At 67.3% G+C, this 56,266-nt stretch carries 54 protein-coding genes (1 of these 54 cut by a window edge); 23 read left to right on the forward strand and 31 right to left on the reverse strand.

Annotation, left to right across the window (positions count from 1 at the left end; translation table 11 throughout):
- The first annotated feature begins 56 nt into the window (after positions 1-56).
- From BN1263_RS18555 to BN1263_RS18595, 10 genes are all read left to right on the forward strand, one after another.
- The gene (locus tag BN1263_RS18555; RefSeq protein ID WP_058983279.1) at positions 57-1,133 is read left to right on the forward strand and encodes an NAD(P)H-dependent flavin oxidoreductase; all 1,077 of its coding nucleotides are present in this window, start codon (positions 57-59) and stop codon (positions 1,131-1,133) included.
- Positions 1,130-1,912 carry an aminotransferase class IV family protein gene (locus tag BN1263_RS18560; protein WP_058983281.1) on the forward strand — a complete coding sequence of 261 codons (783 nt, stop codon included), beginning with the start codon at positions 1,130-1,132 and terminating at the stop codon, positions 1,910-1,912. The genes BN1263_RS18555 and BN1263_RS18560 overlap by 4 nt, the downstream gene beginning before the upstream one ends.
- Before the next feature lie 402 nt (positions 1,913-2,314).
- Entirely contained in the window at positions 2,315-2,737 is a 423-nt protein-coding gene (locus BN1263_RS20970; protein ID WP_260833002.1) for a suppressor of fused domain protein, read from the forward strand.
- On the forward strand, positions 2,719-2,979 hold the full coding sequence (gene rpsP / locus BN1263_RS18565) for a 30S ribosomal protein S16 (RefSeq protein ID WP_005415733.1): 261 nt from the start codon (positions 2,719-2,721) through the stop codon (positions 2,977-2,979). The genes BN1263_RS20970 and rpsP overlap by 19 nt, the downstream gene beginning before the upstream one ends.
- Positions 2,980-3,023: 44 nt before the next feature.
- Positions 3,024-3,536 carry a ribosome maturation factor RimM gene (gene rimM / locus BN1263_RS18570; RefSeq protein ID WP_019659264.1) on the forward strand — a complete coding sequence of 171 codons (513 nt, stop codon included), beginning with the start codon at positions 3,024-3,026 and terminating at the stop codon, positions 3,534-3,536.
- Between the two features lie 8 nt (positions 3,537-3,544).
- Entirely contained in the window at positions 3,545-4,303 is a 759-nt protein-coding gene (gene trmD / locus BN1263_RS18575; protein WP_019659263.1) for a tRNA (guanosine(37)-N1)-methyltransferase TrmD, read from the forward strand.
- A 154-nt stretch (positions 4,304-4,457) separates the two neighbouring features.
- Positions 4,458-4,859, forward strand: coding sequence for a 50S ribosomal protein L19 (gene rplS, locus BN1263_RS18580; RefSeq protein WP_005408597.1), 402 nt, complete (start codon positions 4,458-4,460; stop codon positions 4,857-4,859).
- Between the two features lie 82 nt (positions 4,860-4,941).
- The gene (locus BN1263_RS18585; protein ID WP_058983283.1) at positions 4,942-5,322 is read left to right on the forward strand and encodes a DUF6404 family protein; all 381 of its coding nucleotides are present in this window, start codon (positions 4,942-4,944) and stop codon (positions 5,320-5,322) included.
- A gap of 78 nt (positions 5,323-5,400) precedes the next feature.
- Entirely contained in the window at positions 5,401-5,835 is a 435-nt protein-coding gene (locus BN1263_RS18590; RefSeq protein WP_058983284.1) for a DUF1801 domain-containing protein, read from the forward strand.
- Between the two features lie 38 nt (positions 5,836-5,873).
- On the forward strand, positions 5,874-6,284 hold the full coding sequence (locus BN1263_RS18595) for a DUF1801 domain-containing protein (protein ID WP_058983286.1): 411 nt from the start codon (positions 5,874-5,876) through the stop codon (positions 6,282-6,284).
- A 69-nt stretch (positions 6,285-6,353) separates the two neighbouring features.
- On the opposite strand, the gene BN1263_RS18600 is transcribed toward BN1263_RS18595, so the two are convergent.
- Positions 6,354-7,814, reverse strand: a complete 1,461-nt coding sequence (locus BN1263_RS18600) for an MATE family efflux transporter (RefSeq protein WP_058983288.1) — start codon at positions 7,812-7,814, stop codon at positions 6,354-6,356.
- A 62-nt stretch (positions 7,815-7,876) separates the two neighbouring features.
- Between BN1263_RS18600 and BN1263_RS18605 the strand changes: the two genes are divergently transcribed.
- Both BN1263_RS18605 and hslR read left to right on the forward strand, forming a co-directional pair.
- Positions 7,877-8,116 carry a hypothetical protein gene (locus BN1263_RS18605; RefSeq protein WP_058983291.1) on the forward strand — a complete coding sequence of 80 codons (240 nt, stop codon included), beginning with the start codon at positions 7,877-7,879 and terminating at the stop codon, positions 8,114-8,116.
- Positions 8,117-8,125: 9 nt separating this feature from the next.
- A complete protein-coding gene (hslR, locus tag BN1263_RS18610) occupies positions 8,126-8,533 on the forward strand; it encodes an Hsp15 family ribosome-associated heat shock protein (RefSeq protein ID WP_053462488.1) in 408 nt (135 codons plus the stop codon).
- Positions 8,534-8,568: 35 nt separating this feature from the next.
- Here hslR and BN1263_RS18615 read toward each other — a convergent pair whose 3' ends face one another.
- The 4 genes from BN1263_RS18615 to BN1263_RS18630 all read right to left on the reverse strand — a co-directional run bounded on the left by BN1263_RS18615 (position 8,569) and on the right by BN1263_RS18630 (position 14,233).
- Entirely contained in the window at positions 8,569-9,171 is a 603-nt protein-coding gene (locus BN1263_RS18615; protein WP_058983293.1) for a DUF937 domain-containing protein, read from the reverse strand.
- 108 nt (positions 9,172-9,279) lie between these two features.
- A complete protein-coding gene (locus tag BN1263_RS18620; RefSeq protein WP_021202479.1) occupies positions 9,280-10,923 on the reverse strand; it encodes a catalase in 1,644 nt (547 codons plus the stop codon).
- Between the two features lie 191 nt (positions 10,924-11,114).
- A complete protein-coding gene (mutS, locus tag BN1263_RS18625) occupies positions 11,115-13,706 on the reverse strand; it encodes a DNA mismatch repair protein MutS (RefSeq protein ID WP_058983297.1) in 2,592 nt (863 codons plus the stop codon).
- Positions 13,707-13,840: 134 nt separating this feature from the next.
- Complete coding sequence (locus BN1263_RS18630; RefSeq protein WP_058983299.1) at positions 13,841-14,233, reverse strand: barstar family protein; 393 nt, start codon at positions 14,231-14,233, stop codon at positions 13,841-13,843.
- Positions 14,234-14,860: 627 nt separating this feature from the next.
- Here BN1263_RS18630 and BN1263_RS18635 point away from each other — a divergent pair.
- The 3 genes from BN1263_RS18635 to BN1263_RS18645 all read left to right on the forward strand — a co-directional run bounded on the left by BN1263_RS18635 (position 14,861) and on the right by BN1263_RS18645 (position 19,134).
- Positions 14,861-17,080 carry a methyl-accepting chemotaxis protein gene (locus tag BN1263_RS18635; RefSeq protein WP_058983301.1) on the forward strand — a complete coding sequence of 740 codons (2,220 nt, stop codon included), beginning with the start codon at positions 14,861-14,863 and terminating at the stop codon, positions 17,078-17,080.
- 167 nt (positions 17,081-17,247) lie between these two features.
- Positions 17,248-17,616 carry a glycine zipper 2TM domain-containing protein gene (locus tag BN1263_RS18640; protein WP_014646414.1) on the forward strand — a complete coding sequence of 123 codons (369 nt, stop codon included), beginning with the start codon at positions 17,248-17,250 and terminating at the stop codon, positions 17,614-17,616.
- 225 nt (positions 17,617-17,841) lie between these two features.
- A complete protein-coding gene (locus BN1263_RS18645; RefSeq protein ID WP_186008987.1) occupies positions 17,842-19,134 on the forward strand; it encodes a hypothetical protein in 1,293 nt (430 codons plus the stop codon).
- Between the two features lie 51 nt (positions 19,135-19,185).
- Here the strand turns inward: BN1263_RS18645 and BN1263_RS18650 are convergent, their stop codons facing one another.
- From BN1263_RS18650 to BN1263_RS18670, 5 genes are all read right to left on the reverse strand, one after another.
- Complete coding sequence (locus BN1263_RS18650; protein ID WP_058983305.1) at positions 19,186-20,307, reverse strand: ABC transporter permease; 1,122 nt, start codon at positions 20,305-20,307, stop codon at positions 19,186-19,188.
- On the reverse strand, positions 20,304-21,491 hold the full coding sequence (locus BN1263_RS18655) for an ABC transporter permease (RefSeq protein WP_058983307.1): 1,188 nt from the start codon (positions 21,489-21,491) through the stop codon (positions 20,304-20,306). The genes BN1263_RS18650 and BN1263_RS18655 overlap by 4 nt, the downstream gene beginning before the upstream one ends.
- The gene (locus tag BN1263_RS18660) at positions 21,476-22,489 is read right to left on the reverse strand and encodes an HlyD family secretion protein (RefSeq protein ID WP_058983309.1); all 1,014 of its coding nucleotides are present in this window, start codon (positions 22,487-22,489) and stop codon (positions 21,476-21,478) included. Before BN1263_RS18660 ends, BN1263_RS18655 begins: the two co-directional genes overlap by 16 nt.
- Positions 22,482-23,882 (reverse strand): TolC family protein, encoded by a 1,401-nt coding sequence (locus tag BN1263_RS18665; protein WP_058983311.1) that lies wholly within the window; start codon positions 23,880-23,882, stop codon positions 22,482-22,484. Before BN1263_RS18665 ends, BN1263_RS18660 begins: the two co-directional genes overlap by 8 nt.
- A 78-nt stretch (positions 23,883-23,960) precedes the next feature.
- Positions 23,961-24,854 (reverse strand): LysR family transcriptional regulator ArgP, encoded by an 894-nt coding sequence (locus tag BN1263_RS18670; protein WP_058983313.1) that lies wholly within the window; start codon positions 24,852-24,854, stop codon positions 23,961-23,963.
- Between the two features lie 107 nt (positions 24,855-24,961).
- On the opposite strand from BN1263_RS18670, the gene BN1263_RS18675 reads away from it, so the two are divergent.
- A complete protein-coding gene (locus tag BN1263_RS18675; protein ID WP_058983460.1) occupies positions 24,962-25,576 on the forward strand; it encodes a LysE/ArgO family amino acid transporter in 615 nt (204 codons plus the stop codon).
- On the opposite strand, the gene map is transcribed toward BN1263_RS18675, so the two are convergent.
- The 15 genes from map to BN1263_RS18750 form a co-directional block, all read right to left on the reverse strand.
- Entirely contained in the window at positions 25,573-26,355 is a 783-nt protein-coding gene (gene map / locus BN1263_RS18680) for a type I methionyl aminopeptidase (RefSeq protein WP_186008994.1), read from the reverse strand. The genes BN1263_RS18675 and map overlap by 4 nt on opposite strands.
- Positions 26,356-26,365: 10 nt before the next feature.
- Positions 26,366-26,578, reverse strand: coding sequence for a ParD-like family protein (locus tag BN1263_RS18685; protein ID WP_019659200.1), 213 nt, complete (start codon positions 26,576-26,578; stop codon positions 26,366-26,368).
- 68 nt (positions 26,579-26,646) lie between these two features.
- Complete coding sequence (locus BN1263_RS18690) at positions 26,647-27,006, reverse strand: bleomycin resistance protein (protein ID WP_058983315.1); 360 nt, start codon at positions 27,004-27,006, stop codon at positions 26,647-26,649.
- A gap of 142 nt (positions 27,007-27,148) precedes the next feature.
- The gene (locus tag BN1263_RS18695; RefSeq protein ID WP_058983317.1) at positions 27,149-28,033 is read right to left on the reverse strand and encodes an arginase family protein; all 885 of its coding nucleotides are present in this window, start codon (positions 28,031-28,033) and stop codon (positions 27,149-27,151) included.
- A gap of 3 nt (positions 28,034-28,036) precedes the next feature.
- Complete coding sequence (locus BN1263_RS18700) at positions 28,037-29,101, reverse strand: GNAT family N-acetyltransferase (RefSeq protein ID WP_058983319.1); 1,065 nt, start codon at positions 29,099-29,101, stop codon at positions 28,037-28,039.
- A gap of 28 nt (positions 29,102-29,129) precedes the next feature.
- Entirely contained in the window at positions 29,130-30,530 is a 1,401-nt protein-coding gene (locus tag BN1263_RS18705) for an aspartate aminotransferase family protein (RefSeq protein WP_005408663.1), read from the reverse strand.
- A gap of 64 nt (positions 30,531-30,594) precedes the next feature.
- On the reverse strand, positions 30,595-31,308 hold the full coding sequence (locus BN1263_RS18710) for an MtnX-like HAD-IB family phosphatase (protein WP_058983321.1): 714 nt from the start codon (positions 31,306-31,308) through the stop codon (positions 30,595-30,597).
- A 168-nt stretch (positions 31,309-31,476) separates the two neighbouring features.
- The gene (locus BN1263_RS18715; RefSeq protein ID WP_058983323.1) at positions 31,477-32,685 is read right to left on the reverse strand and encodes a DegT/DnrJ/EryC1/StrS family aminotransferase; all 1,209 of its coding nucleotides are present in this window, start codon (positions 32,683-32,685) and stop codon (positions 31,477-31,479) included.
- A 10-nt stretch (positions 32,686-32,695) separates the two neighbouring features.
- Positions 32,696-33,094 carry a DMT family transporter gene (locus tag BN1263_RS18720; RefSeq protein WP_058983325.1) on the reverse strand — a complete coding sequence of 133 codons (399 nt, stop codon included), beginning with the start codon at positions 33,092-33,094 and terminating at the stop codon, positions 32,696-32,698.
- Positions 33,091-33,450: an EamA family transporter gene (locus BN1263_RS18725; protein ID WP_058983328.1), complete on the reverse strand. Its 360-nt coding sequence runs from the start codon at positions 33,448-33,450 to the stop codon at positions 33,091-33,093. The genes BN1263_RS18720 and BN1263_RS18725 overlap by 4 nt, the downstream gene beginning before the upstream one ends.
- Before the next feature lies 1 nt (position 33,451).
- On the reverse strand, positions 33,452-34,288 hold the full coding sequence (locus BN1263_RS18730) for an alpha/beta hydrolase (RefSeq protein WP_019659191.1): 837 nt from the start codon (positions 34,286-34,288) through the stop codon (positions 33,452-33,454).
- A 79-nt stretch (positions 34,289-34,367) separates the two neighbouring features.
- Positions 34,368-35,747, reverse strand: a complete 1,380-nt coding sequence (locus tag BN1263_RS18735; protein WP_019659190.1) for a sensor histidine kinase — start codon at positions 35,745-35,747, stop codon at positions 34,368-34,370.
- Positions 35,744-36,427, reverse strand: a complete 684-nt coding sequence (locus tag BN1263_RS18740; RefSeq protein ID WP_019659189.1) for a response regulator — start codon at positions 36,425-36,427, stop codon at positions 35,744-35,746. The genes BN1263_RS18735 and BN1263_RS18740 overlap by 4 nt, the downstream gene beginning before the upstream one ends.
- Positions 36,428-36,558: 131 nt before the next feature.
- Positions 36,559-37,683, reverse strand: a complete 1,125-nt coding sequence (locus BN1263_RS18745) for a metallophosphoesterase (RefSeq protein ID WP_058983329.1) — start codon at positions 37,681-37,683, stop codon at positions 36,559-36,561.
- A gap of 73 nt (positions 37,684-37,756) precedes the next feature.
- Entirely contained in the window at positions 37,757-38,206 is a 450-nt protein-coding gene (locus tag BN1263_RS18750; RefSeq protein WP_005408672.1) for a winged helix-turn-helix transcriptional regulator, read from the reverse strand.
- A 90-nt stretch (positions 38,207-38,296) separates the two neighbouring features.
- On the opposite strand from BN1263_RS18750, the gene BN1263_RS18755 reads away from it, so the two are divergent.
- The gene (locus tag BN1263_RS18755) at positions 38,297-39,499 is read left to right on the forward strand and encodes an MFS transporter (protein WP_448226392.1); all 1,203 of its coding nucleotides are present in this window, start codon (positions 38,297-38,299) and stop codon (positions 39,497-39,499) included.
- 95 nt (positions 39,500-39,594) lie between these two features.
- On the opposite strand, the gene BN1263_RS18760 is transcribed toward BN1263_RS18755, so the two are convergent.
- Positions 39,595-41,010, reverse strand: coding sequence for a GGDEF domain-containing protein (locus BN1263_RS18760; RefSeq protein WP_058983333.1), 1,416 nt, complete (start codon positions 41,008-41,010; stop codon positions 39,595-39,597).
- 287 nt (positions 41,011-41,297) lie between these two features.
- Between BN1263_RS18760 and BN1263_RS18765 the strand changes: the two genes are divergently transcribed.
- Both BN1263_RS18765 and BN1263_RS18770 read left to right on the forward strand, forming a co-directional pair.
- Positions 41,298-43,547: a TonB-dependent siderophore receptor gene (locus BN1263_RS18765; RefSeq protein ID WP_058983336.1), complete on the forward strand. Its 2,250-nt coding sequence runs from the start codon at positions 41,298-41,300 to the stop codon at positions 43,545-43,547.
- 138 nt (positions 43,548-43,685) lie between these two features.
- The gene (locus BN1263_RS18770) at positions 43,686-44,666 is read left to right on the forward strand and encodes a cation diffusion facilitator family transporter (RefSeq protein WP_058983337.1); all 981 of its coding nucleotides are present in this window, start codon (positions 43,686-43,688) and stop codon (positions 44,664-44,666) included.
- A gap of 220 nt (positions 44,667-44,886) precedes the next feature.
- Here the strand turns inward: BN1263_RS18770 and nfi are convergent, their stop codons facing one another.
- Positions 44,887-45,561, reverse strand: coding sequence for a deoxyribonuclease V (gene nfi / locus BN1263_RS18775; protein WP_058983340.1), 675 nt, complete (start codon positions 45,559-45,561; stop codon positions 44,887-44,889).
- Between the two features lie 93 nt (positions 45,562-45,654).
- On the opposite strand from nfi, the gene gpmA reads away from it, so the two are divergent.
- Together gpmA and BN1263_RS18785 are read left to right on the forward strand one after the other, a co-directional pair.
- Entirely contained in the window at positions 45,655-46,404 is a 750-nt protein-coding gene (gene gpmA / locus BN1263_RS18780) for a 2,3-diphosphoglycerate-dependent phosphoglycerate mutase (protein ID WP_019659181.1), read from the forward strand.
- Between the two features lie 210 nt (positions 46,405-46,614).
- Positions 46,615-48,708, forward strand: coding sequence for a M13 family metallopeptidase (locus BN1263_RS18785; RefSeq protein ID WP_058983342.1), 2,094 nt, complete (start codon positions 46,615-46,617; stop codon positions 48,706-48,708).
- Positions 48,709-48,905: 197 nt separating this feature from the next.
- Here BN1263_RS18785 and BN1263_RS18790 read toward each other — a convergent pair whose 3' ends face one another.
- The 4 genes from BN1263_RS18790 to BN1263_RS18805 all read right to left on the reverse strand — a co-directional run bounded on the left by BN1263_RS18790 (position 48,906) and on the right by BN1263_RS18805 (position 54,682).
- Positions 48,906-49,523: an HD-GYP domain-containing protein gene (locus BN1263_RS18790; protein WP_058983344.1), complete on the reverse strand. Its 618-nt coding sequence runs from the start codon at positions 49,521-49,523 to the stop codon at positions 48,906-48,908.
- 46 nt (positions 49,524-49,569) lie between these two features.
- The gene (gene mfd, locus BN1263_RS18795; RefSeq protein ID WP_058983346.1) at positions 49,570-53,034 is read right to left on the reverse strand and encodes a transcription-repair coupling factor; all 3,465 of its coding nucleotides are present in this window, start codon (positions 53,032-53,034) and stop codon (positions 49,570-49,572) included.
- Between the two features lie 149 nt (positions 53,035-53,183).
- On the reverse strand, positions 53,184-53,729 hold the full coding sequence (locus tag BN1263_RS18800) for a GNAT family N-acetyltransferase (RefSeq protein WP_019659177.1): 546 nt from the start codon (positions 53,727-53,729) through the stop codon (positions 53,184-53,186).
- Positions 53,730-53,824: 95 nt separating this feature from the next.
- Positions 53,825-54,682, reverse strand: a complete 858-nt coding sequence (locus BN1263_RS18805; protein WP_058983347.1) for a 23S rRNA (adenine(2030)-N(6))-methyltransferase RlmJ — start codon at positions 54,680-54,682, stop codon at positions 53,825-53,827.
- A 35-nt stretch (positions 54,683-54,717) separates the two neighbouring features.
- Here BN1263_RS18805 and creB point away from each other — a divergent pair, with 35 nt between their 5' ends.
- Both creB and creC read left to right on the forward strand, forming a co-directional pair.
- Positions 54,718-55,443: a two-component system response regulator CreB gene (creB, locus tag BN1263_RS18810; RefSeq protein WP_019659175.1), complete on the forward strand. Its 726-nt coding sequence runs from the start codon at positions 54,718-54,720 to the stop codon at positions 55,441-55,443.
- A 3-nt stretch (positions 55,444-55,446) separates the two neighbouring features.
- Positions 55,447-56,266 carry the 5' portion of a two-component system sensor histidine kinase CreC gene (creC, locus tag BN1263_RS18815; RefSeq protein ID WP_058983349.1) on the forward strand. The gene runs 641 nt beyond the window's last position, so the window shows 820 of its 1,461 coding nt (coding positions 1-820); it begins with the start codon at positions 55,447-55,449; the stop codon falls past the right edge of the window.

A 56,266-nucleotide genomic window follows, 5' to 3' on the forward strand; every position in this document is an offset into this window, starting at 1 on the left:
GACTCTTCCCCTGTCCTGCGCGCACCATGAGGGCCTGTCCAAAATGATGGGCCGTCATGCAGAGTTCCGCTGTAGCTTCCCACGCCGAGGCGTTCTGCCGGCGCTTTGGCGTTTCCGTTCCAATCCTGCTGGCACCGATGGCCGGCGCCTGCCCGGTGCCGTTGTCGGCCGCGCTGGCCAACGCCGGCAGCATGGGCGCGATGGGCGCGGTGTTGTCCTCTTCGGCCGATATCGGTCGCTGGATGGACGAATTCCGCACCGCTTCGACCGGCCCGGCCCAGGTGAACCTGTGGGTGCCCGATCCCGCACCGACCCGTGATGTTGCCGCCGAAGCCGCCAGCCGCGCCTTCCTCGCGCAGTGGGGCCCGGACGTGCCCGCCAGTGCCGCCGACGCCACGCCCGCCGACTTCGAAGAACAGTTCGCCGCACTGCTGGCCGCGCGCCCGGCGGTCGCCTCGACCATCATGGGCGTGCTGTTGCCGCATCACGTGCAGCAGCTGAAGGACGCCGGCATCGCCTGGATCGCCTGTGCCACCACCTTGTCCGAAGCGCGCGCGGCACAGGACGCCGGTGCCGATGCGGTGGTGGCGCAGGGCGCGGAGGCCGGCGGCCATCGTGGCGCGTTCGATCCGGCGATGGCCGAGCGCCAGTTGGTCGGGTTGTTCGCACTGCTGCCGCGCCTGGCCGATCACCTGCAGATTCCGGTGATTGCCGCAGGCGGCATCGCCGACGGCCGTGGCATCGCTGCCGCACTCACGCTGGGGGCCAGCGCCGTGCAGATCGGCACCGCCTTCCTGCGCACGCCCGAAGCGGCGATCGCTTCGGCGTGGGCTGATGGGCTGGCCGCCAGCGAACCGGAAGACACTTGGCCGACCCGTGCCTTCAGCGGTCGCCTGGGTCGTGGCCTGGCGACACCCTATGTGCGCGCCGCTGCCGCAGAAGGAGCCCCCGCCCCGCGTCCATACCCGGTGCAGCGTGGGCTGACCGCGCCGATGCGCAAGCAGGCCGCGCAGGAAAACCGCCTGGCGGCGATGCAGGCCTGGGCCGGGCAGTCGGCGTGGATGGCGCCGGCGCAGCCGGCCGCCGACGTGCTGCGCGGCATGTGGGAGCAGGCGCAGGCATTGTTGCCATGATGGTGAGCTGCAACGGCCGGGCGGCGCAGGTGGAGGATCTGCTGCCGGCGCTGGTGAACTACGGCCACTTCACTTCGCTGCAAGTGCGCGACAGCGCAGCGCAGGGCTTGGATCTGCATCTGGCGCGGCTGTCGCAGGCCACGCGCGAACTGTTCGGCAGCAAACTGGATACGGCGCAGGTGCGGGGCTGGATGGCGCAGGCGCTGCGGCAGGCCGGCCTGGCCGATGCCTCGCTGCGGGTGACGGTGTATTCGCGCCGCTTCGATTTCCGCAATCCGCTGGCGGCGGTGCCGGTGGACGTGCTGGTGGCGGTTTCAGCGCCGGTGACGCTGGCCGCCTCCAAGCGTGTGCGCAGCGTGGCCTGGCAGCGCGAGCTGCCGCAGATCAAGCATGTGGGCACGTTTGGCCTGTTCGCCGAGCGGCGCGCGGCGATGGCGGACGGATTCGACGACGTGTTGTTCGTGACCGCCGATGGCGAAGTGAGTGAAGGCAGTACCTGGAACCTGGCCGTGCACGATGGTGAACGGCTGCTCTGGCCGCAGGCGCCGGCCCTGCGCGGTACGGCTGAGGCGCTGCTGAAGCGGCACTGGCCCGATGCGCAGTTGACGCGGCCGTTGGCGCTGGCTGAACTGGGCAGTGTGAAGGCCGCTTTTGCCTGCAACGCCAGCGGCCTGTGGGCGCTGGAGGCCATCGACGGACATGTCCTGCCCGGCTCGCAGGCGCTGGCTGAACAGGGCAGGGCGGTGCTGGCGGCGGTGGCCTGGCAGCCGCTCTCCTGAACGAGGCGCGTGGTTGCCGATCGCTGGGCATAGCCGGACGCTACCTTGAAGCGTTGCAGCCGGTAGCGCCGGGCCATGCCCGGCGGATGCCGCCGCAGCGAACAACGCACCGGGGTTCCAATCCGATATGAGTACGGTCACCGAGCAGCATCGCGCGGTAGCGATGCACGCAATCAAGATCATGGGCGGTGAGGGGCGGCCCAAAGTCCAGGCCTTTCACGATGATCATCGCCTGCGTTCGGTCGATATCCTTACGACGTCCAACTCGCCGGAAGCAGGGCTGAAGTCCATCTCGTCCATCGGACTATCGGATTTTGCTTTACGTCATTCAGAGGGCACGAGCTGGAAACCCGCGTCGAGCTGTGCGCGTGTGCGGAAGATGACACGCAGCACTGGGACAACGTGGTCGCCTCGACCGCCTTTGCAATCATGCGTGATCGTGCGGCGGTGTGGCCGGGTTGCGTGATTCCCGACATCCTGCAGGACTACTTCCCATCGACCCGGATGCCGCACGTCTATCTGGTGCTGCCCTTCTTCTGGAATGACGCAAGTTTTCCAGGGTTGGAGGTTCCGCCCGTGGCGATCAATTGGCTGCAGTGCATCGCCATCCACGAATCCGAGCGGCAACTTGTCGACGTCGGCGGGGTAAGTCAGAAGCCGATCACATTGCTGAACAAAAGCCACCGGGCATGGCCCGGCGCTACCGTGAGGGCGCGGCGTCATATGGGGTTGGCTAGGCCGGGCTCTGCCGCTATAATCGCCCGCTTACCTCGCCATCCTGGCGACTGGGCAATAGGAAAAACACCATGGTCAAGATCCGACTGACCCGCGGCGGCGCCAAGAAGCGTCCGTTCTACCACATCATCGTCACCGACGTGCGCAGCGCGCGCGACGGCCGCAACATCGAGCGCGTTGGCTTCTACAACCCGGTCGCCCAGGGCGCCGAGAAGCGCATCGAACTGGACCTGGCCCGTGTTGACCATTGGGTCAAGAACGGCGCCCAGCCGACCGACAAGGTCCGCAACCTGATCAAGGAAGCGACCAAGTCCCAGGCCGCTGCGGCCTGATCCTGACGGGCCACGCTTCGGCGTGGCCCTCTTGGTTGAAGCAGATGAAAGATATCGAGCGCCGCATCCTGCTGGGCAGGGTTGTCGGCGCTTTTGGTGTGCGCGGCGAGATCAAGCTCGAGTCCTGGACCGAGCCACGTTCCGCCATTTTCCGTTACCAGCCGTGGATCGTGCGCAGCCCGTCCGGCGTGGAAACCACGATAGAAGGTGTGCGTGGCCGTGACAGCGGCAAGCACCTGGTCGCCCGTTTCCCGGGCGTCGAGGACCGCGACGTGGTCGAAGCGATGCGCGGCACCGAAATCTACGTGGCCCGCAGTGCATTGCCGCCACCGAAGCCCGATGAGTACTACTGGGTGGACCTGGAAGGCCTGGACGTGACGACCACCGAGGGCGTCGCCCTGGGCCAGGTCTCGCACCTGTTCAGCACCGGCGCCAATGATGTGGTGGTGGTCCGTGGTGACCGCGAGCGGATGATCCCGTTCGTGCTGCCGGACTTCGTCAAATCGGTCGATTTCGAGGCCAATCTGGTCGTGGTCGACTGGGATCCCGAGTTCTGAGCAGACGCATGCGTTTCGACGTCATCACCCTGTTCCCCGAGTTCCTCGCCCAGTCCGCTGGATTGGGCGTGGTCGGGCGCGCGCGGGAGAAGGGGCTGTTCAGCCTGCATGGCTGGAACCCCCGTGATTACGCCGAAGGCAACTATCGCCGGGTGGACGACCGTCCGTTCGGCGGTGGCCCGGGCATGGTGATGCTGATCGAGCCGCTGCAGGCCTGCCTGCAGGCGATCCGCGATGCGGATCCAACCCCGGCGCGGGTGATCTACCTCAGCCCGCAGGGCGCGCGGTTGACCCAGGCCAAGGTGCGGGAGCTGGCGGCGCTGCCGCGCATGGTCCTGCTCTGTGGCCGCTACGAGGGCATCGACGAGCGTTTCCTGGAGGCGAATGTCGACGAGGAAATCTCCCTCGGCGACTACGTGCTGTCCGGGGGCGAGCTGGGCGCGGCGGTGATCATCGACGCCGTGGCCCGCCTGCAGGAGGGGGCCCTCAACGATGCGGAGTCGGCGGCGCAGGACAGCTTCGAGGGCGACCTCGGCCTGCTCGACTGCCCGCATTACAGCCAGCCGGCCCAGCACCCGCTGGGAGACGTGCCGGAGGTGCTGCGCTCGGGCAACCACGCAGCCATCGCCGCCTGGCGCCGCCAGCAGTCGCTGCTCCGGACTGCCCAGCGACGCCCGGACCTGCTGGATGAACAGGCGCTGGGCAAGGCCGACCGCAAACTGCTGGACCAGGCCCGCCAGGCCCAGAAACCCAAGGCCAGCCCCTAGCGCAGGGCTGGCTTTATCGGCTATCATGGCCAATTCCCGCCAGCCCCGGTTGGCGCGCGCAGTACCCAGAACAAACGTGCAGCACAGTCCGGTGACTGCATGAGCCCACGTTGTCGATACGACACGCCCACCCGAACAAGAATCGGTGTAACCCATGAGCAAGCTGAACAAGTCCATCGTCGCGGAATTCGAATCCGCCCAGATCACCCGTGAACTGCCGAAGTTCAGCCAGGGCGACACCGTTGTCGTCAACGTGAAGGTGAAGGAAGGCAGCCGCGAGCGCGTGCAGGCCTACGAAGGCGTCGTCATCGCCACCAAGAACGCCGGCCTGAACTCCTCGTTCACCGTGCGCAAGATCTCGCACGGCTACGGCGTCGAGCGCGTTTTCCAGACCCACAGCGCCATCATCGACTCGGTCGAAGTGAAGCGTCGTGGTAAGGTCCGCGCCGGCAAGCTGTACTACCTGCGTGGCCTGGAAGGCAAGGCTGCCCGCATCAAGGAAGACCTGGCTGCCGCTGCTGCCGCCAAGGCTGCCCGTCTGGCCGAAAAGGCCTGATAAACAACTTCGGTTGTTGCCGCGACGGCCACCTTCGGGTGGCCGTTTGCGTTTCCGGCATTGCATCGGCCACGATCGGGTGATGAATGACGTCAATCCGCACTATCCCGTCGTGATCCAATCGGCGCTGCGCTTTCTTGATGACAAGGGGCTGGCACGCGCGCAGTCGGCGCCGCTGTTGCATCGGTTGCTGTGGCGCGCAGGCATCGCACTGCCGCCGCCGATCCTGGCTGGTTTCGGTACCAATGCGCTGGTGCAGGGCCTGCTGTTCGGGCTGTTCTGGACCGCGCTGATGTGGCTGATGCTCTGGCAGGGCAGCGAGCGCCCGCTGGTGCTGTTGCTGGTGGCAGGCCTGTCGGCCGGAGCGCTGTTCGGCCTTGTGATGGCGGCGCTGATGCGCTCGCTGCGCCGCCACCGCCAGCTGCCGGAGTGGCGCCGGTTCCGCGCGCGGCAGGCGGACTGAGCCGATGGCGCACTGCGCCGTGACGCCCGGCACAGGCCGCGCTAGGCTGCAGCGTCATTCCGATGGTCGTACCGTGCGATGCCTGCCAAGCGAACCGCACCCACCGCTGTGCCCACGCTGCTCACCGGTGGCAACCCGCAGATCGCCAAGGGCGAGGGCGATGCTCCGGTGCAGGCGTACATCGCCGCAATGCCGGATTGGAAACATCCGATCGGCGCACGGCTGGATGCCCTGATCGAACGGGCCGTACCCGGGGTGCACAAGGCGGTGAAGTGGAACTCGCCGATGTATGCGGTGGCTGCGGGCGCAGGCTGGTTTCTCAGCTTCCATTGCTTCACGCGCTACATCAAGGTGGCCTTTTTCCGCGGCGCTGCCTTGACGCCGGTGCCACCGGAGCCCTCCAGGAGCGCCGACACGCGCTACCTGCACATCCACGAATCCGGCCTGTTGGATGAAGCGCAGTTCCTGGACTGGGTGCGCCAGGCCGCTGCGCTGCCCGGCGAGCGCATGTAAGCCCGGCATTCCGTTTCCCTTCCCGACGAGAGTCCCTGATGGCCACGCATGCTCCCAACCCTGACGATGCCGGAACCCCGGCGGCCGAACTGATCGATGCACGCATCGCCGCGCTGGGGGACTGGCGCGGCGAAACGCTGGCACGCGTGCGTGCGTTGATCCATGAAGCGCTGCCGGACGTACAGGAAACCTGGAAGTGGCGCGGCACGCCGGTGTGGGAGCACAACGGCATTCTGTGCACCGGCGAGACCTACAAGCAGGCAGTGAAGCTGACCTTCGCCAACGGTGCGGCGCTGGCGGACCCGAAGGGCCTGTTCAACGCCAGCCTGGAGGGCAACACGCGGCGTGCGATCGACATCCATGAAGGTGCGATGCCCGATTCCGCGGCGTTGAAGGCACTGCTGCGCGCGGCGGCGGCGTTCAATGCGGCGAAGAAGAAGAAGCGGTAGAGCCGGCCGCTGGCCGGCTGTTGCACGATGCTTCCGGAGAGGTTTGAAGGTGCCGGCCAGCGGCCGGCACTACCGCAGCGGCGCGGCATCCGGGTCGGCCACCGGCGACGGCGGGCAGGCCGGAATTTCCGACGGCGTGGCCAGCGCTTCGGCGTGTGACGGCTTGCCCAGCATCCTTGCCTTGCGCCAGCCGCCCCAGCGGTAATACGTCAGCGACAGCAGCATCGAGACCAGCGAGCTGACCGGGAAGCTCCACCAGATCGCATCGGCGCCCCAGTACGGCTGCAGCAGCTCGGCGAACGGCACGCGCACGCCCCACAGCGAGCCGGCCAGGATCAGCAGCGGCGGAAACACCGCGCCGGTGGAGCGCACTACGCCGGAGATCACGAAGCTGACGCCGAAGAACAGGAACGAGCCGATCACTACGTGGTTGAGGTGGCGCGCGATGTCCAGTGCCTGGCTGGCCGGTGGCAGGAACAGCGCCAGCAGCTGGCGATCGAACACCACCAGCGGCAGGATCAGCGCGCCGGTCAGCAGGAAGTTGAACAGCACGCCCTGGCGTGCGGTGCCGCGTACGCGGTCCCAGCGCTGCGCACCGACGTTCTGCGCCGCCATCGAAGAGCACGCCGCGCCGATCGCCATCGCCGGCATCTGCAGGTAGTTCCACAGCTGCAGGGACGCGCCGTAGCCCGCGGCGGTGTCGGTGCCGTACTGGTTGACCATGGTCATCAGCAGGATCACAGACAGCGAGATCAGCACCATCTGCAGGCCCATCGGTACGCCCTTGATCACCAGCGCCTTGAGGATGGTCAGGTCGAGCCTGAACAGGCGCATGTCGGCGCGGCCCAGCCACAGGGTGTGGCGCTTGTGCCGCATGTACAACAGCAGGCCGGCCAGCGAAAGCGTCTGCGCGATCAGCGTGGCCCACGCCGAGCCGGCGATGCCCAGCGCGGGGAGCGGCCCCATGCCGAAGATCAGTACCGGGTTCAGCACGATGTCCAGCGCCACCGATACCATCAGGAAGCGGAATGGCGTGCGCGAATCACCGGCACCGCGCAGGGCGGCGGTGAGGAAGGCGAACGCGTACAGCGTCGGCATCGCCAGGAAGATGATCTGCAGGTAGGCCTCGGCCAATGGCAGCGAGGCGGCCGGCGTGCCCATCGCCGCCAGCAGCGGATGGGCCATGAACCAACCGGCGATGGCGATGATCACCGACAGGCCGATGAAGAAGGTGGCACTGGTGCCGACCACGCGCCGCGACTGCGCGATGTCGCGCGCGCCGATCGCCTGTCCGATCAGGATGGTCGAAGCCATGCCGAAGCCGAACACCGAGCCGATCAGGAAGAACATGATGTTGTTGGCGTTCGCGGTGGCCGTCAGCGCCGCCTCGCCGAGGAAGCGCCCGACCCAGACCGCGTTCACCGAACCGTTCAGCGACTGCGCGATGTTGCCCGCCAGGATCGGCAGGGAAAACAACAGGAGATTGCGGCCGATCGGGCCGGAGGTCAGGTCAAGCGGCGCTTTGGCCATGGAGTGGTGATCGAATCCCGGGAGGCGCACACTAGCACCAAGCCGGTTTGCGGGATGTGGCAATGCATCAACGACTGCAGGTGAAGTGGAGCCTGGCGCTGGCCTTGATCGGCGCCACGCTGGCCGCATGTTCGACAGGTGACCGGCTGGGCGATGCCCAGGTGCGGCCGACCGACCGTCCCGAGTGCCTGGTCGGCAGCCAGCGCCAGGATCTGTCTGCTGGCGTACCCACGTTGATCGGGGGCAGCGGCTGCCGCACCGACCCTGACAACCCGCGTCCCCTGAACAAGCGAACGGAGTAGTCCCTGCCGATGACCGAGCTTTCCCCGTTGTCGCCCAGCGTCCGCCTGGACATCTGGCTGTGGGCGGCCCGTTTCTTCAAGACCCGCAGCCTGGCCAAGCAGGCGATCGAGACCGGCAAGGTCAGCGTCGCCGGGCAGCGCCCGAAATCCTCACGCGCGGTGCGCGTGGGCGAGCAGCTGCAGGTCGACCGCGGTGAGGAGCATTTCGAGATCCAGGTGCTCGGCCTGAGCGACCAGCGCGGTCCCGCACCCGCGGCGCAGCAGCTGTATGCCGAGAGTGAGGCCTCCAAGGCACGCCGTGCCGAACAGCGCGCGCTGCGCATCGCGGCGCGCGATGGTTTCCAACCGCCAGAGCACAAACCGGACAAGCGCGCGCGGCGGTTGATCCGCGCGCTGGGTGATATCGACGCGTTGTAGGCGTGCGCCGGGTCATTGCCCGGCGCACACAAGCCTCAGCGTTTGCCGCCCAGCAGGCTGCCGCCGATCTTCAGCAGGTCGCCGACACCGAGCTGGCCGTCACCGTCCTGGTCCAGCACGCTGCCGAGCAGGCCGCCGGCGATGCCACCCTGCTGCTGCACCTGCTGTTTTTCCTGGCCGAGGGCCTGGCTGAGCGCGCCTGCATCGGCTTGTCCGCCGCCGAGGCGCTGGGCGAGGAAGGCCATCACGATCGGTGCCAGGATCTGCAGCAGCTGGCTGGTGCGGCCGCTGTCGAGCTGGGTGGCCTGGGCCAGGCCGGTTTCCACCTTCTGCTGGCTGCCGCCGAAGATGTGGCCGAGGATGCCGGCGCCGTCGCTGGCGGCACCACCGCCACCGCCGCCCAGCACCGAACCGAGCACGCTGCCCAGGTCCAGCCCACTGTGGTTGTTCTGCAGGGCGCCGAGCAGCGCCTGCGCGCCCTGCGGCTGCGAGGCGTTGTTGCCCAGCGCGCCCATCAGCACCGGCAGTGCGGCACTGATCGCGCCGGAGGCCTGGGTATCGCTGATGCCAAGCTGCTGCGACACCTGCTGCAGCGGGGCGCCCTGCAGTTTGGCGAGAAGTTCATCGGTCAGGCTCATCTGCGGAATCCTTGATTGTGGTTGGGCGTGCAGAAGGTACGACGCGGACCGTTAAAACGGCGACGCCGCCCCACACGGAGGCGGCGTGCCGTACACGGGGCAGGGGGATCAGAGCTCGATGTCTTCGGCGCCCGGGGTGGCAGTGGGGAAGTCCGCTTCCGGCTGCGCCGGCTTGAACGGATCCGACGGCTGGCTGGCCAGCGCCTTCAGGGCCGCAGCGACGCCGGCACCGTAGGCCGGGTCGGCCTTGCTGCAGTTGTCGATGTGGCGCTGCTTGATGAAGTCCGGCGCATCGCCCAGGGCGCGGGCGGTGTTGGCGAACAGGCGGTCCTTCTGTGCCTGGTTGTAGCTGCGGAACAGGGCGCCGGGCTGGCTGAAGTAGTCGGCGTCGTCCTCACGGAAGTTCCAGAAGTCGGCGTCGCCGCGGATCTTCATCGGCGGTTCGCGGTACTGCGGCTGTTCCTGCCACTGGCCGTAGCTGTTCGGTTCGTAATGCGGCAGGCCGCCGTAGTTGCCATCCACGCGCATCGCACCGTCGCGGTGGTTGCTGTGCACCGGGCAGCGTGCGGCGTTGACCGGAATCTGGTGATGGTTCACGCCCAGGCGATAACGCTGCGCATCGGAATAGGCGAACAGGCGTGCCTGCAGCATCTTGTCCGGCGACGGGCCGATGCCCGGCACCAGGTTGCTCGGCGCGAACGCCGACTGCTCCACGTCCTGGTACCAGTTGACCGGGTTGCGGTTCAGTTCGAACTGGCCCACTTCGATCAGCGGGTAATCGCTCTTCGGCCACACCTTGGTCAGGTCGAACGGATGGATGCGGTAGGTTTCCGCTTCCAGCTCCGGCATGACCTGGATGAACAGCTTCCACTTCGGGAAGTCGCCCTTCTCGATCGCGGCGAACAGGTCGCGGCCGTGGCTTTCGCGGTCATGGCCGACCAGGATCTGCGCCTGTGCGTCGGTCAGCGATTCGATGCCCTGCTGGCTGACGAAGTGGAACTTGACCCAGAAGCGTTCGCTGTCGGCGTTGGTGAAGCTGTAGGTATGCGAGCCGAAACCGTGCATGTGGCGGAAGCTGCGCGGGATGCCGCGGTCGCTCATCACCACGGTCACCTGCAGCAGGGCCTCGGGCAGCAGAGTCCAGAAATCCCAGTTGTTGCGCGCGCTGCGCAGGTTGGTATGCGGGTCGCGCTTCACGGCCTTGTTGAGGTCGGCGAACTTGCGCGGGTCGCGCAGGAAGAACACCGGCGTGTTGTTGCCGACCAGGTCCCAGTTGCCTTCTTCGGTGTAGAACTTCAGTGCGAAGCCGCGGATGTCACGCTCGGCGTCGGCGGCACCACGCTCGCCGGCCACCGTGGTGAAGCGCGCGAACATCTCGGTCTGCTTGCCCACCTTCTCGAACAGCTTGGCGCGCGTGTACCGGGTGATGTCGTGGGTGACGGTGAAGGTACCGAACGCGCCCGAGCCCTTGGCGTGCATGCGGCGCTCGGGAATGATCTCGCGGTTGAGGTTGGCCAGCTTTTCCAGCAGCCACACGTCTTCCATCAGCAGCGGGCCGCGCGGGCCAGCGGTCCTGCTGTTCTGGTTGTCCACCACCGGTGCGCCGAAGGCCGTGGTCATCGGCGTGACCGGATCGTCGCCGTGCTTCTGCTTCGGCGTGGTGCTCAGTTCACGCTGCTGCTGGGCGCCTTCTGCCGGCGACGGAGCGGTGTGATACGGGCACTTGGGACTGGTGTTATCGGACTGGCTCATGGCTGGCTCCTGCGGGTGAAGACGGCGGTGGAACATCTTCACTCGACTTTAGCTAGGGCCAGATGAAATGAATAATCGAATGATCCGTTCAGGCTGATAGTTTCTGTCAATTGAAACGTGGAATAGGATTTGCAGAGCCTTTCGGACGGCCGCCCGCGCTGTGGCGGGAGCCGGGGCCGGGCGCGGCAGTCCTAGAGCAGCGCCTTTAGGCGGTACAACGCTTCCAGCGCCTGCTTCGGGGTCAGCTCATCGGGGTCGATGGCCGCCAGCGCTTCCTGTGCCTTGTTCGATGGCGCGGCGAACAGCCCGAACTGCTGCGGGGCATCCAGCGCCTGCGGCGCCAGCTCGGCGGCATGGCTCTCCCCGCCGCGCTGCTCCAGTTCGGCCAGGCGACGCCGTGCCTGGGCCACGGTGGCGCGCGGCAGGCCGGCCAGTGCCGCCACCTGCAGGCCGAAACTGCGGTTGGCCGGGCCATCCTTGACCGCGTGCATGAACACCAGCGCCTCGCCGTGCTCGACCGCATCCAGGTGCACGTTGGCGATGCCGCTGCGGCCGCCTTCGTACTGTTCGTCGGCCAGCGCGGTCAGTTCGAAGTAGTGGGTGGCGAACAGCGTGTAGCAGCGGTTCTGGTAGGCCAGGTGACGGGCCACCGCGTCGGCCAGCGCCAAGCCATCGTAGGTGGAGGTGCCGCGGCCGATCTCGTCCATCAGCACCAGCGAATGGGTGGTGGCGTGGTGCAGGATGTAGCTGGTCTCGGCCATCTCGACCATGAAGGTCGACTGCCCGCGGGCCAGGTCATCACCCGCGCCGATGCGGGTCAGGATGCGGTCGATGGGACCGATCACCGCACGGCTGGCCGGCACGAAGCTGCCGATGTGGGCCAGCAGCACGATCAGCGCGTTCTGCCGCATGTAGGTCGATTTACCGCCCATGTTCGGGCCGGTGATGACCAGCATGCGACGGTCGGGATGCAGGTCCAGGTCGTTCGGTTCGAACGGCTGCTCGCGCACCGCTTCGACCACCGGGTGGCGGCCACGCTCGATCTTCAGGCACGGTGCCGTTTCCAGTTGCGGCCGCGACCAGTCCAGTGCCTGCGCGCGCTCGGCGAAGGCGGCCAGCACGTCCAGTTCGCTCAGCGCAGCGGCACACTGCTTCAACGGTTCCAGCTGTTCGCCGAGGGTATCCAGCAGCTGCTCGTACAGGTACTTCTCGCGAGACAGCGAACGGTCGCGCGCGGACAGCACCTTGTCTTCGAACGCCTTCAGCTCTTCGGTGATGTAGCGCTCGGCATTGGTCAGTGTCTGGCGGCGGGTGTAGTGCACCGGCGCGCGGTCGGACTGGCCCTTGCTGATCTCGATGTAGTAGCCGTGCACGCGGTTGTAGCCCACCTTCAGGGTGGGAATGCCGCTGCTTTCGCGTTCGCGCTGTTCCAGGTCCACCAGGAACTGGTCGGCGTGGGTGGACAGGCGGCGCAGCTCGTCCAGTTCCTCATCGAAGCCGTCAGCCAGCACGCCGCCGTCGCTCAGTTTCAGCGGCGGCATTTCGGCGATGGCACTGGCCAGCAGCTGCGCGCACGCATCGTGTTCACCAAGTGCGGCATGCAGGGCCTGCAGGCGCGGTGAGTCCAGCGGTGCCAGCACCTCGCGCACGGCCGGCAGCAGCCCCAGGCCGTCGCGCAGCGTGGAGAAGTCGCGCGGGCGCGCCGAGCGCAGCGCAACGCGGGTGAGGATGCGTTCCAGGTCGCCCAGGCGGCGGAACTGCTCGCGGATGTCGGCGTCCGCGCCGCGATCGATCAGGGTTTCCACCGCATGGTGGCGCTGCACCAGCACCTCGCGCAGGCGCAGCGGACGATGCAGCCAGCGGCGCAGCAGGCGCCCGCCCATCGGCGTGACCGTACTGTCGAGCACGCCCAGCAGGGTGTTGCGGGTATCCCCGTCCACGCGCGTATCCAGCTCCAGGTGGCGGCGGGTGGCGGCGTTCATCGCGATCGCCTCGCCGGCGGTTTCCATCGCGATCGAGGTCAGGTGCGGCAGGCGCTGCTTCTGGGTCTCCTCGACATAGCCGAGCAGAGCGCCCGCGGCTGCGGTCGCGCGCGGCTTGTCATCGATGCCGAAGCCGCTCAGGTCATGCAGCTTGAAAAACGCCAGCAGCTGGCGGCGGCCGCTGTCGGCGTCGAACAGCCACGGTGCGCGGCGGCGCACCCCGGTGCGCTGGCGCAGGAACTCCGGCCAGTTCTCCTCGTCCGGCACCAGCAGCTCGGCCGGTTCCAGGCGGGCCAGTTCGGCTTCCAGAGCGTCGTCGGTTTCCACTTCATTGACCAGGAAGCGCCCGCCGGCCAGGTCGGCCCAGGCCAGGCCGTAGCCCTGCTTGCTGCGCGAGAGCGCCATCAGCAGGGTATCGCGGCGCTCATCCAGCAGCGCCTCGTCGGTGACCGTGCCGGGCGTGACGATACGCACCACCTTGCGTTCCACCAGGCCCTTGGCCAGCGCGGGATCGCCGATCTGCTCGCAGATCGCCACCGACTCGCCCAGCGCCACCAGCCGTGCCAGGTAGCCTTCGTACGCGTGCACCGGCACGCCGGCCATCGGGATCGGTGCGCCACCGGAACTGCCACGCTGGGTCAGGGTGATGTCGAGCAGGCGCGCGGCCTTGCGCGCGTCGTCGTAGAACAGCTCGTAGAAATCGCCCATGCGGAAGAACAGCAGCAGGTCCGGATATTCGGACTTGGCTGCGAAGAACTGCTTCATCAACGGGGTATGTTCGGCGGACTTGTCTTTGGACATGGGACTCGTGAATCAGGGCGTCCGGCCGCGCCGGAGGGCGGCGGCAGCGGAGCCGGTACAGGGCCGTCCATGGTAACTGCTGGGGCGCAGGGCTGCCGCCACTGGTGGCAGGCCGGTGCGGCACGAAAAAGGGTTCAGGCCGGGACCAGGGTGATCTGCCGATGGCTGTCGAAGATCTGCATGACGATCTCGAAGTAGGTCGCGCCCTCGCCCTGTCGCACCGCCTGCAGCCGGCGGGCGATCGCCCGCGCGTTGAAGCTGCCTGGTGCGTCCAGCTTGGCCTGCAGCCACTGGCAGGTCGCCTCCACGCCCAGCGCCGCACGGCTGTGGGCGATATCGCGCCAGATCAGCGTGGCCTGCGCGTGGCCAGCCAGTGCGCCATAGCCGCCATGCAGCAGGTCGTCCAGTGCGTCCAGGCTCGGCCCGAGCTGCCATGCCTCGCCGGCCATGAACACGCGGTTGATCTCCGTGTAAAGGCTGGCGATGTCATCAATGGCGGCGCCTTCAATCTGCAGGACGAGAGTCATGCGCGGACTGTAGCGTAGTCCGCGCTGTTGTTGATGGCCCAGCACGAGAGAGCTTTGCGCGGTCGCTCCGGGCCGAATGCCATATGGCATCGCGGTGCGCCTTTGCCACAGGTCACGACGGACGTCGAAGGATGCGTAGAGGGCCAGCGACGATGCGAATCATTGCACCGGCTACGTGGTGGCTTGCTCTGCAGTGGGCGGACGCCACGCCGCCATGCATCATCTGCATCGGTCATGGATGCCAGGGAATACTCCGGAGAAACACCGATACTGAGCGCGAGTTCATGGGGCTCTCCCGAGAAGGTATCGAACGTTCTTTCCCAGGCCAGAGGCGGAAGGAAGCGTGGCACATGCCTCTGATGGCTTCTTCGCAGCCCAAGTTAATGCTGGCCACCCGTTCTCCATGCGCCGTCACCAGCTCGCAAAATGAATAACCCGCATTCAGGTCGAATATTGGGTGGTCCGATGCACGTTTGCAATGCGCGGCTGCAGGAATCTGCCGGTGCGCGGTTTTCACAACAGCCCGCACATTTCAGGATATCTGGATCGATACAATAATATCGGCCCATAAAGTTTCCCCTGCCTGCGCCGCCATCGACCGTACGGCCATTGATCAAGGGAATTGAGATGCTCGCCTTACGCAACCTCCGAGTTGGATCCCGGCTGGGCGCCGGGTTTGGTTTGCTGCTGCTGTTCATCGTCGCCATCGTCGGCCTGGCGTTGTACGGAAATCACCTGAAGTCCACCCAGTTCGAGAAAGTGGTGGACGTCAACATGGTGAAAATGCGGTTGTTGAACGAGATGCTGGATACCAATAATGCGGTGCTGATGCAGCGCCGGCTGATGGTGATCAAGCGCGGTGAGGATTTCGACAGGGATTATCGGAAGGCGCAGGAGCTGTCGCAGGCTTACGACGCCATATGGGCCAAGTACATCAAGATTCCGCGTGATGCCACCGGCGATACGCTGGTCGCGCGGATCGACGCGGCACGCAGGGCCACCGACGCGTCCACCCGGCAACTGCATGAGCGCATGAAGGACGGCGATTTCGACGGTGCAGCCAAGGAGCTGCTTGCCGAGCAGGGCCTGGCGACGGCCTGGAACGAGGCGATCTCCACCCTGCTGCGGCACCAGGAGGTGCTGACGGCGCGCAGCCGCGAGGACTACCGCGCGACCGAGGCGTGGACCGGCACCTTGTCGATCGTGTTCGGCGTGCTGAGCCTGATACTCGGCTCGCTGGCCGCATGGGCCATCACCCGCAGCCTGACCCGGCCGCTGGAGGGAGCCGTGAAGCTCGCCAATGGCATCGCCAACGGGCGGCTGGACAGCAGCATCGACGCCTCCGGCAACGATGAGGTGACGCAGCTGCTCAGGTCGATGCAGCGCATGCAGGCGCAATTGCAGTCTGTGATGGCGGCACAGGGGGAACTGGCTCGCCAGCACGATGCGGGCAGCCTCAGCTATCGCATGGATGAGAGCGCCTTCCCCGGTGACTACGGGCGCATGGTGCACGAGACCAATGCGCTGGTCGGCTCGCATGTGCAGGTGCAGAACCGGTTGATCGAAGTAATGAAGCACTACGCCCGGGGCGATCTGTCGGTAGACATGGATCCTCTGCCGGGCGAGAAGGCCGCGATCACCCAGGCGATGGACGAGACCAAGGCCAGCCTGTCAGCGATCAACGGTGAGATCCGCAGGCTGGCGACGGCAGCAGCGGCGGGGGACTTCAGCCTGCGCGGTGACGAGCAGCGCTTCGCTCACGATTTCCACGACATGGTGGCCGGGCTCAACCGGCTGATGCAGACCACCGACGAGAACCTGGTGCAGGTATCGAGCCTGTTGCAGTCCATCTCGCGCGGTGACCTGACCGTGCGCATGCAGGGGGACTTCCACGGGGTGTTCGCCCGGATGCGCGATGACTGCAACGCCACCGTCGATCAGCTCACGCAGATCGTCGGCCGCATCCAGGCCAGCGCGTCCAGCATCAACTTGGCGGCAGGCGAGATCGCCGCGGGCAACACCGACCTGTCGCGGCGCACCGAGCAGCAGGCGGCGAACCTGGAAGAGACTGCGGCGTCGATGGAGGAACTGACCTCCACCGTGAAGCAGAATGCCGAGCACGCACGCCAGGCCAATCAACTCGCGATCGGCGCGCACGGTGTCGCTTCGCAGGGCGGCGAGGTGGTCGGCCAGGTAGTCACCACGATGTCGGCGATCGAGGCCTCGTCGAAGAAGATCGCCGAGATCATCTCGGTCATCGATGGCATTGCGTTCCAGACCAACATCCTGGCGTTGAACGCGGCGGTGGAAGCCGCGCGAGCCGGTGAACAGGGCAGGGGCTTTGCGGTGGTGGCCAGCGAGGTGCGCACACTGGCACAGCGCTCGGCGGGTGCGGCCAAGGAAATCAAGGGCCTGATCGAGGATTCGGTTGGCAAGGTCGCCGATGGCTCGGCGCTGGTCCGCCAGGCTGGCACCACCATGGGCGAGGTGGTGGCCTCGGTGCAGCGGGTGACCGACATCATGGCCGAGATATCTGCCGCATCGCAGGAGCAGAGCTCGGGCATTGAACAGGTCAACCAGGCGGTGGTGCAGATGGACGAGACCACGCAGCAGAACGCGGCGCTGGTGGAAGAGGCCAGCGCCGCGGCTCGTTCCATGGAGGAGCAGGCCAATCTGCTGGCCGAAGCGGTTTCGGTGTTCCGCATCAGTGCAACCACGGCCGCAGCCGTGCGCCCGGTCCTGGCCGCGGTCGCGGCGAAAGTGACTCCGGTACGCCGGCCGGGGGTACTGGTACCACGCATCGAGCCGACGCTGGCTGCGAACGCGGGCGGCTGGGAAGAGTTCTAGCAACAGCGCATGCCGGCAGGGAGACGGCGCCCATCACGATCGTTGACCGTGATGGGCGCGGATTTTTTCCCTGAACGCGCGATGGCCGGCGAGGCTGGGGACACGCCCATTTCACTTCCGGTTGCCAACCGCTGGGGGACACTGGCCCCAAAACCGGAACTCAGGAGATGGCCATGAAGACCTCGACCCGATTGCTTGTGCTGGGTACCCTGCTGGCGGCCTCGTCGGTGGCCGGCGCGCAGACTTACGGCCCGCGTGATGAGGGGCGCAGGTTCAACGACGGTAGCCGCGTGGTCTGCAAGAACGTGGAAGTGCAGCGCAACTCGCGCGATCCGAACCGCATTGCCGGTACGGCAACCGGCGCGGTAATCGGCGGCCTGCTGGGCAACCAGGTGGGCGGCGGCAACGGCAAGAAGCTCGCTACCGTGGCGGGCGCCGTGGCCGGTGGTGCGGCTGGTCGCCAGATCCAGGGCAACAGCCAGCAGAAGAACGGCGACCGCGTCGTCGAGCGCCGCTGCGAACGCGTCTATCGTTGATCTGTCGCTGCCACACCTGTTCGGCCCTTCCACATCGCAGTATTCGAACGCCGGCCCCGCGCCGGCGTTCGTCGTTCCGGACCCGTATCGCTGAATCTGGCGTCATGCCTATACTGCGCCGACTCAACGGATGAACGTCCAGTGAACGAATCGGCTCCAGCTCCCCAACCAGCACCGCTCGCCGGGCATGACCCGATAGCGGAAGCGACCGCCCATCCCCAACGGGTGCGTGATCGCACCGATGAACTCGAGCTGTTCATTTCGGGCCTGCTGGCGTTCGCGCTGCTGGCCGTGCCGGGCTATCTGTTCGACGCCTGGGCGCGCAGCAGCCTGCACACCGAAGGCATGTACTTCCAGATGCTCTGGTTCGGTTTCAGCATCAGTGTCGGCATGTGCTATGTGCTGGCAGTCGCCTTGATCATCCACCTCACGGTGCGCGGCTACTGGATCGGGCTGATCGGCCTCCGGTCGCATTTCCCCGATGGCATTGACTGGGCGCGCCTGCCAAGAATGGGGGCGGTCACGCGCGCTTTCCTGCAGGCCCGGGACGGAGGCCTCGATGGCAGCATCGAACGGGCCGACCGGCTGGCGACGATGCTGTTCTCGACCACCCTGCTTGCCGTACAGACATTGGCGGGCACGCTGGTGTTGGCCGTCCTGACGCTCGGTGTGTCGATGGTGATCGGCGCGCTGTCAGGTGGCGCCGATCATGTCGCCATGCTCGCCCTGTGCAGCGTGCTGGCCGCACTGTTGACGCTGGCTGTTACCCCCGGGATCCTGGAAAAGATCGTGGCGCGGCGGCAGGCGCGCGGGCAGCCCCATGAGCGACCGCAGCGACTCCTGCAGGGCATGCTGGCGGCCCTGCAACGGGTTCCGCTGTTGCGCCTGATGCAGACCATGCAGCTGACCATGCAGAGCAACCTGCGCTCGCGCTCGTTCATGGCGGCCTACCTGTTCGCGGTGCTGGTAGCGATGCTGCTGGCCGCCGTGCAGGTGATGGCGTCGTTGAAGTTCTCGCTGTTCAACCGGTACCAGATCGTCACGGAAGCGGCGGTTGAGCACGGCATGCTGAGTGCGCATTACGAATCGATGCGCTCGGCGCATGACCAGCTGCTGCCGTACCCGATGATCCCGTCGGACACGATCAGCGGTGGGCAGCTTCGCGTGTTCATTCCGCATCGCCCGCAACGTGACAATCCGCTGGCGCGCCAGCATTGCACCGCACTTCCGGACGCGCACAATGAAGCCTCCGGGCAACAGGCCGCCAACGCCGCAGTGGAGTGCCTTTCCCGGCTCTGGCAGGTCAAGCTGGACGGCACCCCGGTCGACCTGCATGACTTCGTGCCCATGGAGCGGCGCGACCTGGATATGCGCGGCCTGGTAGGGTACCTGCCTACCCGCGGCCTCGCGCCCGGACGCCATGACCTGGAACTGGCGTGGAATGCCACAGGCGGCGAGCGCGGGGGCGGACGGCGTCGCGCGTTCCGCATCCCGTTCTGGTACGCCCCGGATCCCTGAGCGTCGGCTCGAAGCGGCCATGCCGCGGCCCTTGAACAGGTTGCCTGCGACTTAATCCCCTCCGTCCCCTTTTCGGGCCAGGAGGCGCCAGGCGGCAAGGCTGCCGTAAAGCAGCAGCAGAAGGGTGAGGGTGATCAGTTCGTGGCTGACGTCGGTCAGGCGGGCGTCCATCTGGTTCAGGCGCACCATCAGGTTGATGCCCGAGGTGGTGGGCAGCAGCTGTGCCAGCCAGACCAGCGGTTGCGGCGTCATCACCGCCGGCCACGACAGGTTGGCCAGGAAAAAAAGCGGGATCGAGGTGGCGACGATGTACTGGAAGGCGCGCTCGCGGGTGCGGAAGAAGCTTCCGACCAACAGGCCGAAGGCCACGGTGACGGCGATGAACAAGGTGCCGCCCAGCAGCTGGCCTATCGGGTTGCCGCCGCGCGGGTAGTCCTGCGCCCAGGCAGTGAAACCGGCGTACCAGAACAGGCCGAACAGTCCGATCAGGCCGAAGCCCAACGCCATGCCGGCCAGCGTCGGCAGGTCGAAGCGCAGGCGCCGGCCCAGTGCGAGGCGGCGGCCGCCGAGCAGAACGCCGATGCCCATCAACAGCGTCTGGTGCACGATCAGCTCGGCCACCCCGGGCACGATCGCGCTGCCATAGCCTTCCTGGGTGTTGTACAGCGGACGCTGCACAAGCGTGACCGGCGGGGCCTGCGGTGCACCCATGAAGGCGGCCTGGCCGACCACGGCATCACGCCCGAACGCACCCAGCGCGTCAGCTACGCTGCCCAGCACCCAGCTGGCGCGGCCCAGGTAGGCGCCGTTGCCAAGCAGTACCAGCTTGGCTGGATGGCCGCGCAGGATGTCGCGCTCCAGATTGGCCGGGATCACGACGATCCCCTCGGCCTGGCCGGCTTCCAGCTGCCGGCGTGCGCTGTCGACGTCCGCCGGTTGCCCGACCACGCGCGCAACGCGCAGTGCGTCGAGCTTGCGCAGCAGCTCGCGGCTGGTCGCGCTGTGGTCTTCGTCCACCACCAGCACCGGCAGGTTGCTGGCCACCTGGTGCCGGTAGGCGGCCGGATAGAAGAACGAGTACAGGATCACTGCGCCGACCATCACCACGATCGCGTAGCGGTCGCACAGGACCGCCATCAGGGTCTGCCGGAGGCTGCGCCAGAGTACGCTCATGCGTCGCCCCCCGCCGGCTGTGCGGCTTCTGGGGTACGCGCAAAGGCGATCAGGCGCAGCCCGCCGATGCCCCCGGCCACCACCGTCATCAATAGCAGCGTAGCCAGCGGCCATGCCGAAACCTGCAGCGGCGAGCCGATGAACTGCTGTTGGGTCTGCAGCTTGATGTAGGCGCTCAATGGCAGCAGCTGATGCCAGATGCGGGTGAACAACGGCCCGTCCAGCACCGGGAACGTGGCGCTGGAGAACGCCAGTGCGGTGCCGATGCTGAGGCCCACCGCGGACAGTGCGGTGCCCATGTCGCGGGTGACGCCGACGAAGAACAGCGCGTAGGCGGCGGTGGCCAGGTAGAACAACGGCTGCGCGAGCAGCAGCAGAAGTACGCTGCCGGCCACGCCGTCGCCACGCAGCCATGCCAGGTAACCGATGCCGAGCGCGCCATACACCGAGAACAGCAGGAGGTACGGCGCGACCTTGCCGGCAATCGCCGACCACGGCGTGCGGCCCAGCCAGGCGGGCAGGGTGCCATCGCGGATCTCGCGGCCGAGGCTGCCGGCCACCGCAAGTGCCAGTACCAGTGACAGCACCGCCGGGAAGATCAGTGGCAGCAGGAACAGCTCGTAGCTGCGCGCCGGGTTGTACAGAATGTCCGACTGCACCGCGATCGGCGCCGCGCGCAGCTTGCCCGGGCCGACCTGCAGGCCGATGCGCTCGCGCAGCAGGCGTGCGTTCCATGCGGAAACCGCGTCGCCGATGTCGCGCGACGCCGACTGGCCGGTGGTCATGTAGGTGGCATTGTAATAGGCAAACACCGTGCCCTGGCGCTCACGCAGCGCCTGCCGGGTGACATCGCGCGGCACCAGCACGATCGCGAACACATCCAGCCTGCGCAGCTGCGAACGTGCTTCTTCCAGATCGATCGGCTGGCTGGCGACGCGCACGCCGGGACTGGCGTCGAGCATGCGCAGCAGCAGGCGGCTGTCACTGCTGTGGTCGAGGTCGACCACGGCGATCGGGATATCGCGCATCACCGAGGGCGTGAACATCCATGCCATCACCGCCAGCATCAGCAGCGGCAGCAGGGTGATCAGCATCAGGTCGGCGCGGTTGCCGCGCAGCGACCGCAGCTCGCGCCGCCAGGAAGCGGAGAAGCCAGCCTGGCCGGGGCTCAGTGCTGGGGCCATGCGAACAGCACGCTCATGCCAGGGCGGAAGCCCTCGATGCGGCGTACCGGGCGCACCCGCACCTCGAAGCTGCGGACATCGTAGCCGGACGACTGGCGGGTGGTACGCCAGGTCGCATAGTCGCCAGCCGGGTTGATGAAATAGACCTCGAACTCGCCGTCCTGGCCGAGCGCCGGCACGCTGCCTTTCAGCTTGCTGCCGACCTTCAGGCCCTGCATCTGCGATTCGCGCAGGTTCATCGCCACCCACATGCGGTCGATGTCGACCAGGGTGAACACCGGGTAGCCGGCCGGCACCAGTTCGCCCGGGTCGGCCATGCGCTTGTTGATCTCGCCCGCCACCGGCGCGCGTCCCTCCACTTCGGCACGCGCCGCGTTGACTTCGGCCACCGCGCCCTGCGCCTGCTGCACCTGGGCCTGCGCCGCGCGCTTGTCCTGCTCTCGGGCCCCGGCCAGTGCCATGTCGTACTGCGCGCGGGCGGCGCGGGCCAGTTCGCGCGAACTGGTGGCCTGGGCATGCGCTTCATCGCGCTTCTGCCGGGTCATCACCCCTTCGTTAAACAGGTTCTGCACGCGCTGGTAGGTCGCTTCGGCCAGCGTCGCGCCTGCTTCGGCGCGCCTCCAGTTCGCTTCGGCGGCGCGGATGTCTTCGCTGCGCGCGCCTTCGTCGGCCTTGTCGGCCACCGCCTGCGCAGCGGCCAATGCGCCATGCGCCTGCTGTTCCTTGGCGGCCACTTCGGGGCTGTCGAGCAGGAACAGCACCTGCCCGGCCTGTACGCGGTCGCCCTCGCGCACCTTCAGTTCGGCCACGCGCGCGGTGATCTTGGCGGCCACGTTGATCGTGTCCGCATCGGCCATGCCCTGGATCTGATCGCCAGGGCTGCGCCAGGCCAGCCACAGGCCGAGCACCACCACGACCAGCAGCACCACCACCAGGATCGGTCCCAACCGGCGCTTGCCCGGGGGCGTCGTCGCATCGTCGTGCAGCACATCACTCATGGTCGATCACCTCGTCCGCACGCCGCCGGAAGTCTTCGAAACGGTCCATCTGTCCACTGACCTCCAGCAACTGTGCCAGCGCAATATCGTATTGGTAGGCGGCCTGTGCGCGCTCGACACGGGCGCCGCCCAGGCCAAGCCGCGCGTCGATCACATCCAGCGAGGTGGCCTGGCCTTCGCGGAACGCCAGCTCCTGCAGGCGCAGGTTTTCCTGTGCCTGGGCGATGCTGCTGTCGAGCAGCACGAACTGCTGGCGCGCGGTTTCCAGCTCGTTCCAGGCCTTGCGCACGCCCAGCGCAACCTGGTTCTCGGCCTCGCGCAGGCCGGCTTCGGCCTGGTCCTGCTGCGCACGCGCAGCGCTGATCTGCGCCGGCCGCGAGTTCGGCGACAGGAAGGTGTACTTCAGGCCGATGCCGAACGCCCAGTCCGGATCGGTCAGCATCTCGTCGCGGCGCCGGAAGTCATACTGGCCGAACGCGAAGATCTGTGGCTTCAACTTGGCCTGCTGCACGCGCACGCCCTGTTCGGCCTGCGCCACCATGGCCCGCAGGCGCGCGATCTGCGGTTGCCGTGCCTGCGCGGTGCGCTCGAAGCTGGCAACCGGTTCCAGCGGCGCACGCTGCACGAACAGCGGCGATACCGGCTGCACCTCGCCGCCACTGCGCAGCAGCGTGGCCAGTGCGGCCTTGAGCGTGGCCAGGTCGTTCACTGTCTTCTGGTACTCACGCTCGGCCTTATCGCGGGCCACGGTGGCCTGCAGGCGCTGGGCGCGGGTGGCGAAACCCTCGCGTTCCAGCTTCTCTGCGTCGGACAGGTGGCGGTTGAGGCCATCGCGCACATCGCGGCGCACGTCCACCGCCTGCTCGGCCAGGCGCTGCCCGAAGTAGGCCTGGGCCAGCTGCACGGTCAGCGATTGGCGTTGTGCTTCGCGCTCTGCGCTGGCCTGTTCGTGGGCGGCACTGGCCGCACGCTGCGCGGCCGGGATCACGCCGCCGGTGTACAGCGGCAACACTGCGGTGACCACTGGACGGGTGCGCCAGTCGCGCTCGGTGAACGACAGCGGCGAATCGATGCCGAAGGCTTCAGCCACCGGCGCCAGTGAGCCCAGCGGCAGGGTGAGCGTCTTCTGGAACTGCAGGCGGCGCACTTCGCCGGTGATCTCCGGCAGGCGCAGCAGCCGGGTGGCGTCCTGCAGGTCCTGCTTGTTGCGCACGGCGGCATCGGCAGCGGCCAACGCATCGGAGACCTGCTCCAGGCGTTGCCGTGCCTGTTCCCAGTCCAATGCCGGTGCGTCGCTGGTGGTCTGCGCGGGTGCCGCGAATGGCAGGCAGGCTGCCAGCGCCAGTGCGGCCTTCGCGCGGTGCATCCTTGTACGTCGGCCGATCACGCCCATGCCGTCCCAGTGGTAAAGAAGTGCGCAAACGGTAGTGCGCGCGGCGTGAAGCCCGGGTCTGCGGTCATCGTTTCGTCCTCAACGAAGGGTGCCGCTGGCCGCAGTGCGCAGCGCCTGGGTGATGTGCTGCAGCGTGCTTGAGCGCACGGCGGCATGCTGCCAGTACAGTGGCACATCGAGCCAGCGGCGGGGTTCCAGTACCACCACGCGGCCGGCGCGCACGGCGGGCGCGACCAGGGATTCCGGGGCCATGCCCCAGCCGAGTCCGCACGCAGCGGCTTCGACGAAGCCGGTGGAGGAGGGCAGGTAGTGTAGCGGCGGCTGCAGGCGGGCGCGGGTCAGCCGTCGCACGAAGCGCCATTGCAGTTCATCTTTGCGGTTGAACACCAGCATCGGTGCGCGCGCCAGTGCCGCAGCCTGCATGCCGTCGCTGAAGTACTGGCGGGCGAAGCTGGGCGAAGCAATCGCTTGGTACCGCATGGCGCCGAGCGGGTACACGTTGCAGCCCTTCACCGGCTGGCTTTCGGCGGTGACCGCGCCGAGCACGCTGCCATCGCGCAGCAGTTGCAGGGTGTGGTCCTGGTCGTCCATGCGCAGGTCGAACAGGTAGCCATGGCGCTGGTGGAGGTCGGCGACGGCCGGCACGAACCATGTATCGAGCGAGTCATCGTTGACCGCCAGCGGGATCGGCTTGCGTCCGGCGTCGCTGCCGCGTTCGGGCAGCAACTCGGCCAGGGCCTCGGCTTCCAGCGCCTGCATCGGTCGCACGCGGCGCAGCAGCGCCTCACCGGCGGCGGTGGGCCGGCACGGGGCCTGGCGCACCAGCAGCACTTGGCCGAGCCGGTCTTCCAGTGCCTTGATCCGTTGCGACAGTGCCGACGGGCTGATCGACAGGCGGCGTGCCGCAGCCTCGAAGCTGCCTTCTTCCAGCACGGCAGCGAATGCGGACAGTTGCGGATGTACCAGGTCCACGCCGGCGCCTCTTCAGTTTTTCTGTACAGGATAAAGAAAAACAAGATTGCCTGAAGGTGGCCATCGGCCGCACCCTGCGCGTCCGCCTGCTGCCTGGCCCGTTCCTGATGTGGATCACCGCTTTCGCTGCCGGGCTGTTCGCAGGCGCCGGCCTCATCATTGCCATCGGTGCGCAGAATGCCTTCGTGCTGCGCCAGGGCCTGCAGCAGCGGGACGTGGGCAGGGTGGTGCTGGCCTGCGCCGGCGCGGATATCGCGTTGATCCTGGCCGGCGTGGGCGGCATGGGCGCACTGGTGCTGCAGTGGCCGCTGCTGCTGCAGGTGCTGCGCTTCGGTGGCGCGGCGTTCCTGCTCTGGTATGGCGTGCAGGCCGGGCTGCGCGCGTGGCGCGGTGGCAGCGTACTGGCCGCCGCCGAGGCGCAGGCCGGCAGTGCGCGCCAGGTGCTGCTGACCTGCCTGGCCTTCACCCTGCTCAATCCGCACGTCTACCTGGATACCGTGGTGCTGCTCGGCAGCCTGTCCACGCGCTATCCGGGTGACCTGCGCTGGGCCTTCGGCGCCGGGGCGTGCCTGGCCAGCGTGGCGTGGTTCTGCGCGCTGGGCTATGGCGCGCGACTGTTGCAGCCGGTGTTCCGCAGGCCAGGTGCCTGGCGGGTGCTGGATGCCGCCGTGGCGGTCTTCATGTTCTGCCTGGCGACACTGTTGCTGGTGCGCCCGCTCTAGGCCGCGTCCACCGCGCACAGTGGCGCTTCGCCGGGGCGCAGGGTCAGCACGCGCACGCCGTTGCGGGTTACCGCCACCGTGTGCTCGAACTGCGCCGACAGCTTGCCGTCGCGGGTGTAGACCGGCCATTGGTCCGGCTGCTGGCGGATGGCCGGCTTGCCCTGGTTGAGCATCGGCTCGATGGTGAACACCATGCCTTCTTCCAGCACCAGGCCGGTGTTGGGATGGCCGTAGTGCAGGACCTGCGGTTCCTCGTGCATCTCCTGGCCAATGCCATGGCCGCAGTACTCTTTCACCACGCTGTAGCCGTGGCTGCGCGCGTGGCGGGCAATGGCGTGGCCGATGTCGCCCAGGCGCGCGCCGGGGCGCACTGCGGCGATGCCTTTCCACATCGCCTGGTAGGTAGCCTGAACCAGCCTGCGCGCGGCGTAGTCGACCTCGCCCACTAGGTAGGTGGTGCTGGAGTCGGCGATGTAGCCGTTCTTCTCCAGGGTGATGTCGAGGTTGACGATCTGGCCGTTGCGCAGCACGTCGGTGGTGCTGGGCACGCCGTGGCAGATCACGTTGTCGATCGAGGTGTTGAGCACATACGGGAAGCCGTATTGGCCCTTGCTGGCCGGCCGCGCCTGCAGCTCGTCAACGATCATGCGCTCGACGAAGTCGTTGATCTCCATCGTGCTGCGTCCTTGCAGCGGCAACCGGTCGAGCGCGGCGAACACCTGCGCCAGCAGGCGCCCGGATTCGGCCATCAGCTCAACTTCTTCCGGCCGTTTGATGATGCCCATGGACTCAGGCCTGACCTGGCGCCAGCAGCGGCGGCTGCACACCGGCCGCGCGCAGCTCGCTGGCGACGATGTCCTGGAAGCTCAGCGTGGGGTTCATTTCGCACAGCATGCCGACCCGGATCCAGAAATTGGCCTGGGCGTTGATCGAGCGGCTGGAAACGGTGCAGGCACGGCGCAACTGGTCGTGCAGGGTGTCATCGATGTTGACGATGCCCATGGGCGGTCCTGGAGTGGTGAATATACGAAGCGTATATGTTTCGTATATCCATCTCAAGCCGGCGTCGTTCAGTCCAGGTGGGTGGCAAAGCGCAGGCGGTTGCCGTCGGGGTCGCGCAGCAGCATTTCGCGGCTGCCCCAGTCGGTGTCATGCGGCGGCTGCTCGATCGCCACGTTGGCGGCGCTGAAAGCGCGGTACAGGGCGTCGACGTCGTCGACGATGAAGTACACCGCGCCGCCGACTTCACAATCGCCGCTGTGCTCGGTGAGGAAGATCGTCTGGCCGTCGCGGGTGAGCTGGGCGAACAGTGGGAAGCCTGGTTCGAAGCGGTGTTCCCAGTCGACCACGAAACCCAGCCCCTGAACGTAGAACGGCAGGGTGGTATCGGCGTGGCGCATGCGCAGTTGCGGGATCACGGTCTGGGGCATGGCGGCGGCTCTTGGGGGCAGGAGCCCAGTGTAGTGCCGGCCGCTGGCCGGCATTCCTGTGAGCCCGGGAACAACGAGGTTGCCGGCCAGCGGCCGGCACTACCGAAGCCACGCCGGCCAACGGCCGGCATTACCGACGCGGTCAGCAGGCCGTCGGTGTGGCGGCGATTGCCGCCAGCAGTTCGCGGTTCACCTGCTGGTGACGCGCCTGCCAGACAGGAAGATCATCGGCGCTGATGTCCGGTTGGCCATCCAGCGACGACAGCCAGCGCTTGAAGCGGCTCTGGTAGTTGGCCAGCGACACTTCGCCTGTGATGTCACTGCCGACCAGGCCACCGGCGCGCAGTGCTTCGATCACCACCAGTGCGTGTTCCAGCTGGAAGCGGCCCTGGTCCCAGTTGCTGCGCGCAACGTCCTCGGCGAATACATCCTTGTCGATCGACAGGTAGGTCGGCTGCGGGGACGTGGCCTGTTCGGCAGCGAACGCGGCCACCAGGGCTTCGGGGTGCTCGAAGCGGCGGAAGGCGTGGCCCATGCCGAGGCGATGGCCCCAGCCCACGTCCACATCCATGCACCAGTAGGTCAGGCGCCCGCCCATCAGCGGGCGCCAGTGGTTCTCCCAGGCGTGGCCGAGGCCGATGTCCCTGGAGGTGATGCCCAGCACATGGACATGCGAGATCTGCGGCACCTTGCTGGCCGCGTTCACCCAGGAACCGCAGTGCATGCCGAAGGGGAAACGCATGTTGTCCGGATGGTTGTCCAGCACCACCAGCTGGAACGGCGCCTGCGCGCGCATGCGGCGCAGCAGCGGCAGGCTGAGATGATGGAAATCACCACTGCCAAGCATCACCGTGCCGAGCTGGGCCGGCAGCGGTGCCAGCACTTCGGCGGCGAAACGGTCCAGGGTGGCATTGCTGCAGGCGAAGCGCAGCGGATCGTGCCACTGCGGCAGGGCCAGGATCTGCGCCCGGGGCAGCGGCAGCACGCCACCGTCCAGGTCCAGGATCAGCGGCGAACGCACCGGCATCGTTCAACCGCCTCCATCAGGTTCGCCCTGCAGGTACGGGGCCAGCCTGCGAAGGGCGGCACGCAGCAGCGGGGAACGGGCATGGATCGCATGCCGGGTGGAGGTGAAGCGCGCACCCAGTTCGGCCTTGATGCGCGAGTCGGTCCAGCCGGCCACGTAGTGGCTCAGGCCGTGCTGCAGGGCGTACTCGATGTTGTGCATCCAGCTGACCGCGTACAGGTTATGCTCGCGCGACTGCGGATAGGCCAGGCCGATGTATTTGTCCACCAGCTTGCCCGCATGCACGTAGCACAGGTTCCAGCCGATCAGATGGCCCTGGTGGCGGTACAGGAACATGCGGCCCTGGCCTTGGCTGTCGGCCAGCAGGTGCTGCAGGTAGGGCAGGTCGAGCTGGTCGAAGTGCACCGCGCTCTGCGCATACACGCCCAGGTACAGCGCATACAGTTCGGCCTGCAGCTGTGGGTCGGCCAGGGCCGGATCACCGGTGGCGATGCAGTCGATCTGCAGCTCACCGCGCGAGCGCAGCTTGCGCCGGATGTTCTTGCGGCGCGAGGACGACAGGCGGCCGAGATAGCCATCGATCGAATCGAAATCGATCGCCACCCAGGCCAGTGGCATGCCTTCCAGTTCAACGAAGCCGCGCGCCAGCAATGCCTGCAGGAAGGTAGCGCTGTGCGCATTGGCCGCGTCGTCCAGCAACGGTGAATCGATGGCCAGATCCTTCACCACCAGCAGCCGGGTATCGCCGATCGCGTGACGCGTCACGTCCTCGGCCAGTGCCTCCGGCGCGACGTGTGCCGGCAGCGGGGTGTACTCGGTACTGGTGGCACCGACGAAGCGCGTCTTCCAGGTGATCCACGGCCGCCACAGGCGCGACAGCGGCAGGCCGAGCAGCTTGCTGCGCAGCACGTCGTCCATCGTGGTGGTCAGGTCGAGTGGTGCACGGAAGGTCGGCAGGCCGCTGGGAAGGCGGCCTGCCTCGAAACCGAGCGGCGGGTGGGCCAGGAAGCCCTCCAGCAGCGCGGCCGGTTCCAGCGCGGTGCTGGATGCACGTGACGTCATCTCCATCGGCACGGGAACCGGCTGCGCATCGAACTCAGCCCTTGGCCTTGGTCAGCGCCTGGTCAAGCAGGGTGATCGCCAGGTCGATCTCTTCGTAGCTGATGTCCAGCGACGGCGCGAAGGTGATCACGTTCTTGTACCAGCCGCCCACGTCGAGCACGAGGCCCATGCGCTTGCCGTCGTGCAGCAGGTCACCGGCCAGGCCGATGTCGACCATGCGGTCCAGCAGCTCCTTGTTCGGGGTGTAGCCGTCGGCCTGGCAGATTTCCGCACGCAGCGCCAGGCCCAGGCCGTCGACGTCGCCGATCTCCGGGTGACGCTTCTGCAGGCCACGCAGGCCGTCGAGGAAGTACGCGCCCTTCTCCGGCACGGTGCGCTCGTAATCCATTTCCTTGCCCAGCTTCAGCACTTCCAGGCCGAGGCGGGTGCCCAGCGGATTGGAGTTGAAGGTGGAGTGGGTGGAGCCCGGCGGGAACACGGTCGGGTTGATCAGCTCTTCGCGCGCCCACAGGCCCGACAGCGGGTTCAGGCCGTTGGTCAGCGCCTTGCCGAACACCAGCACGTCGGGGGTCACGCCGAAGTGCTCGATCGACCACAGCTTGCCGGTGCGCCAGAAACCCATCTGGATTTCATCGACGACCATCAGGATGCCGTACTTGTCCAGCACGCGCTTGAGGCCGGTGAAGAAGTTGCGCGGCGGGATGACGTAGCCGCCGGTGCCCTGGATCGGCTCGACGTAGAACGCGGCGTACTCGGCCTGGCCGACCTTGGGATCCCACACGCCGTTGTACTCGCTTTCGAACAGCCGCTCGAACTGCCACACGCAGTGGTCGGAGTACTCGTCCGGGGTCATGCCCTTCGGGCGGCGGAACGGGTACGGGAACGGGATGAACATCGCGCGCTCGCCGAAGTGGCCGTAGCGGCGGCGGTAGCGGTAGCTGGAGGTGATCGACGACGCGCCCAGGGTGCGGCCGTGGTAGCCGCCCTCGAAGGCGAACATCAGGCTCTTGCCGCCACGCGCGTTGCGCACGATCTTCAGCGAGTCTTCAATGGCCTGCGCGCCGCCGACGTTGAAATGCACGCGGCCGTCGAGGCCGAACTTCTCGTGCATGTCCACGGCAATGGTCTTGGCCAGCTGCACGCGGGTCGGGTGCAGGTACTGGCTGGCGACCTGCGGCAGGGTGTCGATCTGGTCCTTCAGCGCGTCGTTCAGGCGCTTGTTGCTGTAACCGAAGTTGCAGGCCGAGTACCACATCTGCAGATCGAGGTAGGGCACGCCCGCACCGTCGAACATGTAGCTGCCTTCGCCGCGCTGGAAGATCTTCGGCGGGTCGACGTAATGGACGGTATCGCCGAAGGAGCTGTAGCGGGCTTCGTCGGCCAGCAGCTGCGCATCGGAGGCAGCGGCGTCGGCGTTCTTGTCAAAAATGTTCATGCAGTTCGGTTCCGTGAAGGACGTTCGAAAGGGGGCAACGGGGAGCGTGTCTGGAAGGGAGTGCTCAGGCGGTGGCCAGCAGGGGCAGTACGATGGGCTGCGGGCTGGCGTCGAAATGACGTGGCTGCAGCAGGCTGCCATCGAACAGGCGCGGCAGCAGCGCGACTGCATCGTGGAAGGTGTCGATGGCGGCATGCGCGATGCCGGCCTTCGTGCAATGAGTGATCAGGCGGCGCTTGGCGAACACGAAGTCGGCGTCTTCAGAGACGCAGAAGTCCGAGCTGCCATCGCCGATCATCAGCACGCGCGGTGCTTCGTTGGCGCGCGCCTGCGCACCGCAGGTGCACTTGCAGGTGCCACTGCGGCAACCTTCGGCCTGGTAGGGCGATTCCAGTTCCCAGTGGTCCCCGCACCAGCGCAGGTGGTTGGCCACCACCGGCAGTCGCGACAGACCGTGGTTGGCGAGGATGCGGTGGATCGCATAGTCCAGGCCATCACTGACGATGCGCAGCGGCACGCCCAGTTGTTCGGCGCGGCTGACAAAGGCGGCGAAGCCCGGATCGATCTGTACCTGGTCCAGGTGGGCGTCGAGCGTGGCCGGGTCCAGCTTCAGCAGCCTGACCTGGCCATGCATGCATTCACGCGAGCCGATCTTTCCCGACTTCCACTGCTCTTCCAGTTCCTGCCAGCCCGGCTGGCCGTACTTTTCCAGCAGCGAGTCGATGACATCTTCCAGGCTGATGGTGCCGTCGAAGTCACACAGGATGCTCCAGCGCATGGGCAGGTCCGTCGATGAAAGAAGCGTCCGGCACGATGCCGGGGCAGGCTCAATGTAGGCAGGCCGCCTTTCGTGTTCCTTTCCTGTTGAAAGCCTGCACCGCAGGCTGGGGAAAGTGTTCAGGAATCGCGCTTGCTGAACGGGCGTAATGCCTTGGAAACCGCGGTTTCAGCGCTGCGCAGCGGCCAGCGCCCGCAGGATCTCCGCGGTTTCCTCACGGGTCTGCCAGGCGCTGTTGCCGAGGGTCAGCATGCGTGCGGCGAAGTCGCGCGCGTTCGGCATGTCGTCCTGCGGCACGATGCCGCGCAGGTAGGCGTAGTCGGGCAGGGCATGGATGAACATGCGGCTGGCACCAAGGCCGCGCGGCCACAATGCGTCCAGTGCGGCATCACGGGCGCGTTGGCTGGGCATCAACAGCATCAGCATCGGCCAGGTGCCGCCGGTACCGGCCAGGCCGTCAACCACCTCCACCGCCGGCAGTTGTGCCAACTGCACGCGCAGCTGCAATGCGCGCAGTCGTCCAGCCTGCAGGAACGCAGGCAGCCGCCGCGCCGCGTTGGCACCGATGTTCTGCCGCCAGTGGCTGACCCGGTGCTGCGGTATGTCCAGCGGGAAAATGTCACCGACCGCTTCTTCCAGGTCGCCGCGCTGCAGCGCGTTGCGCAGGGGATTGCCGTACACCAGCGACAGCAGCGAGGGCCGGTAGCAGGCGGCAAGGCCGAGCAGCTGCACGCTGCGAAGCAGCTCCCAGCGCAGGCTGGAACGCACCTGTTCGGCGGCATGTTCGGCCAGCGCGGCGCGCAGCTCGTCATCGCGGCTGACCAGCAGGCCGCCTTCGTGCAGGCTCAGCCCCTTGCCGGCAGCGAGGCTGAAGAATCCAATGTCGCCACGCAGGCCGACGCTGCTGTTGCCGATCCGGGCACCCAGCGCCTGTGCGGCATCTTCGATGACCTGGGTGCCGGCGCCGCGTGCGATGTCGCAGGCCTGTTCGACATCGGCGATGCGCCCGCCCAGGTGGGTCGGCAGGATCGCCAACGTCCGTGCGTCGGCCAGGCGCGAGAGCTGTGCCGGATCAAAGTCGAAATGGCCACGCCGGGTATCGCACAGCTGCACGCGCAGGCCGAGGCTGTGCACCGCGATCGGCACCAGCGGGCAGGTGTAGGCCGGCATGATCACTGTGTCGCGCTTTGGCGCGCGCTTGCGCAGCGTGCGCAGCGCGATCAGCAGCGCGTGCGTACCGGAGCAGGTCAACTGCAGCGGCGGTGTACCCAGCTGGCCCGCCAGTACTTCGCGCAGGTCACCGCCACCGGGAAGGAAGTCGCGAGCCCGGATCGGCAGGCCGGCGGTGGGCGGCAGTTCGCGCGCGAACAGGTTCATCGCAACGCGCTCATGGCGTGCTTGCGGCGGGGCTGTGCGGGTCGTCCGCTTCGGCACGGCCCAGGCAGACGATGCCGGCCACGATCAGGACCGCACCAAGCAGATGATGCAGGGTCAGCGGTTCGTTCAACAGCCACGCCGACAGCAGCAGCACGCTGATCACTTCCAGGTGCGAAGCCGCGAACGCCGGACCGATCGGCGCATGCCGCAGCAGGCTCATCCAGGTGAAGAACGCCCCCACGTAGCCGAGGATGGCGCCGTACACCCACGGCTGCGACAGCACGCGCAGCAGCCACGCCGTGTTGGCCTCGACCGGCAGCGCGGCGTCGCCGGCATATTTGAAGCACAGCTGGGCCAGTGTGTCGAAGGCCATCAGCAGCGGGAAGCCGATTACATACAGGCGCCTCATGAGCCGGCCCCCACCACCGCCACGCCTGCGGTGACCAGCAGCATGCCGGTTACCCGCAGCGGGGTGAGCTTTTCGCGGAACAGGACGCGGCCGGCGATCATCAGCGCGACGATGTTGATCGAGCCAAGCAGCACGCCCTTGGACAATGGAACCAGCGACAGGAACGCAATCCAGGCGACGAACTCAAGCACGTAGCAGGCGATGCCGATCCACAACCAGGGGCGGCTGAGCATGTGTTTCCAGCGTTGCAGTCCCTCACCCTCCTGCGGATCGCTGGCGGCGGCCTTGAAGGCGAGCTGGCCACCGGTATCGAGTACCACATTGGCCAGCCACAACAGCGTGGCAAGTGCCCCCATCTCAGGCCACCGCCTTGAGCGCGCCGCTGCGTTCGCCGATCCCGGCGAAGAAGCGCGCGCTGCGGCGGATCACCTCTCGACGTTCGCGGTCGATGGTGATCATGTGGTAACTGTCCTCCAGCACCACCAGTTCCTTCGGGCCGCTGACCCGCGACATCACCAGTTCGGCATTTCCCATGCTGGCCACGTCGTCCTCGCGGGCGTGCATCACCAGGCATGGTGCGGTGACTTGGTGCAGGTGGCGGCGGGTCCAGTTGCTCAGCGCACGCATCTCGGCCAGCGCGTGCCAGGGATTGCCCGGCAGGCCGGCGGCGGCGCTGTCGCCGGACAGCATGGCGGCGCTGACCTGCGCACGGAGGCGCTCGTCGCGAAGGCCGTACGGCGGTTCTTCCATGAACATGCGGTCGCGGCCGATGTTGAAGCGTTTGAACCAAGGCAACAGGAACGAAAGGCGGGCGACGGCGGGAATGTTCCAGCCGTCGTAGCGGAACGTGGCGCCATATACGCCGACGCCGGACACCCAGTCCGGTCGTCGGGCAGCAAGTGCCAGCGACAGCACCGCGCCCATCGACAGGCCGCCCACGAACAGCTGGTCGACCTTGCCGCGCAGGGTGGCCGCCGCATCCTCCACGCCCTGGTACCACTGTTCCCAGGTGGTCGCCAGCAGGTCATCCACGCTGCCGCAATGGCCGGGCAGCTGCACGCCGTGTACGGTGAAGCCGGCGTTGTTCAGGCCCTTGCCCAGCATGCGCATTTCCGCCGGGGTACCGGTCAGGCCATGGACCAGCAGCACGCCCTGGCGGCCACCGGGGAGGAAGAAGTCGTGCGATTCGGTCACCTGGCGGCTCCGGGACGGCAGTGGGGAGGGTCAGGATCGCAAGCGCGATTTTCGCCAGCCTTTCAGCGTCCCGGCCGGGTCAGGATGCCTTCAGCAGCGGCAGCGAGATGGCGACCTTCAGTCCACCACCGGGCCGGTTGAGGAAGCTCAGGCGGCCGCCGAAGTGTTCCACCGCTTCGTGGGCGATGGCCAGGCCCAGGCCGGTCCCGCTGGCAGTGGTGCCGGGGGCGCGGAAGAAGCGCTCGCCCAATCGTGGCATCAGCTCCTCGGGTACGCCGGGTCCGTTGTCCTCCACGTACAGTTCGACGTCATTGTCATCCAGCGCATGCACGCCGACGGTGACGGTCGCACCGCGGCCGGCATAGCGCAGCGCATTGTCGATCAGGTTGTCCAGTGCCTCCTGCAGCTGGGCACCGTTGCCGAGCACGCGCAGAGGGTGGGGACTGCCGAGGTAGCCCAGGTCGATGCCGTCGCGGATCGCTTCGGGCACGCGCATGCCGACCCACTGTGGCACCCGTTCGCACAGGTCCAGTGCCTCCACGGTATCGGGCACGGTCTGCGCCCGGCTCAGCGCCAGCAGCTGGGTGCTGACCCGCGCGGTGCGCTGGTTGAGCCGGCGGATGTGCTGCAGTGCCTCGCGCACCGTGTCCGGGTCGCCATGCGCCAGTGCCTGGTCCACGTGCAGGGCCATGCCGGCCAACGGCGAGCGCAGCTGGTGCGCGGCGTCGGCGATGAAACGGTTCTGCAGGGTGATCATTTCCGCCTGGCGGGCAAACAGATCGTCGATGGTGCTGATCAGCGGCTGGATCTCCTCCGGCACGTCGGCGTCGGAGATCGGCGCCAGTTCGCCGCGGCGCTGTGCCAGGCGGGTCCTCAGCGGGGTCAGGATGCGCAGGCCATGGGTCACCCCGAACCAGACCAGCGCGGCGGTGCCCAGCGCCAGCATGGTCATCAGCGGGATGATGATCATCAGGATCTCTCGCGCGCGCTGGCGTCGTTCGGCCATGCTTTCGGCCACCGTCACCGCCAGCTGGTCCTGCGGATCGTTCATCGCACGCGTGCAGACGGTGGCCATGCGCACCGGCTGGCCGTTGAGAATGCCGTCGTACAGGGTGGGGTCCACGCCGGTGCATTCCTGCGAAGGCGCGTAGGCACTGAAATCGGCATTGCCGCTGAGTGTCCCCTGGCGGCTGCTGTCGACGTTGAAATAGCGATGGCCGTCGGGCTCGTACTCGATCAGGAAGCGCGCCTGCGGTGACAGCTCGCTGGTCACCGGCATGCCGCTCAGCATCTGCGCGAAGGAGTGCGTGTCGTCGATGAGGTTGCGGTCGTGGATGCGGTTGGAGTAGTCCAGCGCAACGTAGTAGGCCAGGATCGTATTGAAAGTGAGCAGGGCCAGCATCGGCAGCGCCAGGAAGGCAAGCAGGCGCCGGCGCAGGCTGGGCGGTCCACTGATCACGGGGCGCTGTCGTCCTGCGCGTCTTCCAGCATGTAGCCCAGCCCGCGCACGGTGCGGATGCCCATGCCGCCGGGCTGCAGCTTGCGGCGCAGGCGGTGCAGGGCGATGTCCAGGCCGTTGTCGGTCAGGTCCTGGCCCCAGTCGCACAGCGCTTCCACCAACTGCGCGCGCGATACGATGCGCTCGGCGCGAACGGCCAGCGCCGACAGCAGGCCGAACTCGCGTGCGGTCAGTTCAAGTGATTGGTCGTCGATCCAGACGCGGTGCCCGGCCAGGTCCAGGCGCAAGCGGCCGACGCGCAGGTCCGGATTGCCATTGCTGGTGACCCGGCGCAGCTGTGCTCGCACGCGGGCTTCGAATTCGTCCAGTGCGAACGGCTTGACCAGGTAGTCATCGGCGCCGAGGTCGAGCACGCGCACGCGCTCGGCCAGGCCGTCACGCGCGGTCACCACCAGCACCGCCAGGCCATCGCCGCGCTGGCGCAGTCGTTGCAGCACGTCGCGGCCATCCAGTTGCGGCAGCCCCAGGTCCAGCACCAGCAGTGCGTACTGGGTCGAGCCCAGTGCTGCATCGGCGTGCGCACCGTTGTCGACGTGGTCGACCACGTGCCCCTGCCGACGCAGCGAGGCGCACAGGCCCGAGGCGATATCCGGGTCGTCTTCAGCAATCAGAACGCGCATGCGCGGGGCTCCTGTAACGGTCAGGCCCACCGGATGGACGGGGTGGGCCTCTCGGCTGCCGAGGGTAGCCGCAAACCGGCTGCAGGTGGAGCGCGTCGGCACCTCCCGGCACCGTCGCGCTGTCCCTCCATTCAGTCCTGCAGCCCCGGCTCACCCGGCGCCAGCGGTACCCGGGAGCCATCCAGCAGGCCACGGCTGAGCTTGCCATCCTCGATGAACAGCAGTTCGCCGTTCTCGCCGTTCTTGATGCTGCTGTCGATGGCGATCACGCGGTCGCCGTGGAAGCTGCTGACGTGCGGCATCGAGGTGTGGCCGACCACGATGCGGGTGAGCTGCAGGCGGTCGAGCACGGCCTGTACCCCCGCGGTGTCGAGGCGGCCATCGAAATAGCCGCGGTACCAGATCGGGCTGGTCTTGCTGTCATACAGCGGTGCCGTGGCCGGGTCGGCCTTCACTTCGGCCTTGGGCAGGCCCAGCGAGGCCTGATAGGCCGCGTTGGTGCGTGCCGGGTCCAGCGCCAGCTGCACCGCCTCGGGCGAGATGCCGCCGTGCAGGAACAGGGTATCGCCGATCTTCAGCAGCACCGGGCGGGTGCGCAGCCACTGCCCGATCACCGAGTCGACGCCATACAGCTGCGGGTAGCTGCGACCGAGCAGCTGGACGCTGCGCAGGTATTTCGGGTTGACGTAGCGCAGGTCGTCGTACAGCACCATGGTTTCGTGGTTGCCGAGCACGAAGTGCACGGCGCCACCGGCGGCCGCCTGCTGCTGCACGCCGTACAGCAGCCAGAACGCCTCGGTCACCTGCGGGCCGCGGTCGAACACATCGCCGGCGATGATCAGGGTGTCGGTGCCCAGCGCCCAGCGGTCCTGCGCATCGATCACCTTGTTGGCGCGCAGCAGGCGCACCAGCAGGCCGTACTGGCCATGGATGTCCGACAGCGCGACGATGCGCGGTGCAGCCGGCAGCACGGAAATCGAAGGTGCATTCGGCGCGGCCACATGTACGGTGTGCTCGTAGCCACAGCGCGGCGCGATATCGGTGCCCGTCGTGTTGATGGCCAGCGTGCGCGACTCGACCTTGTCGTCGCAGATCCACTTGGCCTCCAGCTGGTCGCCCTGGCGGAACACATAGGGGCCATCGGCCTGTACGTGGTCGGCGGGCGCGGCAACCTCACGGGCCTGCGTGCCTGCTGTGGGGCAGGCCAGCAGCGGCAACAGCAGGGCGGTCAGCAGGGAAGGGCGACAGCGCGGCATCGGCGGCGTCCGGCGGCGGAAACCTCCGATGCTAACCGGCGCGGCCGGATCGTGGTGTGCGCGAATGGGCGGATCAGGTGTCGCGCCCGTCGTCCTTGAGCTTGCGCACGCGGGTGGCAGTGGGCTGAAGCGGCTGGCCATCGCGCCCGCGCGGCTGCATGTAGGGCAGCGGCCGCCGCGTCGCCAATTCGATCAGCTGCGAATGGGCTTCGCCTGCACCGAAGCGATGGCGCTCCCCCCACTGGCGCAGTGCGACCAGCAGCGGGAACAGTTCCAGGCCTGCGGCGGTGAGCACGTACTCCTGGTAGGCCGATCCATCGGAGGCTGGCTGCAGCTGCAGGATGCCGGCCTCGACCAGCCGGCGCAGGCGGTCGCTGAGGATGTTGCGCGCCGCGCCGAGGCTGCGCTGGAAATCACCGAAGCGGGTGATGCCGTCGAAGGCGTCGCGGATCACCAGCAATGCCCAGCGGTCACCGAGCAGGTCGGCACTGCGGGCTACAGGGCAGGGGCTGTCGGCGTGCATGCTGGGTATCTCCGAATGTGGTTGCAGTTTAAAACCAATGGCGATAGCCTGCATCAAGTTTCAAATTGCAACTACATCATGAGCGCATCGATGTCCCGCCCATTGCTGACCCTGCTCGCGGTCGCGGCCGGCGCCAGCGTGGCCAACGTCTATTACGCGCAACCGCTGCTGGATCGGCTGGCACAGGCCTTTGCACTGGACCGTGCCGTGGCGGGCGCAGTGTTGGCGGCAACCCAGGCCGGCAGCGTGCTTGCATTGCTCGGGTTGCTGCCGCTGGCCGATCGCGGTGACCGGCGGCGCCTGCTGCGGCTGCAGTTGGCTGCACTGGTGGCGGCCCTGCTGTGGCTGGCAGCGGCACGCACGGCCGGTTGGCTGTTGTCTGGCATGCTGCTGGCAGGCTTGCTGGGCACCGCGCTGACCCAGGGCCTGATTGCCTATACCGCCATGCTGGCACCGCCCGAGCAGCGCGGTCGCGTGGTCGGTGTGGTGCAGGGCGGCGTGTTCATCGGCCTGCTGCTGGCGCGCGTGGTGTCCGGTACGGTGGCGGCGGCCTTTGGCTGGCAGAGGGTCTACCTGCTGTCAGCGGTGGTGATGGCAGCGTTGGCGGCGCTGCTGTGGCGGCGCCTGCCCGCAGCACCGGTGCCGGCGGTCCCTCCACGCTGGCGCGAGCTGCTGGGCTCGATGCTGGGCATGCTGCGCCGCGATCGAACGCTGCGCGAGCGCGGGCCGCTGGCATTGCTGCTGTTTGCCGGCCTCAATGTGTTCTGGGCGGCGGCACCCTTGCCGCTGTCGGCACCGCCACTGCACTGGTCGACCGCAGCCATCGGCGCGCTCGGCCTGGCCGGCGTGGTCGGTGCGCTGATGGCGGCGCGGGTCGGACACTGGATGGACCGTGGTTTCGCGCATCGGGTCAGCCTCGGCGCGCTGTTGTTGATGCTGGTCGCGTGGTGGCCGCTGCTGGGCCTGCCGCGTTCGCTGTCCTTGCTTTTGCTGGGTGTGGTCGTGCTCGACCTCGGCGGCCAGGCACTCCATGTCTCGAACCAGGCATTGTTGCTGCGTGCACCGGCAGAACAGCATGGGCGCCTGGTGGCGTTGTACATGCTGTTCTATGCGGTGGGCAGCGGTGCGGGAGCGGCGGCGGGGCCCTGGATGCAGGTGCGGCATGGCTGGCCCGCAGTGTGCCTGCTGGGGGCGGGCATCGCGTTGCTGACGCTGCTGTGGTGGGCAGCATGGTGGGTGGTGGCGTTCAACGCATCGGCTGGCGCGCGAACCGGTAGAGTCGACTGTCGGTAGAGTCGACTGTCAGTCGACTGCTCTTCGCCCCGCGTGCGAAAAATCCCGCGCTGCGCGCGATAGTCGACCAGCGGTCGACTCTACCTGTCCTGTCGTCATCGCTGCAGTGCACGCCGCCCCGGGGCTTCCTGCAGGTCCGCGCTGGCCACCACCACGCGGTTGCGGCCGCTGCGCTTGGCCTCGTACATCGCCGCGTCGGCACGTGCCATCAACCGTTCGTAGTCCGGGTGGCCATCATGGCCGGCCACGCCGATGCTGGCAGTCAGCGACAGAACCTGGCCGTTGGCCAATGCCACTGGCGACTGCGCGATCTGCCGGCGCAGGCTCTCGGCGATCACCGAGGCCTGTGACTCGCTGGCGGCCACCAGCACCACCACGAATTCTTCGCCGCCATAGCGGAACAGGTAGTCGCTGCCCCGCGTGAGTTGGCCGAGCAGGCCGGCCACGTGCTGCAACGCGCGGTCGCCGGCATCGTGGCCGTGGCCGTCGTTGATCGCCTTGAAGTGATCCAGGTCGAGCAGCAGCAGCGAGAACGGCGTGCCGTTGCGCGTGGCCAGCTCGATTTCCCGGCGCAGCACGGTCGGCAGGAACCGGCGGTTGAGCAGGTTGGTCAGCGCATCGCTGCCGGCATCCAGTTCGCCGATGCGCTCGAACAGCAGGGTCATCAGGGTGCGGATGGCGGCCAGATCCTCGCGGATGACCGGCAGCACCCCCAGCCGCTGCGCCGGGACATCGTTGCTTGCCTGTCGCAGGTTCCCGTCGATGCGGGCCATCAGCTGGCCGACCTGCTGGGTTTCGCTGCTCTCGCCGAAGCTGGGGATGCCCTTGTGGGTGAACCACAGGCCGAATTCCGAGGTCGCCAGGCTGGCGCTTTCGCCGGCCTGCACGTGGCCGGCCAGTGCGTACAGCAGTGCGTTTTCCCAGTCCAGCAGCAGGGCGCGCTGGCGCTCGCGCTCGGTGCTGACGTTCTGCACCAGCGAGAACAACCGGTAGGCCGCATCGGCACGGGTGGATCGTTCGCGCGCATGGGTGTAGGCCAGGGTCATGCCTTCCATGGCGATGTCCATGATCGCGCTGAGGCAGTCGATGGCGGCGAACGCGGTGGCACTGTCGGGTGCGTCGTCGCGCAGGCGCACGAACAGCTCGTGCTTGAGCACACGCGCGCCGCGGGTGACTAGGTCGACCGGAATGCCGACCCGGGCATGCACATCGCCGATCACCCGTTGCGAGGCCACGGCACTGGCGATCCTGTCGCGATCAGTGGTCAGCAGTTGCACCAGCCAGCGCTGCATGGCCGGCTGCAGGCGCTGCTTGACCTGGTCGTGGGACAGGAAGCGGCGTGCACGCCCATCCTGCAGCAGCACTTCGTAAAAGCGCTGTGCCAGCACGGCTGGGGCATCGGTGGCAGCGGCCTTGAGCAGCGCGGTGGCGGCAGGGCCAGCCTGTTGCAGGCAGTGCTGCCAGGCTTCGGCCAGCGGCTGGCTGGCATCGTCCAGTTGCGGTGTTTCCACGTCGATCTCTGACTGCGTACGACAAACCACGGGTATCGGCCGTGGCGGCGTGCGGTTGATGGCGGGTTAGCCGGCCAGTTTACGCGTGGTGCAGCGTTGCACGGTGCGCAAAGCACATCCGTGCCCCTGCGGCAATGAGTGAACGCATTTGAGAATCACTCGCATTGATGGGAGAATGTACGCACGGATCGGGCCGCAGGCGACTGCAGCGACGCTCCGCCTCCCCCCTTGTCGTTGCCTCAAGCCCTTTGCCAGAGGCCCCGTAGCCCTGCCAGAAGGTCCAGATCATGTCTCCTGCCGTTGTCCTCTCGCCGCGCCCGCTGGCGCTTGCCGTTGCCGCCCTGCTGGCGGGCAACGCCCTGGCCGCCCGGGCCGAGACCGACGCCACCGATATCGACACGGTGCACGTCACCGCCTCGCAGATCGCGCGCCAGGCATTGGGTACCTCGACCATCACCGCCGAGGACATCGCCAGGCGCCCACCGGCCAACGACATCGCCGAACTGCTGCGCACCATGCCGGGCGTCAACCTCACCGGCAACAGCGCCTCGGGCCAGTACGGCAACAACCGCCAGATTGACCTGCGTGGCATGGGCCCGGAAAACACCCTTATCCTGGTCGATGGCAAGCGCGTCGGTGCGCGTGATGCCGTGCGCATGGGGCGCAGCGGCGAGCGCAATACCCGCGGCGACACCAACTGGGTGCCGGCGGAAATGATCGAGCGCATCGAAGTGCTGCGCGGCCCGGCGGCGGCACGCTATGGCTCCGGTGCTTCCGGCGGCGTGGTCAACATCATCACCAAGCGCCCGACCGGCGACCTGACCGGTGCGGTCGACCTGTACGGGCTGGTGCCCGAACACAGCGCCGAAGGTGGCAGCGAGCGCGTCGGCCTGCAGCTCAGCGGGCCGATGACCGATACCCTGTCGTTCCGCCTGTACGGCAATCTCAACAGGACCGACGCCGATTCGCTGGACCTCAATCGCCGGTACGCGACGAATCCGAACGCGGTGCCGCCAGCCGGCCGCGAGGGTGTCAAGAACCGCGACGTCAACGCGCTGCTGCGCTGGGACGTGACCGCCAACCAGGTGGTGGAGTTCGAAGCCGGCACCAGCCGCCAGGGCAACATCTACGCCGGCGACCGCGCCGTCAGCACCACCGGTACCTCGACCGGCGTCGATCTGGCGGCACTGGCCGAGGGCGAAGCGGAGACCAACCGCATGTACCGCAACACCGGTGCGGTCACCCACCGCGGCCGTTGGGGTGATGTCACTTCGCGGGTGACGGCCGCAGTCGAGGCGGTCAACAACTCGCGCATCAATGAAGGCCTGGCCGGTGGCCCGGAAGGCAGCTTCAACGGCACCGACTGGTCTACCTCGCGCCTGCGCAACTACCAGCTGGATGGCGAAGTGAGCTTCCCGACCGCGCTGGGCGGCGCAGAGAACATCTGGACGCTCGGCTTTGAATACCTGGACAGCCGCCTGACCGATCCGTATTCGATGAGCCAGTCCAGCAGCAGCGGCGGCGGTATTCCAGGGTTGTCGGCCGACCGTGCGCGGGGCAAGGCCGACGCGCAGACCACGGCGGCGTTCGTGGAAGATAACATCTACCTGGGCGAGCGCTGGATCGTTACCCCGGGCCTGCGCTTCGACCACCACAGCCAGTTCGGCAACAACACCAGCCCCAGCCTCAATGCGCAGTTCCGCATCAACAGCGACTGGGTGGTGAAGGGCGGCATTGCCCGCGCGTTCAAGGCGCCGAACCTGTACCAGTCGAATCCGGACTATCTCTACTACACCCGCGGCAACGGCTGCCCCAATGCGCTGCCGAGCCTGGGCGCTGGTTGCTACATGCGCGGCAACGCGGACCTGAAGGCGGAAACCAGCCTGAACAAGGAACTGGGCATCGAGTGGGCACCGCAGAGCGGCTGGCAGGCGTCGTTGACCTACTTCCACAACGATTACAAGGACAAGATCCAGGCCGGATACACCCAGATCGGGTTGACCGCCGACACCAAGGGCCGCATCTTCCGCTGGGAGAACGCGCCGAAGGCGATCGTGCAGGGGCTGGAAGGCAACCTGGTCATTCCGCTGCTGGGCGAGCAGGGCAACCGCCTGAAGTGGAGCAACAACTTCACCTACATGGTGGAAAACGAGAACAAGACCACGCATCAGCCGCTGTCGGTGATTCCGAAGTACACGATCAACACCATGCTGGACTGGCAGGCCACCGACAGGCTGTCCGTGTTGCTGACCGGCACCTTCTACGGCAGGCAGGAACCGGCCACGACCAACATCAACAACGACCCGCGCTGCACTGGCAGCTGTGATGCATCGATCGCGCTGCAGGATCGTGGCGCGTACAACATCTGGGGCGTGAGCGCGCGCTACAAGGTGACCGAGACGGTCAGCTTCGGTTTCGGAGTGAACAATCTGGCCGACAAGCGCTTGTTCCGCGAGGCCAACAGCAGCGATGCCGGGGCGGCGACCTACAACGAGCCGGGCCGCGCATACTGGGCCAGCCTGCGCTTCGGCTTCTGACCGCAGGCGGTCGTCGGTCTGCAGCCCTCGCCGGGCCATGCCCGGAGGGCTCGTGTGGCCTGCAATGTTATAAACATCGTAATAGTCTCCCCCGCCGGCACCGCGTAGCCTGCACCGCATCGCAAAGGAGCTGTTGCCATGGGCCACGACCACGACCACCTGCCATCCCAGATCCGCCACGAGACACCCCTGTGGTGGGCACTCGGCCTGACCACCACCTTCCTCGTCGTCGAAGTGGTGGGCGCGTTCTGGACCAACAGCCTGGCGCTGCTGTCCGATGCCGCGCACATGGCTACCGACGCATTGGCGCTGATGATCGCGCTGGTGGCGGTGCGGCTGAGCCGGCGCCCGCCCGACGCGCGCCGCACCTACGGCTATGCACGGCTGGAAGCGCTGGGCGCGATGATCAACGGTGCCATGCTGTTCGTGGTGGCCGCCTATATCCTGTGGGAGGCGATCGGCCGCTTCCGCCAGCCGCAGGAGATCGCCTCCTCCGGCATGCTGGTGATTGCTGCGGCGGGCCTGGTCATCAACCTGATCTCGATGCGCCTGCTGCAGGCCGGCAGCGGCGAGAGCCTCAACGTGAAGGGCGCCTACCTGGAAGTGTGGGCCGACATGCTCGGCTCGGTGGCAGTGATTGCTGGCGCATTGTTGATCAAGTGGACCGGATGGAAGCCGATCGACCCGATTCTGGCGGTGCTGCTCGGCCTGTGGGTGCTGCCGCGTACCTACGTGCTGATGCGTGAGGCGATCAACGTGCTGCTGGAAGGCGTGCCCAAGGGCACGGACGTTGCGAAGGTGCGCGACAGCCTGTCCGGCCATGCTGCAGTGCTGGATGTGCATGACCTGCACGTGTGGGCGCTGGCCTCGAGCACGCCGGCGCTGACCGCACACATCGTGATGCGCGACGGCACCGATGCCGATGCGCTGCGCCGCGAGCTGGGCGGGCGGCTGCATGATGACTTCGGTATCGAGCACGTCACACTGCAGATTGAAGCGGACCATTGTGGCGAAGCCTGTGGCGAGCCGACGCCGGCCAAAGGCGGCGGACACGAGGGCCATGAAGGCCACGACCACGGTGAGGATGCGCAGGGCCATCGCGGCCACGTGCATCGTTGAACGGGGTATGCCGTCACGCGGATCGGGTGAATCCGGCCGGGTGAAAACGGTCGGACAAAACCGATTGGACGAATCCGCCTTGGTAGAGCCGACTGTTGGTCGACTGCTCTCTCGAGGCTGCGACAAAGCCCGCGCTGTGCGCGAGAGTCGACCGACAGTCGACTCTGCCCAATCGTCCCAACGCGACCGCGCAGGCTGCATCTGTCCAGAGCAGCGAAGGTCATTCGTCCCGTCGGGACGCCAGCCGATCGGCCAGCCGGGTCGGCTCCGGCAGCCGGTAACCACGCAGCGTGCGCTGCACCCAGGCCAGCGCGGTATCCGCACTGACCCGATGGCCGCCGGCCACGAACAGCGGCTTGCAGCGCAGCTTGCTGCGCAATACCCAGCCCAGTTGTTCAGCGCCATCCAGCAGCGGCGTATGTGCTCCGGCTTCGGCGCCCGGTTCGACGAACCGGCCTACCAGTTTCGACTTGGCCACGCCGATGCTCGGCAGGCCGGTTACCACACCGAGGTGAGCGGCTACGCCCAGCCGGCGCGGATGGCTGATGCCGTGGCCATCGACGAACATCAGGTCCGGCGCGCGCGGCAGCAGCGCCAATGCGGCCAGCAGTGCCGGCAGTTCGCGGAAGCTGAGCAGGCCGGGGATGTAGGGCATCACCGTGGGGATGCGCGCTATCTCCTGCGCCATGGGCTTCAGCGTTTCCGCGTCCAGCAGTACCGCCGCGGCGCGGGTGATGGCGCCGTTGTCTTCGAAGCCGACATCCATCCCGGCCAGCCAGCGCACGTTGCGTGGCAGGCGGTCCTGGCGCTCCACGCGGCCCGCCAGTTGCAGCTGCTGCGCACGGGCGGCAGCGACGCTGCCTTCCCAGCGCCCGGGATCGATCACCGTATTCATGGGTCACAGCATCGCACGGGCGGCGCCACGGCCCGGTGAGCGGCGGCCGGGCTACAATGGCGGCCTGCCTATCCTCGCGTTGGAGACCCTGCAGTGACCCGTAGACTCGTACTGTTGCGCCATGGCCAGAGCCAGTGGAACCTGGACAACCGCTTCACCGGTTGGGTCGATGTTGACCTGACCGAGCAGGGGCGTCGCGAAGCGGCCGCCGCCGGTCGCCTGATGCGCGAGGAAGGCCTGCAGTTCGACGTTGCCCATACCTCCGTACTGAAGCGCGCCATCCACACCCTGCAGGGTGCGCTGGCCGAGCTGGAGCAGGACTGGCTGCCGGTGAACAAGTCCTGGCGCCTCAATGAGCGCCACTACGGCGGCCTGCAGGGCCTGGACAAGGCCGAGACCGCGGCCAAGCACGGCGAGGAGCAGGTCAAGGTGTGGCGTCGTTCGTACGACATCCCGCCGCCGCCGATGGAACTGGAAGATCCGGGCCACCCGATCCATGACCGCCGTTACGCCGGTCTGGACCGCAACGCGCTGCCGGGCACCGAGTCGCTGGCCACCACCCTGGATCGCGTGCTGCCGTACTGGCACGACGCCATCGCCCCGCAGCTGAAGGACGGCAAGACCGTGCTGGTCACCGCCCACGGCAACTCGCTGCGCGCGCTGTACAAGTACCTCAACAATGTCTCGCGCGAGGAAATCCTCGAGCTGAACATCCCGACCGGCATCCCGCTGCTGTTCGAACTGAACGATGACCTGACCGTGCAGTCGTTCCGCTACCTGGGCGACCCGGAAGCGGCGCGCAAGGCCGCCGAAGCCGTGGCCAACCAGGGCAAGGCGAAATAAGTAGCAGAAGGCCGGCGCAAGCCGGCCTTCGCTTTTGTAGAGCCGAGCCCACGCTCGGCTGCTTTGGGCTTTTGCCGCACGAAGCATGAACCCGGAACGGAGAGCAGTCGAGCATGGCTCGACTCTACAGAAGGACGCTCTGTGACCTTTGGCCGGTCCGTATTGCGGGCCGCCCCGGCTACCCTGTGAAATTACCCGCAGGAGAGCCTCATGAACGTCCGCAACCTGGTCCCGCTGGGCCTGACCATCGCCATCGCTGCTTCGCTGGCGGCCTGTGGCAAGAATGACGCCGCACCGGCGGCCAGCGCCGACGCCAAGCCAGCCTTCGATCTGTCGCAGATCAAGACGCCGCTGATCTCGCTCAACAGCGCTGATCTCGATCCGTCCATCTCCGCCTGTACCGACCTCAATGGCTTCGTCAACAGCAAGTGGCTGAAGGCCAACCCGGTGCCGGGCGACCAGACCACCTGGGGCAGCTTCGAGATCCTGCGCGAGCGCTCGCTGGAAGTGCAGCACGCGCTGGTGCAGCAGGCCGCCGCCAGCCAGGCCAAGGCCGGCTCGGTGGAAGCCAAGATCGGTGACATCTGGAAGACCGGCAACGACGAAGCGAAGATCGAAGCCGCCGGCCTGGCGCCGCTGCAGCCGCAGCTGGACAAGATCACCGCGCTTAACGACACCGCCGCCATCACCCGGTACCTGCGCGACAGCCAGGCCGAAGGCAAGGGCGTGTTGTTCTCGCTGTTCGCCAATGCCGACTACAAGGATTCGGCCAACGTCATCGCCTATGTCGGCCAGGGCGGCCTGGGCCTGCCGGAGAAGGGCTACTACTTCGACGATGCGCAGGCCAAGATCCGCGACGCCTACGTGGCCTATATCGCACAGGTGCTGACCCTGTCCGGCGTGGACGCGGCGCAGGCCGCCGAGCAGGCCAAGGCCGTGATGGCCTTCGAAACCCGCCTGGCCAAGGCCTCGATGTCGCGCATCGAAATGCGTGACCCGGCCAAGCGCTACAACCCGCTCAGCGCGGCTGAGGCCGACAGGCTGACCCCGAACTTCAGCTGGACCGCGCTGTTCGACACGCTGAAGGTGCCGGCCGCGCAGAAGTTCTCACTGGCCCAGCCGGGCTTCTTCGGTGAAATGGACAAGATGCTGGCCGACGTGCCGGCCAGCACCTGGCAGGCCTACCTGCGCTTCCACACCATCGACGATGCCGCGCCGTACCTGAGCAGCCAGTTCGAGAAGGCCAACTTCGATTTCTACGGCACCACCCTGCGTGGCCAGAAGGAAATGCAGCCGCGCTGGAAGCGCGTGCTGGAGTCGGTCAACGGTGGCATGGGCGAAGCCCTGGGCCAGCTGTACGTCGACGCCGTGTTCCCGGCCGAGTCGAAGGTGGCCATGCAGCACCTGGTGGAGAACCTGTCGCAGGCGCTGAAAGCGCGGCTGGAGCAGCTGCCGTGGATGGGCGAAGAAACCAGGAAGAAGGCGCTGGAAAAGTGGGCCAGCTTCACCCCGAAGATCGGTTACCCGGACAAGTGGCGTGACTGGGCGGGCCTGCAGACCAACGGCGACAGCTACCTGGGCAACATGCAGGCGGCGCGTGCGTTCAACTACCGCTACATGCTGGACAAGATCGGCAAGCCGGTGGACAAGACCGAATGGGGCATGACCCCGCAGACCGTCAACGCGTACTACAACGCCACCAAGAACGAGATCGTGTTCCCGGCAGCGATCCTGCAGGCGCCGTTCTTCGACGCCAAGGCCGATCCGGCGCTGAACTACGGCGGCATCGGTGCGGTCATCGGCCACGAAATGATGCACGGCTACGACGACTCGGGCAGCCAGTTCGCCGCCAACGGCAATTTCGACAACTGGTGGACCGACGCCGACCGCAAGGCCTTCACCGAACGTACCGACCAGCTGGTCGCACAGTTTGATGGCTATGAGTCGGTGCCGGGCGTGTTCGTGAAGGGCAAGCTGACCCTGGGCGAGAACATCGGCGACCTGGGCGGCCTGACCGTGGCCTATGACGCGCTGCAGATGGCGCTGAAGGAAGACCCGAAGGCGAATGTCGAGGTCGATGGCCACAGCCAGGACCAGCGTTTCTTCATGAACTGGGCCACGGTGTGGCGCCGCAATTTCACCGATGGTGAGCTGCGCGTCCGCCTGAACACCGACCCGCATGCGCCGGCCAACTTCCGTGCCAACGGTGCGCCGTCGAACATGCCCTCGTTCGCGGCCGCCTTCCAGTGCAAGGCCGGCGATGCAATGGTGCGTGCCGACGACAAGCGCGTGGTGATCTGGTAATCGATCACCCGTGAATGCGTGCGAAAGGCCCGGCGAATGCCGGGCCTTTTGTCTTTCAGGCCGATAGCGAGGAGCGCGCCGGTAGAGTCGACTGTTAGTCGACTATCGCGCGCAGCGCGGGATTTTCTCGAGCTGAACGAAGAGCAGTCGACTAACAGTCGACTCTACCGGCGGGTCGTTTCACCGTCGGGAAGATCTCAGGCCAGCGCAGGTTCCCGCGCCAGCATGCGATGGAAGCGCTGCAGCACGTAGGGGTCCACCAGCCCGCCGGACTGCGCTTCGATGATCCGCAAGGCGGTTTCGTGCTCCATTGCGTCGCGATACGGGCGTACGCTGGTCATCGCATCGTAGGCATCGACGATGGTGACGATGCGCGCGCCCAGGGGAATGGTTTCACCGCGTAGCCCGTCGGGATAGCCGCTCCCATCGAACGCCTCGTGATGGGCACGGATCAGCTGCGCGACCGGCGCGGCGTCACTGCGACCGGTCGCCAGGAAGATGTGTTCGCCGCGCACCGGATGCTCACGCATGATCGCGCGTTCCTCGTCGGTATGGCGGCGCGGGGCCAGCAGCACCTCGTCGGGAATGCCGATCTTGCCGATGTCATGGAAGCGCGCGGCCAGGCCGACCTGTGCACAGGCCTCCTGACCCAGGTCGCAGTGCGCGGCCAGGCACTGCGCGAGCAGGCCGACGCGGTCGCAGTGGTGGCGGGTGTAGGCGTCGCGCATCTGCAGCGACATCGAGAGCGCATCGATCAGGCAGGACTGCGCGTGCAGCAGGTCGGGGGCGGGTACGGCGTCAGGGAGCATGGTCATCCGCCCGCACCGGGTGGGGACCGGTGCGGGGTGTTCGGGGGGGCGATCAACCCGGGGCGAGGGTGGTCAGAAGGGCGCGGGCCGCATTGAAGCGGTCTTCCGGCAACGGCAGCGGGTGCTTGATGCGCAGCTTGTCGGGCCCTTCCATGGCGTAGAGGTTCGGTTGTTTCTGGATCAGCTGGATCACCGCCATCGGGTCGATGTTCGGCTTGGACTCGAACACGATGCGGCCACCGTTCTCGCCCAGGTCCAGCTTGCGGATGCCCAGCGTGTTGGCCTTAAGCTTCAGCTCGGCGATGGCGAACAGGTGCTTGGCCGCATCCGGCAGCAGGCCGAAGCGGTCGATCATCTCCACCTGCAGCTCGCGCAGCGCATCGGTGTCGCGCGCGCTGGAAATACGCTTGTACAGGGTCAGGCGCGTGTGCACGTCCGGCAGGTAGTCTTCCGGGATCAGCGCCGGCACATGCAGCTCGACCTCGGCCCCGCGCACTTCCTCACCGGCGTCCAAGTCGGGCAGCTTGCCCTGCTTGATGCTGCGTACCGCGCGTTCCAGCAGCTCGGTATAGAGGCTGAAGCCGACCTCGGCCATCTGCCCGCTCTGGTCCTCGCCAAGCAGTTCACCGGCGCCGCGGATTTCCAGATCGTGCGTGGCCAGGGTGAAGCCGGCGCCCAGCTCGTCCATCGAGGCGATCGCTTCCAGGCGCTTCTCGGCGTCGGGGGTGATCGCGCGACGGTCGGGGGTGATCAGGTAGGCGTAGGCACGGTGGTGCGAACGACCGACGCGGCCGCGCAGCTGGTGCAGCTGGGCCAGGCCGAAACGGTCGGCACGGTTGATGATGATGGTGTTGGCGTTGGGGATGTCGATGCCCGATTCGATGATCGTGGTCGACAGCAGCACGTTGAAACGTTGCTTCTGGAAATCCAGCATCACCTTTTCCAGTTCGCGCTCGGGCATCTGCCCGTGGGCGATGCCGATGCGTGCCTCCGGCACCAGCTCGGACAGCTCGCGCTGCATGCGGCCGATGCTCTCCACGTCGTTGTGCAGGAAGTACAGCTGGCCACCGCGCGCGAGCTCGCGCTGGAAGGCTTCGCGCAGCAGCGCGTTGTCCCACTGGGTGATGAAGGTCTGCACCGCCAGCCGGTTCGGCGGCGGCGTGGCGATGATCGAGAGGTCGCGCAGGCCGGCCATGGCCATGTTGAGCGTGCGCGGGATCGGCGTGGCGGTCAGCGTCAGCAGGTGCACGTTGGCGCGCAGCGCCTTCAGCGCCTCCTTCTGGCGCACGCCGAATCGTTGCTCCTCGTCGACGATGACCATGCCCAGGTCCTTGAACTTCACGTCCGGCTGCAGCAGGCGATGGGTGCCGACGATGACGTCGATGGTGCCGGCAGCGACCTTTTCCAGTTCGGCCTTGATTTCCTTGCTGGTCTTGAAGCGCGACAGTACCTCGACCTTCAGCGGGTAATCGGCGAAGCGGTCGCGGAAGTTGCGGTAGTGCTGTTCGGCCAGCAGCGTGGTCGGCACCAGCACGGCCACCTGCTTGCCGGCACTGGCGGCGGCGAACGCGGCGCGCACCGCGACCTCGGTCTTGCCGAAGCCGACGTCGCCGCAGACCACACGGTCCATCGGCTGGCTGCTGGCGAGGTCGCGCAGGGTCGCATCGATCGCGGCCAGCTGGTCCGGGGTCTCCTCGAACGGGAAACCGGCCGCAAACGGCTCGTACATCGCGCGGTCGACCTGCAGTGCCAGGCCGGCACGCGCCTGGCGGCGGGCCTGGATCTCCAGCAGCTCGGCAGCAACGTCGCGTACCTTCTCGGCGGCCTTGCGCTTGGCCTTGCTCCACTGCTCGCCACCGAGCGAATGCAGCGGCGCGGTTTCCGCCGACGCACCGGAATAGCGGCTGATCAGGTGCAGCTGGGCGACCGGCACATACAGGCGGTCGCCTTTGGCATATTCGATTTCGAGGAACTCGCCGGGCATGCCGCCGACGTCCATCGCGATCAGGCCACGATAGCGGCCGACGCCATGATCCTCGTGCACGATCGGCGCGCCCTCGGTCAGTTCACCGAGGTCGCGGATGATCGCTTCCGGCTCGCGGCCGGCACGGCGCGTGCGCCGGGTGCTGCCGGCGCGCTCGGGGAACAGCTGGCGCTCGGTCAGCACCGCTATGCGCGGATCGTCCAGCGCGAAGCCATCCTCCAGCGGTGCCACCGCGATCGCGAAGCGCGCGTCGTCGGCGAGGAAGCTGGGCAGGTCGGCCACCACCGGCGGCTTCAGCTCGGCGGCCTGCAGCACTTCCAGCAGCGCCTCGCGGCGGCCGGGTGAATCGGCGGCGATCAGTACCCGGCCCGGATAATGGCCGAGGAAGGATTTCAGCGCATCGCCGGCGGGGGCTTCGCGCGCGGCCACCGGCAGCGGTGGCAGCGGCTGGTCGCCCAGCGCGTGCGCGTCGGCGATGCGCGCATGGTCAGCCGCCCACACCTCGATGCGCGGGGCATCGTTCAGGCGCTCGCGCAGCAGCTCCGGCGACAGGTACAACGCCGAAGGCGGCAGCAGCGGGCGCTCCACATCATGGCGGCGCTGCTCATAACGCTCGCCGGTCTGCGCCCAGAACGCCTCGGCGGCTTCGCCGGCACCGGCGCAGACCACCGGCAGGCTGCCGTCGGGCAGGTAGTCGAACAGGGTCGCGGTGCGTTCGAAGAACAGCGGCAGGTAGTACTCGACGCCGGCCGGGGCCAGCCCGGACTTCAGATCCTGGTACAGCGAACTGCGCCGGGTATCCACATCGAAACGCTCGCGCAGCGTGGCCAGCACGCGTGCGATGCTGGCCTCGTCCATCGGCACTTCGCGGCCGGGCAGCATGTGCACCGCCTCGACCTTGTCCAGCGAACGCTGGCTTTCCGGATCAAAGGCACGGATCGAGTCGATGTCCTCGTCCAGTAGTTCTACCCGCAGCGGCTCGTCGGCGCCCATCGGGAACACGTCCAGCAGGCCGCCGCGCACCGCGAAGTCGCCCGGGTCCATCACCTGCGGCACGTTGCGGTAGCCGGCGCTTTCCAGGCGGCGCTTCTCGGCCTCCAGATCCAGGCGCTGGCCGACCTTCAGGTCGAAGCTGCCACCGATCACATAGCTGCGCGGGGCCAGCTGCTGCAGCAGGGTCTGCACAGGCACGATCACCAGGCCACGCTTCAGCGTGGGCAGGCGGTGCAGGGCAGCCAAGCGCTGCGAGATGATGTCCGGATGCGGGCTGAAGCGGTCGTAGGGCAGGGTTTCCCAGTCAGGGAAGGCGACCACCGGCAGGGCCGGGTCGCCGCCAAGCAGGGTCTGCAGGTCGGCTTCAAGCTGGTTGGCACCGTGGTTGTCACGGGCGATCACCAGCAGCGGGGCGTTGTGCGCGCGCGCGGCCTGGGCCAGGTACCAGGCCAGGGCGGTCGGCGAGGCGGGGGCGCGCCACCAGGCGCGGAGCTGGCCGGCGCGCGGCAGCGGCGGGGCGGGGTATGAGGTACGCGACATGGACTCCGGATTTTAGCAGAAGCCCGATCGAAGCCCGGTGGGTCGTGCCGGCCGTTGGCCGGCAGCCTCATGTACCGTTGGGGTTTCGGAGTGCCGGCCAGCGGCCGGCACTACCGGGAGGCGTGGCCGGGCAGGGCCCGACGCATCCGTCAGTTGTCCAGCTCCAGCACCATCCGCACCAGGCCTTCGGCACCGTTCGGATGCGGCACCGGCTTGAAGCCCAGCGAGGCGGCCAGCTGCTTCATTGGCTCGTTCTCGGCGGCAACGTCGCCGTACAGGCGGTCCAGGTACTTGCCGCGGCCCCACTTCACCAGCTTGCGCATCAGCTGCCGGCCCAGGCCCTGGCCGATCAGGAAGCGGCTGATCAGGATCGCGTACTCGGCTTCACGGGTGCCGGGGATGATCGAGGCCCGGGCAACCGCGCCGACCACCGCTTCGCCAGCGGGCAGGGACTCGGCTGCGACCAGGGTGATCTCGGTCTTGGGATTCGGGTGGGTCAGGCGCTGGGTGGTTTCCGGCGACAGTTCGGTCACCGCCTGCAGGAAACGATCACGGATTTCTTCCGGCCCGAACAGGCTGAATGCCGCTTGCAGCGGTGCGCCATCTTCCGGGCGGATGGGGCGGATCAGCAGCTCGTGGCCGCTGGGAGCCTTGAAGATCTCATGCCAGGGCGGCATGCGGTTGCGAGTGGCCATACCGGGTGATTCCTTGGTGGTCCATCGATTGTGGCATCACCGGGGCTGCATTCCGTGAACGGAAGGCTCACGGCGGTACAGCCTCGTGAAGGCCGTTATTCGGGGGCTTTGAGCCAATCCAGGCGGGTGCTGGCACCGGGTTCGCCCAGGTGCTGGCGCAGCGCCGGCAGGGCCGGGCCGACCACCCGGTCGAACTGCCAGGGCGGGTTGAGCAGCAGCATGCCGCTGCCGTTGAGCCGCAGCGGCGAGTCGTCAGGGCGCACCAGGAACTCGATCGTCATCGCCGACTTGACCGGCAGGGCAGTGGCCTTGCGCAGGAAGTGCAGGATGGTGCGCCGCTGCTTGATCGGGAACCAGACCGCACAGGTGGCCTGGGGCCAGCGTGCCAGGGTCTCGGCCAGGGCGGCCAGGACGTTCTGGTATTCCGCGTCCTGGGCCTCGTACGGCGGGTCGATCAGGACCAGGCCACGGCCGATCTTGCTGCCGTTGAACTTCGGCGGCAGCAGCGAGCGCAGCAGGGCATAGCCATCGCCGGCGCGCACGTCGACGCGGCTGTCATGGGCGAACAGGGCCTTCAGCGTGGCCGTTTCGGCCTCCTGCAGTTCACAGACCGCCATGCGGTCCTGCGCGCGCATGGCCTGTGCGCTCAACAGCGGCGAGCCCGGGTAGTTGGTCAGCGCGCCCACCGGATTGTCGGCCTGCACCGCCTTCAGGTAGCGCTCGGCCACCTCGGGCAGCTTGGGCTGGGCCATCAGCCGCATGATTCCGGACTCGGCCTCCAGCGTCTTGCGGCTCTCTTCGCTGGCCAGCAGGTAGCGGCCGGCACCGCCGTGGGTATCGAGCACGAAGAACGGGCTGTCCTTGCGCTTGAAGCTGTCGATCAGGGCCAGCTGCACGATGTGCTTGAGCACATCGGCGTGGTTGCCGGCATGGAAGGCGTGGCGGTAGTTCATGGGCGGCAGTGTACGGGGCGGCGGCCGCAGCGGCTATGCTGCGCGCCATGACAGCTCCCGTTGCCCATGTCCTGGTGGTCGAGGACGAAGCCGCCATCGCCGAAACCGTGCTCTATGCGCTGCGCAGCGAAGGCTATGCCGCCAGCCACTGCCTGCTCGGCGGCGAGGCCCTGCAACGGCTGCAGGCCGGCGATATCGACGTGGTGGTGCTGGACGTGGGCCTGCCCGACCTGGGCGGTTTCGAAGTGTGCCGGCGGCTGCGCGCGCAGCCCGGGCCGGCGGCCCAGCTGCCGGTGATCTTCCTGACCGCCCGCAACGATGAAGTGGACCGCGTGCTGGGCCTGGAACTGGGCGCCGACGATTACATGACCAAGCCGTTCTCGCCGCGAGAACTGGTGGCGCGGGTGCGTGCGCGCCTGCGCCGCGCGGCACCGGTCAACGCAGGACCCAGCGCCGATGCGGGCTGGCAGGAACATGGCGCCTTTGCCATCGACCGCGAAGGTCGGCGTATCCGCTTCCGCGGCCAGGCACTGGACCTGACCCGCTACGAGTACGCGCTGCTGGAAGCGCTGCTGCAGCGGCCGGGCGCCATCCTCAGCCGTGCCCAGCTGATGGACCGTGGCTGGGACAGCAGTGCCGACAGCGCCGACCGCACCGTTGATACGCATGTAAAGACGCTGCGCGCCAAGCTGCGCGCGGCGGGTGCCAGCGAAGACCCCATCCGCACCCACCGTGGCCTTGGCTACGCGCTGGAGGTCTAGCCGATGCGCCTGGTATTGAAGCTGTTCCTCGGCTTCTTCCTGATCACCGGCATCGCCGCGTTCTTCGTGATGCGCGTGTTCGTCAACGAAGTGAAGCCCGGCGTGCGCCAGGCGATGGAATCGACCCTGGTCGATGCGGCCAACGTGCTGGCCGAGATGGCCGCCGCCGACGTCAAGGCCGGCACCATCGGCAGCGGCAGCTTCACCCGCAACCTCGCCAAGGCGCGGCAGCGTGACCTGAAAGCGATGGTCTGGCGCTTTCCCAAGCGCTCACTGGACTACCGGGTGACCATCACCGATGCCAAGGGCATCGTCATCTACGACTCGCTGGGCCGCGACCTGGGGCGCGACAACTCGCGCTGGAATGATGTCTATCGCACCCTGCGTGGCGAGTACGGTGCCCGCTCCAGCCCGGAAACGCCGGGCGAGGAAGGCAATACGGTGATGCATGTGGCGGCGCCGGTATACGACCCGGACGATGGGCGCACGCTGATCGGCGTGCTCAGCCTGGCCCAGCCCAACCGCAGCATCGATCCGTTCATCGCTGCAAGCCAACGCGCCATCATCGAGCGCGGCGCCTGGCTGATCGGATTGTCGGCGCTGGTCGGCGTGCTGGTGACGATGTGGCTCACCACGGGCCTTGGCCAGCTCAGCCGCTACGCGCGTGCGGTCAGCGCCGGCGAACCGGTGCCACCCCCGCGGCGGCGCCGCGACGAGATCGGCGACCTGGGCCAGGCATTGGAAACGATGCGCCGCAAGCTGGAGGGCAAGGCCTACGTCGAGCAGTACGTGCAGTCGCTGACGCATGAAATGAAGAGTCCGC

This window comes from Stenotrophomonas thermophila, from assembly GCF_001499715.1.
Classification (GTDB): Bacteria; Pseudomonadota; Gammaproteobacteria; order Xanthomonadales; family Xanthomonadaceae; genus Stenotrophomonas; species Stenotrophomonas hibiscicola.

Bases quoted from the DNA above. Each gene is read 5' to 3' on its own strand.
- BN1263_RS18705 (WP_005408663.1), bottom strand. From the start codon at position 30,530: ATGAACATTTTTGACAAGAACGCCGACGCCGCTGCCTCCGATGCGCAG.
- BN1263_RS18725 (WP_058983328.1), bottom strand. From the start codon at position 33,450: ATGGGGGCACTTGCCACGCTGTTGTGGCTGGCCAATGTGGTACTCGAT.
- BN1263_RS18650 (WP_058983305.1), bottom strand. From the start codon at position 20,307: ATGAGCGTACTCTGGCGCAGCCTCCGGCAGACCCTGATGGCGGTCCTG.
- BN1263_RS18620 (WP_021202479.1), bottom strand. From the start codon at position 10,923: ATGAGCCAGTCCGATAACACCAGTCCCAAGTGCCCGTATCACACCGCT.
- BN1263_RS18695 (WP_058983317.1), bottom strand. From the start codon at position 28,033: ATGCCGGTGCGTTCGCCGCTGATCCTGGACCTGGACGGTGGCGTGCTG.
- BN1263_RS18630 (WP_058983299.1), bottom strand. From the start codon at position 14,233: ATGACTCTCGTCCTGCAGATTGAAGGCGCCGCCATTGATGACATCGCC.
- rpsP (WP_005415733.1), top strand. From the start codon at position 2,719: ATGGTCAAGATCCGACTGACCCGCGGCGGCGCCAAGAAGCGTCCGTTC.
- mfd (WP_058983346.1), bottom strand. From the start codon at position 53,034: ATGTCGCGTACCTCATACCCCGCCCCGCCGCTGCCGCGCGCCGGCCAG.
- BN1263_RS18765 (WP_058983336.1), top strand. From the start codon at position 41,298: ATGTCTCCTGCCGTTGTCCTCTCGCCGCGCCCGCTGGCGCTTGCCGTT.
- BN1263_RS18590 (WP_058983284.1), top strand. From the start codon at position 5,401: ATGCCTGCCAAGCGAACCGCACCCACCGCTGTGCCCACGCTGCTCACC.
- BN1263_RS18745 (WP_058983329.1), bottom strand. From the start codon at position 37,683: ATGCCGCGCTGTCGCCCTTCCCTGCTGACCGCCCTGCTGTTGCCGCTG.
- rimM (WP_019659264.1), top strand. From the start codon at position 3,024: ATGAAAGATATCGAGCGCCGCATCCTGCTGGGCAGGGTTGTCGGCGCT.
- BN1263_RS18770 (WP_058983337.1), top strand. From the start codon at position 43,686: ATGGGCCACGACCACGACCACCTGCCATCCCAGATCCGCCACGAGACA.
- nfi (WP_058983340.1), bottom strand. From the start codon at position 45,561: ATGAATACGGTGATCGATCCCGGGCGCTGGGAAGGCAGCGTCGCTGCC.
- BN1263_RS18740 (WP_019659189.1), bottom strand. From the start codon at position 36,427: ATGCGCGTTCTGATTGCTGAAGACGACCCGGATATCGCCTCGGGCCTG.
- BN1263_RS18690 (WP_058983315.1), bottom strand. From the start codon at position 27,006: ATGCCCCAGACCGTGATCCCGCAACTGCGCATGCGCCACGCCGATACC.
- BN1263_RS18785 (WP_058983342.1), top strand. From the start codon at position 46,615: ATGAACGTCCGCAACCTGGTCCCGCTGGGCCTGACCATCGCCATCGCT.
- BN1263_RS18750 (WP_005408672.1), bottom strand. From the start codon at position 38,206: ATGCACGCCGACAGCCCCTGCCCTGTAGCCCGCAGTGCCGACCTGCTC.
- BN1263_RS18665 (WP_058983311.1), bottom strand. From the start codon at position 23,882: ATGGGCGTGATCGGCCGACGTACAAGGATGCACCGCGCGAAGGCCGCA.
- rplS (WP_005408597.1), top strand. From the start codon at position 4,458: ATGAGCAAGCTGAACAAGTCCATCGTCGCGGAATTCGAATCCGCCCAG.
- BN1263_RS18715 (WP_058983323.1), bottom strand. From the start codon at position 32,685: ATGAACCTGTTCGCGCGCGAACTGCCGCCCACCGCCGGCCTGCCGATC.
- BN1263_RS18800 (WP_019659177.1), bottom strand. From the start codon at position 53,729: ATGGCCACTCGCAACCGCATGCCGCCCTGGCATGAGATCTTCAAGGCT.
- BN1263_RS18700 (WP_058983319.1), bottom strand. From the start codon at position 29,101: ATGGAGATGACGTCACGTGCATCCAGCACCGCGCTGGAACCGGCCGCG.
- BN1263_RS18790 (WP_058983344.1), bottom strand. From the start codon at position 49,523: ATGACCATGCTCCCTGACGCCGTACCCGCCCCCGACCTGCTGCACGCG.
- BN1263_RS18675 (WP_058983460.1), top strand. From the start codon at position 24,962: ATGTGGATCACCGCTTTCGCTGCCGGGCTGTTCGCAGGCGCCGGCCTC.
- BN1263_RS18555 (WP_058983279.1), top strand. From the start codon at position 57: ATGCAGAGTTCCGCTGTAGCTTCCCACGCCGAGGCGTTCTGCCGGCGC.
- BN1263_RS18660 (WP_058983309.1), bottom strand. From the start codon at position 22,489: ATGAGTGATGTGCTGCACGACGATGCGACGACGCCCCCGGGCAAGCGC.
- BN1263_RS18585 (WP_058983283.1), top strand. From the start codon at position 4,942: ATGAATGACGTCAATCCGCACTATCCCGTCGTGATCCAATCGGCGCTG.
- BN1263_RS18720 (WP_058983325.1), bottom strand. From the start codon at position 33,094: ATGAGGCGCCTGTATGTAATCGGCTTCCCGCTGCTGATGGCCTTCGAC.
- hslR (WP_053462488.1), top strand. From the start codon at position 8,126: ATGACCGAGCTTTCCCCGTTGTCGCCCAGCGTCCGCCTGGACATCTGG.
- BN1263_RS18805 (WP_058983347.1), bottom strand. From the start codon at position 54,682: ATGAACTACCGCCACGCCTTCCATGCCGGCAACCACGCCGATGTGCTC.
- BN1263_RS18755 (WP_448226392.1), top strand. From the start codon at position 38,297: ATGTCCCGCCCATTGCTGACCCTGCTCGCGGTCGCGGCCGGCGCCAGC.
- BN1263_RS18615 (WP_058983293.1), bottom strand. From the start codon at position 9,171: ATGAGCCTGACCGATGAACTTCTCGCCAAACTGCAGGGCGCCCCGCTG.
- BN1263_RS18710 (WP_058983321.1), bottom strand. From the start codon at position 31,308: ATGCGCTGGAGCATCCTGTGTGACTTCGACGGCACCATCAGCCTGGAA.
- BN1263_RS18635 (WP_058983301.1), top strand. From the start codon at position 14,861: ATGCTCGCCTTACGCAACCTCCGAGTTGGATCCCGGCTGGGCGCCGGG.
- BN1263_RS18640 (WP_014646414.1), top strand. From the start codon at position 17,248: ATGGCCATGAAGACCTCGACCCGATTGCTTGTGCTGGGTACCCTGCTG.
- BN1263_RS18600 (WP_058983288.1), bottom strand. From the start codon at position 7,814: ATGGCCAAAGCGCCGCTTGACCTGACCTCCGGCCCGATCGGCCGCAAT.
- BN1263_RS18655 (WP_058983307.1), bottom strand. From the start codon at position 21,491: ATGGCCCCAGCACTGAGCCCCGGCCAGGCTGGCTTCTCCGCTTCCTGG.
- trmD (WP_019659263.1), top strand. From the start codon at position 3,545: ATGCGTTTCGACGTCATCACCCTGTTCCCCGAGTTCCTCGCCCAGTCC.
- BN1263_RS18605 (WP_058983291.1), top strand. From the start codon at position 7,877: ATGCATCAACGACTGCAGGTGAAGTGGAGCCTGGCGCTGGCCTTGATC.
- BN1263_RS18685 (WP_019659200.1), bottom strand. From the start codon at position 26,578: ATGGGCATCGTCAACATCGATGACACCCTGCACGACCAGTTGCGCCGT.
- mutS (WP_058983297.1), bottom strand. From the start codon at position 13,706: ATGTCCAAAGACAAGTCCGCCGAACATACCCCGTTGATGAAGCAGTTC.
- creB (WP_019659175.1), top strand. From the start codon at position 54,718: ATGCTGCGCGCCATGACAGCTCCCGTTGCCCATGTCCTGGTGGTCGAG.
- BN1263_RS18595 (WP_058983286.1), top strand. From the start codon at position 5,874: ATGGCCACGCATGCTCCCAACCCTGACGATGCCGGAACCCCGGCGGCC.
- BN1263_RS18560 (WP_058983281.1), top strand. From the start codon at position 1,130: ATGATGGTGAGCTGCAACGGCCGGGCGGCGCAGGTGGAGGATCTGCTG.